Raw genomic sequence first — 56999 nt, 5'->3', positions numbered from 1 at the left:
TTGTTTAGAGCATGCATTGGCATCGGTTACGGTACAAGTATAAGTACCAGCCGCCAAACCGGTAGCCGTTGCAGCCGTACCTCCTGATGGAGACCATGAATAGGTGTAACCAGGCACACCTCCAGATACTGCTACAGTAGCAGAGCCATTAGTACCTCCGTTACAAGCAATATTTGTTTGCGAAGATGAAGTAACTACCAATGCTGGTGGTTGGTTAATAGTGAAGTTACGAGTAGCTTGACAAGAGTTGGCATCAGTAATCGTCACCGTATAAGTACCAGCAGATAGACCTGTAGCCGTTGAAGCAGTACCTCCTGATGGAGACCATAAATAAGTATATGGACCAGTTCCTCCTGTTACGTTAACACTGGCGATACCATTTGAACCTCCATTACAGGCTAGATCTGTTCTGCTGGTTGTAATAGACATTGCAGTAGGCTGTGTAATGGTATAACCACGAATCATGGTACACGAATTTGCATCGGTAACAGTAACCGTATAGTTTCCTACCGACAAACCTGTAGCCGTAGCGTTGGTACCTCCTGATGGTGACCATAAGTAAGTATATGGACCAACACCTCCAGAAGGAACAATTGTAGCAGTTCCATTAGCACCACCGTTACAGCTTACGTTCGTTTTAGAGGTAACTGCCGACATCGCTGTTGGCTGTGTAATGGTAACGCTACGAGTAATGAAAGTCCCCTCGTTATCGGTAATGGTACAGGTGTAAATACCAACAGGTAAACCTGTAGCCGTAGCATTAGTACCTCCCGATGGAGCCCATGAATAGGTATAAGGGATTTTTCCGCCAGTAGCCACAACAGTAGCCGTACCATTACTACCACCATTACACGACACGGTGGTAAAAGATGCAGTTGCCGCTAAAGCTGCGGTTGTGGTAAAGGAAAGATTTGTTCCATAAGCAGTTCCAGCTGAATTGATTGCGTATGCTCTAAAATTAATAGTGGTACCAGCTGGTAGCGAAGACACTACAGCACTGAAAACTCCAGTACCCGACCCAATAGTTACTTTATTATCTGAAGTTGTTGGATTTTGACCTAAAGCCCAAACGATACCTCTTTCATTTACAGTTGCACCACCGTCGGCAGTTACATTACCGCCCAAGATCGCTTTTACAGCACCAGTACCAGTGGCAGCCGTAGTGCTTAGCGTAGGTTTTGCCGCGTCCGTAGTTACATTAGGTGTAGCATAGTTTGCAGGTAAAATCCCTAAAGATGCAGTCCCATCATGGACCCAGTTGGCAGGATTGTTAATCGCCGCTCTTAAAGCCGAAGCTGAACCCGTTAATGTTCCAGTATACTTACTATTAGCAACTTCTGGTCCAGGATCAGGAAAAAGGGATACACAGTTCACACCATTAGTCAGTCCTTCAGGAACAATACTTTCCGCTGTTCCACTATTATTGCTGGCATTCCACGTTGTAATTGGATCGTAATTAGTACTGTTGTAGTCACCGTGAACGGCCGCTATAAAAATAGGATTAGCAGGTTTAACACCTGAGGTACTTTGGTAGGCCAAAATCTGATCACCTCCCAATAAGTTAAAATTAGAATTTAAAGCTATGGTTACCCCACTAGTACCACTTACCGTAAAAACATCAGCAGCAGTTTCTCTGATCGTAATAATTGTCCCAATTGGCACGTCAGTGGGAATTATCCATTGCAGATGAACTTCCGTACTTCCAGCCCAGCCAGTTGCTGTCCAGCCCTGTTCAGAAAAATAAATGGTTTCACCAGCAGGTAGTTTTTTGAGGGCAATAAATGAGAAGCCGTCAACCGTACCAAAGTCATAGCCAATAAAGGCAATGTCTCCAGCAGCGAGCGTCTGGGCTCGCAGCTTACTCATTCCAATCCCAATAAAAGCACAGCATATAATTAATACTGTCCAAATTTTCTTTTGAAAAGAGTTGTTAAAATAGATCATGATACATTGTTTTTTTTTGTAGTACAAAAAAACGTCATCATGTTGTTCTTTAAACTCTTCGAAGGAATATGCTATTGACAAAAATCAATAGCTGTTTTGTACAACTCACAACAAAGCGCTATTCGGTAAAGACCGTACATTTGGCAATTTTTGTGCGTACTCTACTCAATGTTTCCTCAGAGACACTTAAAAATGAAGCAATCAGTCTTAGTGGAATTCGCTCTATCAAATGCGGGTAGGTCTTTAAAAACCTTAAGTATTTAGACTCCGCAGTGGGAATTCTCGCAATGAAAGCCCTTTCTTCTGCCGCGGCATAAGATCGCTCGATCAATACCCTGCCGATATAATTAATTTCAAAATAATTATCATAGAGATAGGTCAGCATCTCTTTATTAATCACCACAAGCTCACAGTCTTCTATTGCTTCTATGTATTCTTCGGTAATACCCTGCCCATCAATACTACGAATACGCCCAATAAGCACAGGCTCGACTTCCAGCCATGTGGTAATCTTTTTATTTTCTATCTTGGTAAATCCCCTAACGGCACCCTTCACCAAAAAATACATACAATCTTCCTTATCAAGAGGGCTAATTAAATATTTACCTTTTTTAATTTCAATCTTAGTGACCTTTTCAGAGAGATAGGTCACTAAATGTTCTTTTAAAGGATATATTTGGTTTAAGTAGCTGAAAAAAACGGTAACTGGCATAAAATATTTGAGCATTAAAAAAGTTGATGCAAAGCATTTTCTAAAGCAATGTTACTTGCTCCTCAAATAAGATGGATCAAAATCATCTCGCCAGCTTTCGATTAGGGTAAAATAATCTCTACCCTAGGGGTACGAAAGCTTCAGAGTAATTAACACAAAATTCCTACATGAGGAGAAATGAACTCACAACAAAAGTTTATTCATATTAGCCTATTGAAATTATTTTATTGATAAAAGTAACAGCTTGAGATTCTCGTTTGAGGCAAGTAAATGAGCAACCGCTATCACAACAATAGTTCATAACAAGTGGATTTTATAGCAAAAAACGCCAATATTGATGGGATCTAGGTAAAGAAAAAAAATAAAATATTGACGAATATCAATGCCTTTAAGTTATTCATCTTACTATCAACTCATTGCCATCATTAGTTATTTTGGATCTGATTCTGCTGAGTGTTTCTACCGAAAGACCTAAGAAAAAAGCGATATATTTTAAGGAAACCCTATTAACTAAATCTGGATAAACAGACAAAAACCGCTTATATTTTGCTTCTGCTGTAGGCAAACGACCAATGAGCGCTCTTTCCTCCGCTGCCATGTATAATTTTTGGGCAAGCAGCCTGCCGATATAGTTGATCTCAAAATATTGGAAGTAAAGCTCTTTTAAAAATGCGCTGTTAATTTTAACGACCTCACAATATTCCAAAGCTTCTATATATTCTTCAACCATTTCGTGCTGATCATTTTGCCTAATACGTCCCACTAGGTTATTTTCAATGGTAAGCCAAGTGGTGATTTTCTTTTGCCCAATTTTGGTGAAACCCCTTACAGCACCACGAACTAAAAAGAACACATGGTCTTCCTTATCCAAAGGACTGATCAAAAATTTACCTTTGTTGAAAGATACCGTAGAGATTTTCCCCAAAAGATAATTTTCCAAAGAACCTTTTATTGGATGTAACTGATTTAAAAATCTAAAGAAAGTGGCAACGGGCATAACGAGATGAGATTAAACATTAATGCACCATAAGTATGCACCAATCAATATTCGTTACACTAGGAAAAGAATAAATTTTAAATCGCCTTACAGGCTCACGTATTTCATAAGTAAAAACAGCACGTCACTGCAAGGAACAAATAAAAAAAACGCAGATTGAAATTCAATCTACGCTTTATCAATTGGCAATTCGTACTTCTACTTTTGCCTTTTAACTTTTTACTTAACTAGTAAGTTGCCGCTAATTTTAACGCATTATAAGCATTCACAACACCACCAGTAACCGAAATATCTTTCAAGGCATCTGCTTTCTCCACAGAGTTCATGATGATTTCCTTTACTTGCTTAGCCGATAATTTTGGATAGTAAGACCGGATTAATGCCGCCAAACCAGCTACCACTGGCGCAGCCATACTCGTACCATTGTTATCTTGATATTTTTGATCTGGATAAGTAGAGTAAATACCGAAGCCAGGTGCAAAAACATCTACGGTAGTTTTTCCGTAGTTAGAAAAACTAGCTTTAAGTCTACGGTCGTTATAAGGAGTCGATGCACCAACAGTAATCCAGTTCTCTGCTAAAGTACCATCCTCATATTTGTTCGTAGGGAAATTAGTCTCCACATCAAGGTTTTTATTATCGTTACCTGCTGCATGTACTAACAATACATCTTTGCTTACGGCATACTTCACCGCATCGTCCACAACTTTTTTATCTTGAGAGTAGGCCTTACCAAAGCTCATGTTCAAAACCTTAGCACCATTATCCACCGCATAACGGATCGCATTAGCAACATCTTTATCACGCTCATCTCCATTTGGCACATTACGTACCGCCATCAATAATACATTATCCGCAACACCATTAATACCGATGGTATTTTTTCTATCAGCACCAACAATACCCGCTACGTGTGTACCGTGCGATGGATCTGGACCTTTAGAATCGGTATTACCATAAATACGTTGATTGCTATTGTTCTCCTCATCACCAACAATATTACGTGGATCAAAAGTCAAGTTGTAATTGTAGTTAACTTGATCGTAAAAATGCTCGTAACCAGCTTTTACCCTAGTTTCGTAAAAAGTCTTATAATCCGTATTTACCAACGCTCTAAGCAAAGCATTTTTAGCAGTACTTTCAGCCTGTCCTTCAGGAGTAAAGTTCTTTACATCTTCCAAAGTAGGATTTTCTTTACCTAGTTTTTTAGCGATAGCCTCTACCCCATTTTTTAAACCAGTATACCCCGCAAGGTTAGCTTTACCCTCTGCCAAGCCCTTATCGAACTCTTTTTTCATGGCTAAATAAGCCTCAAAAGCAGGTCTATCTTTAGCCGTTACATTTTCTTCGGTTACGTTAGCAAAACGAGCAGCATCACGACGAATTAAACGAGTAAGCTCTAAAGTCTCTTGGTTAATGTTGCCATTTTTTCCACCTAAAAAGCTCCAACCGTTAACGTCATCGATGTAACCATTTTTGTCATCATCTTTACCATTACCAGCCTTCTCTTTTTTGTTCACCCACATTACAGATTTCAAATCTTCGTGAACCCCATCAACGCCGCTATCTAAAATACCAACAATTACAGTAGTCGATTTTTTACCCTTTAAAAGTTCGTTGTATGCTTTTTCGGTACTGATTCCAAAAACACTATCCGCTTTAAGATCTAAATTGTACCAGTTTTTCTTTTGCGATTGAGCAGACGCAATAAAAGGACCCGTTGCCAATAACGCTAAGGCAACCAATCTTTTAATTTGGTTTGTATTCATTTGTGTTAATAATAAGTTTTAGAATTTAAAAACGGCAAGATAGCTTGTTTTATTATCATTATCAATGCTGCAGCCTATATACACCTCGTTTATGGACCAAAACTGACAAACACATACCAAATACTTATAACAACTATTCTATTTTCGAAAAGCAATTTCCGTAGCACATCTTATCGGTAGTCGGGCTTTACGTTACAATCTTTTTGCTTCAACTTAGGCTACCAAACTTAACAAAGAAAGTGCTTCCCTATAGATTCTTCGGAGCACCCAGGCAATGAGAAGCAAAAAGGATTTCCACTTCAATCCCGTTTAGCTAACTCAAAGCTGCAAAATAACTTACAGCAAAAAAATCTCTCCCTAACCCTTCTCCCTTTAAAAGGAGAGGGGATTGGTAGTACTAACCGTTATTAAATTGCCTCCATTCATCTCCACTACTACCTTTCCTAAGCAATTCTCTCTCCCTAAAAGGGAGAGATCCCGATTTATCGGGAGAGAGGGTAAAATGAGCGCCTGCGAGTATGGAATGAGCGATCACAAAAAAAGCAGCGACCTTACAGGCCGCTGCTTTAAAAACCAACATTTAACGAAACTAATCCTTAATTGTTGTCACACTAGGTTTTATTGCCAGCCTCCACCCAAGGCCCTATACAACTCAACACTAGCATTAAGCTGCGCTGTCTTCAAGCTCGCTAAATCAAGCTCGCCCTGCAACAGATTAGATTGCGCAGTAATCACTTCTAAATAATTGGCCATACCGCTTTTGAACAGTAAGTCCGCATTTTGCACTGCCGATTTCAACGTACGTACCCTGTTTCGGGCAATGCTAAATTCCTTTTTTAGGTTTTCTAATTTAGATTGTTCGTTTGACACCTCAACCACTGCTTGAATCACCACTTGTCTAAACAACAATACCGATTTCTCTCTTTCCACTTTCGCCAATTCAAATTGTGTTTTTAGTTCCCTTCTATTGAAAATAGGTTGGGTAATCCCTCCACCAACAATGCCGAACAACGAAGCGGGAACATTAAACCAATTGCTGGCCTTAAAAGAGTTAAGTCCCGCACTGGCCGAAATGGTTAAACTTGGATATAAACTCGCATTAGCTACACCAACTTTGGCATTGGCGATTTTCAAACCAAGCTCAACACTTTTAACATCTGGTCTAATGCCCAACATGATGGATGGAATACCCACAGCCAATTGTGCTGGAATTTCCAATTGTGCTAAGGTTTCCGAACGTTCTATCGCCGTTGGAAATCTACCCGTCAATTCGCTCAAAGCATTTTCCTGAATGCTGATTTCCTGAGTAATTTGCGGAATAAGCTGACTAGCTCTAAGCAACTGCGCTTCCGTTTGTTGTACAGCCAATGATGTTACTTGACCTACTTCAAACTGTTTGCTCACCATTTTCAAAGTGCTATCACTAAGCGCTAAGTTCCTTTTCGCAATATTTAACTGCTCGTCCAACAATAACAAACGGTAAAAACTGGTGGCAACCGTTGCCACGATACGCGTTTGAACGGCTTTCTTTGCCTCTTCGCTTTGCAAATAAGTCGCATATGAAGCTTCTTTTTGCTTACTGATCTTTCCCCAAATATCCGCCTCCCAGCTTAATGCCAAGTTGGCATTATAATCTTCAACATGGGTAGTTTTCAAAAACTGCGAAGTACTCAATCCGTTCAAACTGTTATCAGAAGGCCGGTTTGAATTGGCGGTTACCTGCAAATTTAACTGAGGAAGATTCCCCATTCTCGCACGCTTTAACAACAAGTTAGCCGCATCTATATTTTTAATGGCGATCTGTAAATCGATATTTCGCGCAATAGCGCTATCAATCAATTGCTGGATTGTTTTGGTCGCAAAAAAATCCTTTACCAAAATATTTCCGATACTGGTCGTATCTGCCTGGGCTATCCCCCTATATTTTGAAGGGGTATCCTGTACCGGATTAATCACATTTCGTGGGATGCTACAGCCGTAGCTTCCCAGAATTAAAGTGATCAAAAAACTATATATGAATGTTCTCATGATTTATATTATTTATTTTCCTCCTGTTGATGATGAGGATGTGCATTGATTTCTGCCAATGGTGCGCCTGTTACCTTTTCCTGTAAATATTGGAAGATGATGAAGAGTACTGGAATGATGAACAAGCCTAAAATTACGCCTGATACCATCCCGCCTGCAGCACCAATACTGATACTGTGGTTACCTTGAGCTGATGGACCAGTAGCAAACATCATCGGGATTAACCCTACCACAAAGGCAAGAGAAGTCATGATGATAGGACGTAGCCTCAATTTAGCCGCTTCTAAAGCTGCTGCAATCAATGGTTTCCCAGCTCTTCTGCGCTGTGCCGCAAACTCCACAATCAAAATCGCGTTTTTGGCTAGCAAGCCAATAAGCATGACCAATGCTACTTGTACATAAATGTTATTTTCAATACCAGCAAAGCCGATGGCCAAGAACACTCCAAATATTCCTACTGGAATAGAAAGAATAACTCCCAACGGTAGTAAATAACTCTCATATTGAGCAGCCAATAAAAAGTAAACAAATACCAAACACAAGATGAAAATCACGGCCGACTGTCCACCAGAAGAAATCTCCTCTCTCGTTTGACCAGAGAATTCATAGCTATAACCTGCTGGCAATTGTTTAGCGGCTACTTCTTCAATAGCTTTAATGGCATCACCCGAACTAAAACCAGGTTTTGGAATGGCATTAATCGCGATAGAATTAAATAAATTATACCTTGAAGCGGTTTCTGATCCATAAATGCGGCGCAAAGTCACCAAAGTATTGATCGGCACCATCTCCCCTGTTTTGTTTTTCACAAACACACGATCAATAGATGCAGGATCAGCTCTATCAGCAATATCAGCTTGTACAATTACCCTGTAGTACTTTCCAAATCGGTTAAAATCTGAAGCTTGCGCACTACCAAAATAAGCCTGCATGGTCTGCAATATATCTTTCACGTTCACGCCCAACTGATCAGCTTTTTGTTGGTTAATGTCCAACTCCAATTGAGGATAATCAGCTTTGAAACTGGTAAACGCTACGGCAATGGCTGGTTGTTTCATCAATTCACCAATAAAGTTTTGTGAAATTCCACTAAACTTATCCAGTTTACCGCCCGTTTTATCTTGCAGTACCATATCCAAGGCCTCTACGTTACTAAAACCAGGCACCGTTGGGAAACTGAACACAAAGAAACTACCGCCAGATATTCCAGCTAATTGTCCCCTCACTTGGTTCATGATTTCGTCGATATTCTTCACCTGTCCTCTTTCTTCTGTAGGCTTAAGCAATACGAAAACTACCGCTGCCGATGGACTTGTAGAGTTAGTTAATAGGTTAAAACCTGAAATGGCAGTCACAAACCTCGATGCATCTAACTTTCTAAGTGTATTCTCCGCTTCAGTCATTACTTTCTGAGTTCCGTCTAATGAAGTTCCAGACGGTGTTGACACCGAAATAGCGATAAAACCTTGATCTTCTGTAGGAATGAAGCCAGTACGGGTAGTTCTAACCATCCAAATGGTGGCTACAGTAATTAATGCTAATCCACCCAAGCTTAACCATCTGTTTTTAACCAAAAATTTCAGGCTATTCACGTAACGGTTAGTCATGGCGTTAAAGGCGCTGTTAAAACCGCTAAAGAATTTCTCTTTAAAACCTTTTTTAACTGGAGCCTCACCTTCTTTAGGCGCTGCGTGATTGTCTTTTAAAAATAAGGCAGCCAATGCAGGACTTAAAGTTAAAGCGTTAACCGCAGAAATGACAATGGCAATAGCCATGGTGAACGCAAACTGACGGTAAAACAATCCTGTTGAACCTTCCATGAAACCAACGGGTAAAAATACCGCAGCCATTACCAAGGTGATGGAAATGATGGCTCCTGTAATTTCGCTCATCGCCTCATGGGTAGCCGCTTTAGGTGCTAAATGTTTGTGCTCCATTTTGGCGTGCACGGCTTCCACCACCACAATCGCATCATCCACCACAATACCAATGGCCAAAATTAAAGCGAACAAGGTGAGTAAGTTAATGGAGAAACCAAACAACTGCATGAAGAAAAACGTACCCAAAATAGCTACAGGCACCGCAATGGCAGGAATCAACGTTGACCTAAAATCTTGAAGGAAGATAAATACAACGATAAATACCAAAATAAACGCCTCAATTAAAGTATGGATTACCTGATCGATAGACTGATCCAAGGCAACTTTTGTACTATAAAAAATGTTGTGTTTAATTCCCTTTGGAAAATCTTTTGAAGCCTTTTCCATCAGCTTGTTAATGGCAATCTGGATTTCATTAGAGTTAGATCCAGCTAACTGAATAACCCCGATTACAACTCCTTTTTGTCCGTTTAAACGTGTTAAACTGTTATAAGAATAAGCGCCAAGTTCAATCCTAGCCACATCTTTTAGATAAAGGATAGAACCATCTGCATTTGTTCTTACGGCAATATTTTCATATTCTTCAGGCTTAGTTAGTTTGCCTTTGTATTTAATGACATACTCAAAAACCTCTTTACTACGCTCTCCAAATTTACCTGGAGCAGCTTCCAAACTTTTATCTTGGATGGCGGCCATTACTTCGTTAGGCGTCACCTTATAAGTAGCCATTTGCGTTGGATTTAACCAAACACGCATCGAGTAATCTTTTACCCCACCAAAAATACTGGCAGCACCTACCCCAGGAATCCTTTTGATCTCTGGAATGATATTGATTTGTGCGTAGTTGGCTACAAAAGTTTGGTCATATTTGGCCTCATCTTCAGTAAACATCCCAATAGCCATGATAAAGCTATTTTGTTGTTTCGCAGTAGTAATACCTTGTTGTACTACTTCTGCAGGTAACTGACTAGTTGCTTGAGCTACCCTATTTTGAACGTTTACCGCTGCCTGATCTGCATTGGTACCCAATTTAAAGAAAACCGTAATGGCCAACGAACCGTCATTACTGGCGGTTGAGCTCATGTAGGTCATGTTCTCTACCCCGTTGATCGATTCTTCGATAGATGGTGCCACCGAACGCAAAACGGTTTCGGCATTAGCACCTGGATATACCGCAGTAACCAAAACCGACGGTGGAGCGATATCTGGAAACTGTTGCAGCGGTAATTTAGTTAAACCAAGCACCCCAAGAATCACCAATAAAATGGAGATCACGGTGGCGAGTACCGGTCTTTGTATAAATATTTTAAACATTACGTTGTTGTTGTTAATTTTTAGAAATTAATTGGGCTATTTTTTCACCTTTTTTATCTGGTTGAATAAGTTGCCCATCTTGAAGTTTATCTAAACCACTTAAAACGATTTGATCTCCCGATTTTAAGCCGTCTTTAATTAAATAGTTAGTGCCAGATTTTCCGTCTATAGCAATCGCTACCTTGTTTACTTTGTTGTCTTTTCCAACAGCAAACACAAAAATCTTATCCTGCATTTCCACCGTTGCGGACTGAGGGATTAACATTGTGTTGTCGTGAGATAGGCCTAATCTTATTTTTCCAGTGTTACCTGATCTCAATAAGCCTTTTGAGTTGGCAAAAACTGCTCTCAAAGTAATTGAACCTGTAGTTTTATCGAACTGACCATTGATCATGTCTATTTTTCCCTTCACAGGATAAACACTTTGATCTGCCAAAACCAATGATACTGCAGGCAAATGCTTAATTCTATCCGCTACAGAATTTCCTTCGTATTTAGCATTGAAGTTGATGAAATCAGTTTCTGCCAAAGAGAAGTAAGCGTAAACTTGATTTACATCTGAAAGTTGGGTAAGTGCTTCAGGATCTGAAGGTGAAACCAAACTACCTTGTTTTTTAGGTAAACGTCCGATATAGCCACTGCTTGGGGCTTTAATTTGGGTATAACCTAAATTAATTTGTGCACTATTTACATTTGCTTTAGCCTGTTCAACATTAGCCAATGCAATTTGATAAGTGGTTTTTGCCGTTTTCAGCTGGAAGTCTGAAACTACTTTACTTTGTACTAAAGGTGTTAATTTATCAACTTCTAATTGAGCATTTAAAACCGCTGATTGTGCGGCTTGTAGTGCCGCTTTGGCATTGTTCAACTGAGCTTTAAAAGGCAGTTCAGAAATTTGCAATAACAACTGTCCTTTACTTACCAACTGACCTTCGTTGACCAAGATTCGATCAATAGTGCCTGAGATTTGCGGTCTTATTTCAACATCTGTAGTACCTTGTATGGCAGCTGGGTAATCCACAAAAGTTTCTTGTTCACCTGTAGAAACCGTGGTTACTGGCAATACCGGTGGTGGAGCAGCTGCAGCCATCTGATCTGGTTTAGCTGTACAGCTGGCAAGAAATAAAACGACAGTAATGATAAACAGAATAATCCATTCGTTAAACAATTTAACACTGTTAAATTGTGGGCGGTGTTTGTATATATGATTCATCTTATTGGGGATTTTTACTTACTATATTTTACGTTAATAATTAATTTAACACTGTTAAATAGGTGGTGAAAAAAATTTTAATCGTTGATGGTTTTAATAATCGCCTTAATAGCGCTTCTTAAAATCTCCTGATTAATCTCATCATTAGCACCCTTTTGAACTAGGTTGATAGATATTAGACCATGTATTAATGACCAAAAAGTGTAATATTTTAAGCAAGAAGTGTCTTCTGAAACGGGTTGTTTGGTCAGCAATACTTCGATAGCGTCATAAAATAAATCAGTGGTGTATTCTGCTTCTGGCATTTTCTTGTACAACTCACAACAGTTTACCTGAACACCATACATTAACTGATAAAATTCTTTTTCTTCAAAAGCAAAATCCCAATAGGCTAGCCACATGGCTTCCAATTGTTCTTCTGCGCTTGTCTTACTATCTCTAGCTTCTTTAACTTTTAAACCCAAGTTAATATAGCCTTGCCTAGTCAATTCCAGTAGAATTCCTTCTTTGTTTGGGAAATATTCGTAGATAATTGGTGCCGTATATTCAATCACATCCGCAATTTTCCTCATACTTAATGCGGCCCAACCTTCTTGTTTCACAATTTGCAAAGCAGCGGCCAAGATACTTTTTCGAGTATCCTCCTTTTGACGCTGTATTCTTTCTTTACTTCCCATGCTCTAGTGCTATAAAATTATTTAACACTGTTAAGCAAAGGTATAAACACATTTAATTTATCATATCATCCATTTGTCAGAAATATCAAAAAAATAAAAAAACCTGTCTAGAGTTCATCTGACAGGTTCTGAGTATGAGGTTTGATTAAAAATTTAAGCTACTTTTTTTTCTCCAATTAATCTTTTAATCCTATTCTCGATATAGTCAAGGTCAAAAGGCTTACTAATATAGTCATCGGGACTTACAGCTGCACTCAATTCTTTGCTCTGAACATTTGCCGACATCACGATTACTGGAATGTGTTTAGTAAACACATCTGTTTTCAAATCTCTACATATGTCTATGCCATTTCCATCTGGCAACATGACATCGAGGATAAATAAATCGGGAATGGAATCTTTAAGCTTTGTTTTAAGCTCACTAAAGGTTGATGATACTTGGATTTCGTAACCTTCATCTTTCAATAAAAATTCAATAATGAAAGCAATGTCTTTGTCATCTTCTAAAACATGTATGCGTTTTTTCATGTGGCTAATTTAAATAGTCTATATTTCGGTTTAACACTGATTTGTTAGGGATTAAACAAGCCTTTGTTTAAAATGTTTTAAAAAATATTTTTTTATTCTTCCGTAAGTTTCAATTTACTGAAAAAGTATGCACAAACAAGCAGTAAAACTGTAATGGCGATCCAAAGTACGTTGTAACCAAATTTTTCGGCAATATAAAAACCACTAGTAGGCCCTATCACTTGTGCTACCGACCAGCTTAAGGTATATCCTGCAGCATAAATCCCTCGATTATATTCATTACTGCGCTTTACCACAAAAGTATTGAAGAAGGGAAGGGATAACATTTCTCCAAAAGTGAAAAGTAAAATACTGATGACCGCCAAGGCGATTGGAAAAACTTTTGGCAACATTAAAACACCGAACGAAAAGCAGACAATTATTACCCCAACCACAATATAAAATATAGGCGATCTCTTATTTTCGATCTTGCTAATCATCACCATTTCTACCAAGGCAATCACGACTCCGTTAATGCCTAAAATAATGCCAATAAGTGCTTCATTCAAATGCCAAACTTCCTTGTAAAAAACAGGCACGACCCTAAACATCAAAAATGCACAGGTGGTAAACATGGCACACAAAATCAAAAACTTAATGTATAAGGCATCTTGCCAAGGTTTACGTGCAGACATTTCTCCTTTCTCTTGCGCTGTTTTATGTTGTATGTTTTTTGCTGGTAGTAATAAGAAAATCACGATGGCGACCAAAACACTTACACTCCCATCTACAATAAATAGCAACTTATAATTATATGAGGCAATGATACCTCCCATGCTAATGCCAAAAGCCCAACCAATATTATTTGCCAATCTATTAAGAGAATATGATCGTGTTTCGGTTCCCTCTGCAGCATAAGAAGCAATTGCAGCATAATTGGCTGGTCTAAAAGCCTCCGAAAAAAAACTAATGACTACCGCTAGCCCACATAGCAAAGTGAAATCTTCTACCATTGCGAACATCAAAAAAAACAAGCCCCCAATCAGAGAGGCCAAAATTTGTACGGGTCTATATCCAAAAACATCTGTTAACTTCCCTCCCGCGGCAGCACCTAGTATGGAACCAAAACCGAACAAGGAGATAATAATTCCCGCATCAGACTCTGGACGATGCAAAGCTTGGGTAACATATAAACCCATGAAAGGAACGGCCATAAAGCCGCAACGATTGACTAAGATAACTAGGCTAAGGATCCACGTTTGTCGGCTTAAGCCAGAAAACGAGGTTTTATAAGCATTTAAAATACGGCTGAACATTCGATTTGGTTGGTGCTCAAAATTACGTATTCAACAGTAATTAGTCACCGCTGTACCGGTAAATAAAAGTCATATTTATATCAAACGACTTATAACTTCAACATCATTATTAGCATTCAAAAATATTATCCGTGCATCTGTGGCTAACAATGCTTAATTTTGATACTCTTTTTCCGAAACAATAAATCCTATTATGTCAACAGAAATCAAATGTCCTAATTGTAATCATGCTTTTCCAATCGAAGAAGTGATGGCCGAAGAGTATAAAAAAGAACTGCGTGAGCAGATGGCTTCTTTCAAGAAGAAACAACAGGAGGAATTTGACAAAAAGGCTCAATCGCTTGAACTACAAAAAAAGCAACAGGAAGAGCTATTTGAGGCACAAAAAAAACAGCAGGAGTTGGCTTTTGAGCAACGCTTGATTAAAGAAAAGGAAACCTTACAAGCCTCCGTGAGCGAAAACTTACGCAAATCGATCAGTGCCGATTTCGAAAATCAACTGAAAGTACTAGATCATGCCAATAAGGAAAATGAAGAAAAACTAAAGGCCGCCCGCCAAAAAGAATTGGAATATCTACAACTAGCCAATGAAATGAAGCGTAAGGAAGAGGAGATGGAACTTACCATACAAAAGAAAATGGCCGAGGAACGTGAGAAAATGGCGGTTGATATTCGTGCTATCGAAAACCAGCGTTTGCAAAATGCGGAACATGAGTTTAAGCTGAAGCTGGCAGAGAAAGAAAAGCAGCTTGAGGACCAAAAAAAGCTGGCGGAAGAAATGAAACGCAAAGCAGAACAAGGCTCGATGCAATTACAAGGCGAGATCCAAGAGCTGGCACTGGAAGAACTTTTGCGCAGCTCCTTTCCTTTCGATTTAGTACAGGAAGTAGGCAAAGGTGTTCGTGGCGCAGATTGTATCCAAACGGTAAGAAATAATTTTGGTCAGGAATGCGGACACATCATTTATGAAAGTAAACGTACCGTAGCTTTTGCCAACGATTGGATAGAAAAACTAAAAGCAGACATGCGTAGTCAAGGAGCTGAAATTGCAGTACTCGTTACGCAAAACATGCCGAAAGACATGAACTGCTTTGGCTTAAAAGACGGCATTTGGATTTGTACCTTCAATGAAGTGCAAGCACTGGCAGCGGTTTTACGTGATGGCATTTTACGTTTATTCAACGCCGCAAAATCGCAAGAAAACAAAGGCGATAAAATGCACATGCTTTACGATTATTTAACCAGCAACGAATTCTCTGAACAATGGAAAGCAATCAGAGAAGGTTTTTTAAGCATGAAACTATCCATCCAAAAAGAAAGAGATGCCATGGAGAAACTTTGGAAGGCAAGGGAAAAACAACTGGACAAAGTATTATTGAATGCGGCTCACGTAAAAGGTTCCATTGAAGGAATTGCTGGTAGCGAGAACATACAGTTAAGTTTAACAGACGACGAAGACCTCTTTTTGGAATAACGGGTAACTTTTTTAACGTTTGCCACATTGATTTCGTAAATTGCTAGTTATAAAGCCAAATAACTAAAACTAAATGAATAGCAGTTTACTCGATATCAAGGACTACATTGTATTCCTCGTTTACTTTGTAGTAGTAGCAGGTTACGGATTGTACATCTATTACAAAAAGAAATCCGCAACCACTGATTCCAAGGACTATTTTCTTGCAGAAGGCTCTTTAACTTGGTGGGCAATTGGTGCTTCGCTCATTGCTTCCAACATTTCTGCCGAGCAATTTATTGGCATGAGTGGCTCGGGCTTTAAAATGGGCTTGGCCATTGCAGCTTATGAATGGATGGCTGCCGTCACCCTCATTGTAGTCGCTGTCTTTTTCATGCCAGTATATCTTAAAAATAAGATTTTCACCATGCCACAGTTCCTCAACCAGCGCTATAATGGCACGGTAGGAATGATCATGGCCATATTCTGGTTAATGCTCTATATTGTGGTTAACCTCATGTCTATCTTATATTTAGGTGCCGTGGCCATTAGCGGAATTTCTGGGCTTAACATTACCCTTTGCATTGTATTACTTGCAGCTTTTGCCATTATTATTACGCTCGGCGGGATGAAAGTAATTGGTTATACCGACGTCATCCAAGTATTTGTACTGGTGTTGGGCGGGCTAGTTGCTACCTATTTAGCCTTGGACATTATCTCCGAAGGCAAAGGCGTTTTAAATGGATTTACCAACTTACATAACGGAGCTTCGGAACATTTCCATCTTATCTTTAAGCCCGACAATCCAAATTACATGGACTTGCCTGGCATTAGTGTTTTAATTGGCGGGATGTGGATTGCCAATTTGAGCTACTGGGGCTGTAACCAATACATCACCCAACGTGCTTTAGGAGCATCATTGCCTACCGCTAGAAATGGACTTTTATTTGCCGCATTCCTTAAACTTTTGATGCCTATTATTGTGGTCATTCCTGGTATTGCGGTTTACTATATCATTAAAAACAACATGGGCGATATTAGTGCCGACAGCTTGTTAACTTCCTCAGGAGCTCAAGACCCGAACAAAGCCTATCCCGCCCTTTTAACTTTACTTCCAGTGGGTCTTAAAGGACTTTCTTTTGCTGCACTTACCGCAGCAATTGTAGCTTCTTTGGCGGGAAAAGCAAATAGTATTGCCACTATTTTTACTTTAGATATTTATCAAAAAGCTATTAATAAAGATGCTTCAGAGAAGAAATTGGTGGGCATTGGAAAAATAGCTGTTTTAGTCTCTATGATTTTAGGTACAGGTTTGGCCTTAGTGGTTGGCGATGCTTTAATGGGTGAAGGAAAACAAGGTTTCCAATACATTCAAGAGTATACAGGCTTTGTATCTCCTGGTATTTTTGCCATGTTCATATTAGGTTTCTTTTGGAAAAAAACAACTTCAAATGCTGCATTGTTTGCCACCATTGGGGGGTTTGTATTCTCGGTAATCCTTAAATTTTCTCCTGATTTTATGGACCTTTCTTTCTTATCGAGCATTAACTTTTCAGTGCCTAATGCCAAAGGAGTTTACGAAATTCCGTTTATCGACAGAATGACCATTGTATTTTTACTTTGCGTGATAGGCATGTATTTTATTTCTGTGATAGAGAATAAGAAAAAACCAGTGACTAGCGGTCTTGAGATAGACCCAAGTATGTTTAAAACCAATAAAGCCTTTACCATAGGTGCTTTATTGGTAATCGCCATCGTAACCATTTTATATACCATTTATTGGTAGCAAAAAAAGGTTTAGTTATTTTTATGGAAAGCGCTTTTCGCTATCATCAATTCAATAGATTAAACATTTCTATTGGTAAAAGAGTTTATTAACGTAAATAAATATAAAATGATGAAAATGAAACTTAGAAACTTTGCATGGGCCGTTTTGGCATTGCCAATGGCTTACAGTTGTACCCAAAGTGGAAACAAACAAACTGATGATCATGCAAGCAAAGCTGTAATCGATACGGTAAAACAATGCTACACCTCGGTTTTTGAAGGCGACAGTGCAACCATGAATGTTAACATTATCGATAGTACAAAAGTAGAAGGCAAGTTAATGATCCACTACAAAGAAAAACCTCATAACGATGGACTTGTTAGAGGCGAGTTTAAGGGAGATACCTTATTTGTAGATTATACTTTTAAAACTGGCGAAAATCCTACAGAGTTTTCAAATCCGTTGGTATTCCTTAAACAAGGTGGCAACTTGAAAATGGGCGTTGGTGTCATAGAAACAACCATGGGTAGGTCTTATTTTGCAAAAGATAAACCTATTAATTTCGAAAGAGGCAAATTTGAATTTGTTCCTGCTGAATGTAAATAGTCTTACATCAATTAAAAATAAAAAAGCCCCGTATGTACGGGGCTTTTTTGTTTCATAAGCAGTATTTGTTCTTTCTAGTAAAGTGTAAACTCTACCCTTCTGTTTTGCTGACGACCAGCAGCAGTTTTGTTAGTTGCAATTGGTTGACCCATTCCGTAACCAGTAGCTTCAATTCTTGATGCATTAGCACCCTGAGATACTAAATAAGCTTTTACTGATTCGGCTCTTTCTTTAGATAAACGCAAGTTTAATTCTTTAGAACCTGTATTATCAGTGTGACCAGCTAATTTTAAGCTAAAGTTTTTCTCTACCAATAAAGCAGCTACTCTGTTTAAAGTTTCATAAGATTTAGAACGGATGGTTGCTTTTCCTAAGTCAAACTCAAGGTTAGTAATCGCATCTCTTACTACTTTACGGTCTGCTTCCGTAACAATCACTTTCTCCGTAACTACTGGAGCAGGAATTTTAATAGGACAACCTGAACCATCTACTACAGTTCCTGTAGGAGTGTTAGGACATTTATCCAATTTATCAGCTACACCGTCACCATCACTGTCTTTCAATAAATCATTCATTTCTGAACGTAATTTTGCATTTTCAGCTTTTTGAGCATCTAAGTCAGACTTCAATGCATTTGCAGTGTTTTTAGCAGCCAAAGCCTCCTCATAAGTAGCAGCTGTTGGGCTAAAGAAAGCTAATTGTTTTCCTTTACCTAGCGCAAACTCTAAACCTGCATAACCGTAGTTATACTTGTCGTTGCTACCTCTAGCATAACCATCAAACTCATCGCCATCAACAAAGTTAATAGTCCAACCCAAATCGAAGTTAATCCCTTCCGATAAACGGAATTTTGCACCCACACCTACAGGAACAATCATTTTGTTAACTGATGGTCCAGTAACTTCCGTACTTGAACCTCTAGCTACGGTAGTTGGCTCGTAGTTTACAAAACCACCACCCGCCATCGCATAAAGCGTAGCATTGTTTTGCTGATTAAACATGCTCCAGTTTACCATGTTCACCTGTGCACTTAAACTAGCTGAATACTTAAGATCAGTACTGTAAGAAGCGATTGGGCTAGTGTTTACTGTACCATCATTAAAAGGCTCAGCATTGTCGCCACGCACTTTACCTCTAACTCCGTCTAAACGTAAAGCAAAAGCAGGGCTGATTTGTTTTTTGATGTATAAACCATATCCAAAACTAGTCTTCCAGTTTGAGAAGTCGTTTTGCCCACCAAGAGGAGATACGCCTGTTAAGCCACCAGCGTTAACACCGATTGACCACGTTCTAAGCGAAGGTTTTTGGCCCGAAGTTTCTTGAGCTTGGGCATTGTTGCCGATGATCAGTCCAGCTAATGCGATCGGGAAAAATTTTAAGAAATTTTGTTTCATAATAATTGACTTTATAAGTATCTGTTATCGTCTACTTGTAGTCAATAGGTGTACCAAGTCTTAATCTTTCAGAGAAAAAAAAGCAATAAACAACTGAAAAACAACAAATTAACAACCGTAACAAAAAAGTTAAAGAAAAGAGAAAAGTGTTTGGTTTGCTATACACTTTAAAAAAAAGACAATCAAATAAACGAGAAAACTAGGCATTTATTTTATGCCAATGTACAAAAACAGTTAAAAAGATTAATTAAATAACTCGTTTTATGGCAAGCTAGTACATACATTATAAAGTATTCTCAAAAGGAATATGGTTTAAAAATTAAATACAGCTAGCTATTTTTCATTTAGTAATTATTTTACCGCAAAGATTTGTAAAGTATTCGCAAAGGAACGCAAAGAATATGTTTTCAAATTAAACTCTCAGAATACCTGGCGTTATTAGTAATGTCCATTTATATTTACCGCAAAGATTTATTGATGGATTGCGAAATAATGTAAAGGAATATGCCCTTGCAAGTTTTACCAACCTACAAGGGCTTAAATTTTAGCTAATTACAATTTAATTATTCTTTCAGACTTATTACCATTGGATCCTGTCAGTTTGATAATGTAGGTTCCTGTAGACAATTCAGACAAATTAAGTTCTAACTGTTTATCGGTACTGTTAATGTTACCACTAAGCACAGTATTGCCTTGCAAACCAATTACACTGTATTTATTATACAACCCATCACTTAAAGCTATGGTTGCATTCCCTTTGGTTGGGTTAGGATAAACATTCGCCCTATTATCTGTTAAACTGCTTTTTATCACTTGAGTAGCCAAATAATGGATCGTGCCATCCAAATCTTCTTGTTCTAATTTATAATAATAAGTACCTCCTGTAGCAGTTTGATCCGTATAACTATAGCTTAAAGAAGTATTGCTAGCGCCTGCACCTTTCATCGTTGTAATTAATTGATAGTCTTTTCCGTTGCTACTACGACTCACGATGTATTGTTTGTTATTGATTTCAGAACCCACTTTCCAATCAAGTTGTACGCCAGTGGCATTCTTCTTTGCAGTAAAGCTGATAAATGATACAGGTAGAACATCGTGATGTTCTACAGCACCGATATCGATCGTGCCATTTTTACGAGCCCTACCATTAACATCAACTATAGTAGTATTGTAGGTATCATTACCAGCATTTTTGGCGGGACTAGCACTATGCGGTGCTAAAAAAGCGATATGTCCAGGAGTAATACTAATAAAAAGAGGGTTTACATTGCTAAGATTACCTTGATTTGCCGTAATGTAAGGTGTTTGTTGAACAATGTTATTGCTTACCGCCGCAAGTAACGTTGCATCAGCGGCATATATATCCGGAGTGCTGGTCGTATTGGTGCTCGTATTATTAAAGAATATATTGTTATATAAATAGGTCTTTTTATCTGGATAGGTTGCACTAGCACCTACTGCCGAAACATATATCCCAGCAGAGAAATTAGTGGCGGCACCCCCGTAGGTATTTCTATTATCGTAAAAGGTGTTGTTAATAAAAATAGCGCCATAATTGTTATTCTGCGATCCATAGGCTGCGCCATTAGTGGTAGCCGTGCTATTTTTATAAAAAATACAGTTCAAAAAAGACGCTCTTCCTGTATAGTTATAAATGGCACCACCCCCACTTCCAGTCGCGGTATTTTCGGAAAACAAGCAATTGGTAAAAGTCGGAAAAGCCCCGCGTATATCTATAGCTCCACCTCTTCCTCCGCCACGATTTCCTTTAAAAGTGCAACTAGTGAAAGTTGGATTACTTCCGTTTACCGCCACTGCTCCCCCATAACTGCCAAAATTCTCAGAAAAAACAGTATTCGTGATCGTTGCATGGCTTGATACCACCAACGACATGCCCGAACCATAATTACTACCTGCGGTTTTAGGCGCAGCATTCATGTTAAACGATTTGGTAATCTCGCACTTTTCAATAATTGGACTACTATTATTAACATAAATTCCAGAGCCACAACCGCCCGAAGTATCTCCATCTCCATTGGCCCTATTAATCGTAACCTTCACATTCGAAATCTTAAGACTAGCGCTTGATTCCAAAATATAAATCCCTCCACCAAGTCTTCTATCGATGTTTTTTGAGTTAACAGCCACGACTGATGCTGTATTAGCAGAAGCATCTCCTTTCGTTACGGTAAATCCATCAAAAATGGTAGTATTGGTTAAACCTATGGCCAGCACCACATGATAAACATTATCCGTTTTATTAGCAGTCATATAAGTATTCGTATTTGCGCCAGTCTCATCCACATCATTCACACTCAAATCGCCACTTAAAATGGTTTCATTGCCTGCTACACGTTGTGTTTCATTCGCTTCGGTTCCCGCAAAACCTCCATAAACACTTACGCCGTTTTTAAGCACAAAAGCATAATCCTTACTTGTTATCGCATCAGCTGTATTTACAAGACTGTTTGGAGTATAAGTGCCCTTTGCCACAAAAATTTTGTCTCCAGATTGGGCTATATTGATAACGCTCTGCAAGTCGTTTGAAGCCGTTGCCCAACTCATAGCAGTAACCGCTGTGCCTGCTCCGTCGGTTTTAACATAATAGGTGGTTTGTGCGTTCATCTTAAAAGCAAATAAGCTTAAGCATAACACGCCCAAAGTTTTAAAGTAAAGTTTTTTCATACACGTTTGGTTTTATAATGGTTTATCACAAAACTAAAGGTGTCGGGTATCCAGAGGGTTCGCTTTTGTACGGAAATGGTTTGGTTTTGTACGAAACTGAAAAAACTGGCTGATTAACATGTTTTATTCAGCGAGGATATTTTTTTTGAAAACCAATGGCAGCACTTCTTGGCAAATCCAGCCCCGCCTTTTGCTAAACCCAATACCTTCGTAAACTCAGGTTTTATTGGGTACCGCTGTCAGTCGGGTTTATCTAACAAAATGAGATAAAAAAAAAACGAGATTAACCTCCGTCAACCTCGCTTATATACTACACATTATTATTATATTTTACCATCCACCAGCGGTGTCATCTCCTCTCGGATCAGCACCTGTTTGATAGATTCCTTTTTTAGTGACCAAAATGGCATCCACCCTTCCAATACTGCTACGTTTATAAAAAGTATAGCCTTTTGCTTCCAATTTTTGTTGTACTTCTGGTGTTAGAGCATCTGGTTCAATATCTGTTCTGTCGGGCAACCACTGATGATGAAACTTTTTAGCATTTACAGCCTTTTGCATATCCATTCCAAAGTCGATCACGTTTACAATGGTTTGAAACACTGAGGTAATAATGGTTGAACCTCCAGGAGTTCCAACTACCATTGCTAACTTACCGTCTTTCTCTAAAATAGTAGGCGTCATTGAGCTCAACATTCTTTTGTTTGGAGCAATCGCATTGGCCTCATATCCTACCAATCCAAAATAATTTGGCACCCCAGGTTTAACCGAGAAGTCATCCATCTCATTATTCAACAGAAATCCAGCACCTTTTACCACCACATAATTGCCATAGGAAGTATTAATCGTTGTAGTTAACGATATGGCATTTCCATCCTTATCAACCACTGAAAAATGTGTGGTTTCTTCGCTTTCTTTTCTGGCAAATTCTCCAGCTTGGACTTCGCTACTCGGTGTGGCTTTGTTCCAATTAAAGTTGGCCATCCTACCTTTATTATAGGCTTCTTGCAAAAGTTCCTTTTGTGGCACCTTCCAAAAATCAGGATCTCCTAAATGTTTAGCCCTATCGGCATACACTCTTCTCTCAGCTTCTACCATCACTTGTACGGTCGAATCTGCATTATGCCCCCATTTAGAAAGCGGAAAGGCCTCTACCGACTGTAATAATTGTACCAAAGCAATCCCTCCGCTTGAGGTTGGAGGCATAGTGATGATTTTATACCCTCTATAACTTCCGATAATTGGGGTTCTCCAAGCAGCTTGGTAATTTTTTAAATCTTCTTTAGAAATTAGGCCGCCACCTCTTTTCATCTCTTCTACAATAAAATTAGCTACTTCGCCTTCGTAAAAACCAGCACGACCTTTATCTCTGATTAATTTTAGCGTGTTTGCCAATTCTGTTTGTACCAATAAATCACCCGCAGCCCATTCAACCTCTTGTTTGATAAATACGGTACCCAGTGGATTAAATTGTTTGAATTTATTTTGTAGCCTATTTAATTCGTTTGCTTGCTGTTTAGTGATCTTGAATCCCTTGGTAGCCAGTTGATAAGCTGGTTCAACCAATTCTGCCCATTTCAACCTGCCATATTTCTGGTGTAGTGCTACCATCCCAGCCACAGTTCCAGGTACACCAGCAGCTAAATGTCCTTCCTTACTCTTTTCAGAAATTGCATCGCCATTGGCATCTAAATACATGTCTTTACTGGCTAAAGCAGGTGCTTTTTCTCTGAAATCCATCGAATTAAGCTCTCCTTTGGCTGAGCGATAGATTAAAAAACCACCACCACCAATATTACCTGCATTGGGGTATACCACCGCTAAGGCAAATTTTACCGCCACGGTAGCATCAACGGCATTGCCGCCCTTTTTAAGGATTTCGACCCCTACAGCTGTGGCTTCTGGATGAGCCGACACAACAGCTCCTTTTTTAAATTCCAAGGCTTTTCCAGCCTTTTTTGAATCGGCATTTGATAAGAACTCAAACGCTTTTACATTTTTCTCTTTTTCTATCTGAGCATTTGCCTGGCTAAAACTTAATAGTAAGGCCATGGCTAACCATTTGCTCATTTTAATCCTTCTATTTAGTTTCTGGATGATAGTTTTCTGCATCTTTATATATTTTCTCTATAATTTCTTTGTTCTTCTCCAAAATTACTTTTCGCTTCAAGCTTAATTTTGGGGTCAATTCACCACCGTCAATACTCCATTCTTTCGGCAATAAAGCAAATTGTTTTACTTGTTCCCATTTACCGAATTCCTTGTTAGCTTCATCAATCAGCTTTCGGAATTTTTCATGCACCTCTTTATTTTCTACAATGGTTTCGTTGCTACCATACTCAATGCCCTTCACTCTGCACCAACCTTTCAAGGTCTCAAAATTAGGTACGACTAATGCTGCTGGAAACTTTCTGTTTTCGCCCAACACCATAATCTGTTCAATAAGTGGTGCTTCTTTAATTTTGTTCTCTACTATTTGCGGGGCTACATACTTACCACCCGCAGTTTTAAACATTTCTTTTTTTCTATCGGTAATCTTTAGGTAGCCATCAGTAAGCTCCCCAATGTCGCCAGTATGGAACCAACCATCCGTGTCCACATTTTCACTGGTTAAATCTGGCCTATTGTAATACCCTTTCATTACGTTATGGCCTTTCACCAATATCTCACCATCTTCGGCAATTTTTACTTGTACGCCTTCAATAGGTTTTCCAACAGAGCCAAATTTAATGGCATCAAAATGGTTAACTGAGATTACAGGAGAAGTTTCAGTAAGCCCATAACCTTCAAAAACAGGCAATCCTGCTGCCCAAAATACTTTCGCTAGGCGAGGATTTAGCGCTGCACCTCCAGAAATAATCACTTGAATATTCCCACCAAGGGCCTCTTGCCATTTTTTAAACACCAACTTTCTGGCAATCCCTAATTTAAAAGTGTACCACCAACCTTTGTCGGTATCATATTGCTCTGCCAAGCTTAACGACCAAAAGAAAATCATTTTCTTAATCCCCGTTAATGTTTTTCCTTTCTCTACTATTTTATCATAGACTTTTTCCAACAGCCTAGGGACCGTTGAAAAACCACTTGGTTTCACAAATTGTATATCTGCTACAATGGTATCCATACTTTCGGCATAATAAACGGCAATGTTTAAATAAACGTAGAGGTAATGGATCATTCTTTCGAAAATATGCGACAGCGGCAAGAAGCTTAGCGCATGGGTAACGTTAGGCGGCAAAAGCACGGCAGACATCTTGAAGTTCTGCACCAAATTGTCGTGGGTAAGCATTACCCCCTTGGGTGTACCTGTAGTACCAGAAGTATAAATAATGGTCAAAATATCTTCGGGACTAACGGCCGCTCGATACTGCTCTAAGTCCACACCTTGATTTTGTTTTCCTATTTCAATCAATTCTTCCCAGCAAGTAGCCCCTTCCACCTTATCAAAACTATAAATTTTTACATCGTGTTTTACTTCGGCAATGACATTCTTTACTTTAGTGTAAAGCTGATCGTCAGCTACAAAAATCACATTGATTTCAGCATCTTCAATGATAAACTTCATGTCATGCTCAGCCAATGTTGGGTACAACGGAATTTGATAGGCTCCAAGCTGCAAAATAGCGTAGTCACAGATGTTCCATTCTGGCCTATTAGCAGACATAATAGCTACCCTAGATCCTTTACCTATCCCCAAGGTAGTGAGCCCTCTACTTACATGATCGGTCAGCTCGCAAAACTTTTGTGTACTGTATTTGCGCCACTCGCCGTTTATTTTTCCGCTGACAAACTCTTCTTTAGAAAATTTTTCTAGATTATATTTTAGGAGGTCAAAAACTCTGGTTACTGAAACTGACATACGATTATTATTTATATTGGCTAATACTGAAAAACAGCCATTTGCAGCTGTAGAACATTCTAATTTAGGGTTTTTAAACGAAGTTTATACTATGCAAGCATAATTATTTTATACCACATTGATTTTCTGAGAAAACAAAAAAACTGCGCTAATTGTTGTTTTAAATGTACAAAAGGCACAAAAGTTGCTAAGCGTGCTGTTATATATTAAACAACAATTAACATTTTTATGAAAAAATTACTTTTTACTATTATTGCTGGCGTTGCCCTTTTTGCTACGAACTTATCTAATGCAAATGCACAGAGTTACAAGACGGCCTTGGGTTTAGGTCTTGACTTCGGCAACGGTTCTACTTTGGTAGGTCCTTCTATCAAACATTTTTTCAACAGTAAAGGTGCTGGACAAGCTGAGGTTTTATTTGGTGGAAATAGCGTTCGTGTACAAGCTTTCTATCAATACCATGGTGCTATTACTGGCGCTTCAGGATTGAAATGGTTTGTAGGTGGTGGACCAGGTATCAACTTCTTTAGTGCTGGTGGTTATGATCAAACTAATTTCTTGTTGATCCCACAAGCTGGTTTAGATTTTAAAATTCCTGGGGCACCAATTCAAATGGGTTTTGACTGGAGACCAACTGCTTGGATTGGCGACAACTCTGAGTTTGAAGCAGGAAGATTTGGTTTTGGTTTTAGATTTACTTTCTAATCAAAACAAAGTGATTAAAATAAAAAAGGTCCCGCACATGCGGGACCTTTTTTTGTTGATGTGTATCGTTGCTTATATACCCATCCAACGCTTTCTTACTGCTAATTGTTGTGCAGTAGCATTATCATTGTAACTTGCTTTGATACGTACGTTAGGGCTTTCTTTCAACGTTAAAGAAATCTTCTTCTCCATTCCATCACGTTTTACAGTTACTTCTACTACATCACCTACCTGCTTTTTAGCGATAGTAGGCAAGCTCTCTAAGGTAAGTCCTGGGTTTGGCAATTTAATGTTGCGCATTTCGTCACCAATACTTGATCCATCTAAAGCTAAAATCTCGTCATTAACGTTTAATCCTTGAAACCAAGCTGGTGAATTTCTAGAAACACCGCCCACATTTACACTCCTAGTTACCGTTAAAGTTGCCCCAGTGTAAGGTTTATTTGGTGAAGCAATTTCTGCCTTGGCATCAATTCCTGCATATGCTAAGAACTTCTCAAAGTCGATATCGTCCACACCATCAATATATTTTGCCCAGAAATTGGTAAAGCTTATACCACTAATTTTTTCTACCATCGCTTTAAATTCAGCATCGGTATAACCTCTTTTTTGAACTTTTCCTTGTTCGTACATGGCTTTCATCACATCGTCCAAACTTTTAGCGCCTTTAGTAGCATTCGCAATTTCCAAGTCCATTAACATCCCAACCACTTCACCTTTGCTATAGTAAGAGATAGAACTGTTTTTTGAATTTTCATTAGGGCGATAGCCAATGATCCAAGCGTCAAAACTAGAAGATGAAGCCGACTGGAATTTAGCACCTGGTGTATTAATTACCGTTCCCAAACCTCCAATAAGATCATTTAAGAAAGTAGCTTGGTTGGTAGCTCCAGCTCTAATCAATAACTTGTTTTCATAGTATGAGGTAAATCCTTCAGCCGTCCAAAGGTTGGTGGTGTAGTTCTCATTATCGTAATCAAATGGTCCCAAAGCCACTGGACGAAGTCTCTTCACATTCCATAAGTGGAAATATTCGTGAGCTACCAACGAAAGAAATCCTTTGTAGCCTTTTTCGGTTCCATATGCATTTCTGCTTGCGCCCAACACTGTAGAGTTTAAATGCTCTAAACCGCCACCTCCTTGTGCATAGTTGTGCACAATGAAAGTATAATGCTTGTTAGGATTGTCTCCAAAAATTGCAGTGCCTTGTTCTACAATTTTCGCCATATCTACTTTTAAACGTTCTTTATCATAATTGCCACCGCCATACATGGCCACTTCGTGCTTTACGCCAGAAGCCGTAAATTCAAAAATATCCTGATTACCCACTTCTATCGGGCTATCAAACAGAATATCAAAATCTGCCGCATGGTAAGTGAATTTTTGTCCAGCTACAGGCTCTAAACCTGTACTCACTTTATCCCATTTGCCAAAAGGCACAATTTTTACGGTACTTGGATTTTTAATCATCCCCGCTGGATACATAAAAATACCTGCCGATGAAAGAAAGGCATGCGACTCATCGATAAACGCGGTACGCACCGAGATTTCAAAAGCATAAACCCTATAATTAACTTTTAGAGCTGCTGCTTTAGCATTAAAAACCCTCCAAGTGTTTTTGGTTACCTTTTGTACTTTGGCAGGCTTACCGTTAACAGTAGCGGTAAAGCTCTCCACATTTTTCCCAAACTCACGCACCAAATAAGAGCCTGGTGTCCAAACGGGCATTTTTAAATCTACATAATCTTTTGCGGCAATGCCCGACATGTTCATTTCCACCTCTGCATAGTGTGCTTGGGGTTCTTTGAAAGATACCTCAAAGCCAATTTTAACTTGCGATTTAGCTGCCATAGTTAACGTTAGCAACAATGCTACTCCTAGGATTTTTTTCATTTAATTTTAATTGTTTTTACCATCATAAAGCACCAAAATACTCTTAATTGGTTCTTTATTTTACTTTTCTTGTTGGTAAAAATAGGGACTTAATGTCCTAAAATACCAAGCGTATTGGCACAAAAATAGAATTTAAAACTTCTTTCCTCAATGATTATCCTCAAAGTGCTGTAACATAGTTAGTACATCTTAATAATGGAGAAACAATTAGATATTTTTGTTTGTATTCACTTCGCAATTTTTCGAGCTTAGCTACTTAAAGTGAAGAAGAACTAAACCATTTAAATTTCTATACCGAATACAAACTATTAAGATGAAACGGTCATGATTTTATGAACGCCACGTCGGAATGAATAAATCATGATCGCTTCATCACCATTGAAAACAAATTTATACGAATGAAAAAAAGGTATATATTCTATCTTGTATTGGCACTTGGACTTGCCTATCTCGTTTATTACAGAATTACTGAAAATAAAAAAATCGAAGGGGGCGGCCCAGGCGGTGCAGGTCCAGGAAAAGGCGGAAAGGGTAAAGGCGGAGCGCCACTAAACGTAGATGGAATTATAGCCGCTACGAGCGATTTTTCTAGCAATATAGATATTACTGGAAGTATTGAAGCCAACGAAGCAGTGACATTGAGAAGCGAAGTGGCTGGCTTGGTTACTGGCATCTATTTCAAAGAAGGAAGTAATGTAAGTAAAGGCGCTGCTTTGGTTAAAATAAATGACAGGGATATACAAGCACAACTTAGAGAAGTTATCACCAGGCAAAATCTATCCGCAAGTAATGAAAACAGGGCCAAACAATTATTAGCGAAAGGTGCGATTAGCCAAGAAGAATACGATACTTCGTTGGCTGAGTTACAAGCTTTAAAATCCCAAGTACAGTTAATTAGGGCGCAACTTGCAAAAACCACCATCATCGCACCTTTTAGTGGTAAAGTGGGCTTGCGTAATATTTCTATGGGCGAATACATTACGCCTAACACCACTATTGCGAATTTATTAAGTACCAATCCTGTAAAAATCAACTTCTCTATTCCGGAAAAATATGTTTCACAGCTAAAATCAAATAGTGATATTTCCTTTAATATTGATGGCAGCAATAAAACGTTCTCTGGAAAAGTATTTGCGATAGAGCCAGGCATTAATCAAACTACCAGAACCTTGCAAATTAAGGCCTTGGCACAAAATGCCAGTGGTGAATTACTCCCAGGCTCATTTGCTAAAGTGAAGCTGTCATTATCGACGATCAAAGACGCCATATTAATCCCAACTGAAGCAGTTATCCCTGTGCTTAAAGGTAAAGTAGTTTACATCTCCAAAAATGGTAAAGCGCAACAAATGCCTGTGGAAACTGGCACCAGAACAGCAGATAAAATTTTAGTGCTTTCGGGCTTGAACGTTGGCGACACCGTGCTCACCACAGGAGCAATGGCCCTAAAGCCTGATGCGGATGTGAAAGTTAAAATAGCCAAAAAGTAAGTATGAGCATTTCAACTACCAGTATTAAAAGGCCAGTTTTGGCTATTGTGATGAATCTCATCATTATCCTATTTGGGATAATTGGCTACAACTTTTTGGGTATTAGAGAGTACCCATCCATTGATCCTTCTATTATTTCGGTACGTACTTCCTATCCTGGGGCCAACTCTGATATCATCGAATCTCAGATTACCGAACCTTTAGAAAAATCAATCAATTCCATTGACGGGATTAGGAATATTACTTCATCCAGTAACCAAGGTACCAGCAACATTACCGTTGAATTTAACTTGGGAAAAGATATCGATGTGGCGGCTAACGATGTTCGCGACAAGGTCTCTCAAGCTGCCAGAAACCTACCCAAAGATATTGATGGCTTACCGATTGTAAGTAAAGCCGATGCCAATTCGGATGCGATCATTTCCATGACGATACAGAGCGATAAACGCAATGTAACTGATTTGAGTGACTTTGCGGAAAACGTGATTGCCGACAGGATCCAAACCATCCCTGGGGTAAGTAGCATGCAAATTCAAGGGCAGCGCAAATATGCCATGCGTATCAGGATTGATCCTTCTAAACTTGCTTCTTATGGCCTTACTTCTCAGGATATTGTCACTGCCCTTGACCGAGAAAACGTGGAACTTCCTTCGGGCAAATTGACTGGAGCTTCTACTGAATTGACTGTAAAAACACTTGGAAAACTCACCGATGCCGAGCAGTTCAATAATCTAATTATTAAAGGCGATAGCAGTAGCAGTGTAGTAAAGCTTCAAGATGTGGCAGTTGCCGAGATTGGTTCCGAAAACGAGGAAACCGTACTACGTGAATCTGGAAAACCGATGGTGGCCGTTGGGGTGATCCCGCAACCAGGCGCCAATTATTTGGACATTAGCAGGGAATTCTACAAGAGATTTGAAAAACTACAGGCTGATATGCCAAGCGATATTAAACTCAAAGTTTCTTTAGATACTACCCAATTCATCAAAAGATCGGTAACTGAAGTAGCGGAAACCATTTTAATTTCATTGGTACTGGTAATCCTCATCATCTATCTTTTTTTTAGAGATTGGGGCATTGCCTTTAGACCTTTGATCGATATTCCCGTATCCTTAATTGCCACCTTTTTCATCATGTACATTTTTGGTTTCTCCATTAACGTACTGACTTTATTAGCGATTGTTTTGGCAACAGGTTTGGTGGTAGATGATGGAATTGTGGTCACGGAAAACATCTTTAAAAAAGTGGAAGAGGGCTTATCTCCTATTGAAGCAGCGATTAAAGGTTCTAACGAAATTTTCTTTGCAGTAATATCCATTTCCATCACTTTAGCGGCGGTATTCCTTCCTGTAATTTTCTTACAAGGTTTTGTCGGGCGACTGTTCCGTGAATTTGGGGTTACCATTGGGGCGGCGGTACTCATTTCCGCCTTTGTATCGCTTACGCTCACGCCAATGTTGAATGCCTATTTGATGAAAAAAGGAGGCCACAAGCCGTCTAAGTTTTATAGACTGACAGAACCGTATTTCATCAAATTAAACGAAGGCTATCAAACCAACTTAGAGAAGTTCCTTAAACGTCGTTGGTTGGCGGCTCCCATTATTTTGGTCTGCGCAGGTTTAATTTTTCTTTTTTGGAAAGTATTGCCCAAGGAAACAGCGCCATATGATGACAGAAGTGCGATTAATATGAGCGTTAGCACTCCAGAGGGCACTTCTTTTGCCTACACGGATAGATTCATGATGAAAATTAACCAAATGATTTTAGACTCTATCCCTGAAAAGAACGTCAACATTACCATTACTTCACCAGGTTTTGGCGGTTCGGGTTCTACCAATTCAGGTTTTGTGAGAATGGGATTGGTTGATCCTGGAGACAGGGAGAGAAGCCAAAAAGATATTGCAGAACGACTCACTAAAATTACTCGTAAATATACTGAAGGCAAAGTAACCGTTACGCAACAGCCCACTATTTCTGTAGGCCGAAGAGGCGGTTTACCGATTAGCTACATTATTCAGGCACAGAATTTTGAAAAACTGCGTGAAAAAGTTCCTCAATTTATGGAAGCTGTCTCACAAGATCCTACTTTCACCACTTCTGACGTGAACCTCAAGTTTAACAAACCAGAAATTAACCTTACCATCGATAGAGACAAAGCTAAAAACCTGGGCGTTTCTATCGTAGATATCGCACAAACGCTACAACTTGGATTAAGTGGCCAACGTTTCTCTTATTTCTTTATGAACGGCAAGCAATATCAGGTTATAGGGCAGTTTGATGTAAGCAACAGAAAAGATCCTTTGGATTTGAGCTCGGTGTACGTACGAAATGACAAAGGCCAATTGATTCAGCTTGACAACTTAGTAACTGCCAAGGAAGAAAGTAGCCCGCCACAATTGTATCGTAATAACAGATTTATTTCGGCCACGGTTTCAGCAGGTTTAGCCCCAGGCAGAAGTATTGGTGATGGTATTGAAGCCATGGACAGAATTGCCGCCAAAGTACTCGACGAAAGTTTTACGACCGACCTTAGTGGCGAATCCAGAGATTTCAAGGAAAGCTCATCCAATACCATGTTTGCATTTGGCTTGGCACTTTTACTGGTTTATCTCATTTTGGCCGCCCAGTTCGAAAGTTTTAAAGACCCTATCATTATTATTTTAACAGTACCGATGGCTGTTGCGGGTGCGTTTTTATCGCTATGGTTATGCGGACAAAGCTGGAACATCTTTAGTCAAATTGGAACTATTATGTTGATTGGATTGGTAACAAAAAATGGGATTTTGATTGTCGAATTTGCCAACCAGCTTAAAGAGCAAGGCAAGTCTGTGCAGGAAGCCATCAGGGAAGCTGCCGTTTCGAGGTTACGTCCTATTTTAATGACCAGTTTAGCCATTGCCATTGGGGCATTGCCTATTGCCATGGCTTTGGGTGCAGCCGCTAAAAGCCGTATGAGTATGGGAACGGTAATTATTGGTGGAACACTTTTCTCGTTAATACTAACCCTTTTTGTCATTCCAGCTATCTATTCTCTTTGGTCAAAAGAGCACAAAGAAAATACGGATCTCAAGCAATCTTTAGCAGCGGCGTTGGCCGATGAGGAAAAACCGAAAAATCAATAGTGAAAAAATGAAAATCAAATCATACATATACGCAACGCTCACAATTTGCCTTTGTAGTATTTCATCGGTTTTTGCACAGGAAAAACTGACTTTACAGGAAGCCATCAGCATAGCGCTACAGAACAACTACGATATTAAACTGGTTAAAAACGAAGTAGAAATTGCGAAGAACAATTCCAATTTAGGGAATGCAGGTATGCTTCCGATAGTCACTGGAGATTTTTCTACTGGAGGAAGCAGACAAAATACCGTACAAACCCAGGCCAGCGGTACCGAAAGAAGGATTAATGGTGCGAGAAATAGCAATATGGCCTATGGCTTCGGCATTAATTGGACAGTATTTGATGGCTTCAGTATGTTTGCCAACCGCGAGCGTTTAAAAACTTTGGAGGAACAGGGCGAAAAGAATGTGAATACACAAATCCTCAATACCATTACCGAAGTACTTACTGCTTACTACAACATGGCCAAGCAGCAACAATTAGTAGTTGCGGCTGATAGCACCATTGATGTTTCGGCACTGCGTTTACGCATTGCGGATAGTAAGCTGAAAATAGGCCGTGGCTCAAAACTGGATGTGGTTGCAGCTCAGGTAGATTATAATACCGATACCTCTACCTATCTTCAACAAAAAAACTTGTTGAACAATTATATGGTAACGTTAAATCGGCTTCTAGCAAGAGACATTACCACCAAATTTTCAGTGGATAACATTTTTGACATTGATGCAAGTCTTAACTATACCACGCTTGCTTCGCAACTTGAACAGTTAAATCCAGCTTTGCAAAGTGCCATCCTTAACCAACGAGTGGCCGAATTGAGCTTAAAACAGGTACAAGGGAACCGGTATCCGCAAATTAGTCTTAACAGCGGTTATGATTTCAATAAAAGCGAATCTCCTACAGGGTTTAACACCCAATTTAGAGCCCGTGGATTTAGCTATGGGCTAACGGCCAGCATCAATATCTTTAATGGCTTTTTACAACGTCAAAATGAGCGTAATGCCAAAGTGAATATTAGCACGGCAAAAACACAGGTAGAGCAAACCAAGCAAAATCTTGTTGCACAACTTACCGAAGCCTACCAAAACTATACTACTTTTTTAGAATTGGTAAAATTAGAGCAGGGAAATGTCAATCTGGCCAATCAAAACTTGGATATTACGCTAGAAAAATACAGACTTGGAAATATTACACCTTTGGAATTGCGTGAGGCTCAAAGAAACGCTATTAATGCCAATAACAGGTATCTAGAAATAAAATATCAGGCAAAATTGTCAGAAATTTACCTAAAACAGATTAGCGGTACGTTAAATTTGTAATATTTTTTTATTTTAGAGCATGATTTTAGTTGCAGATAGCGGCTCGTCCAAAACAGACTGGATGGCCTACAGCCCAAGCCAAACACTCTCATTTAGCACTCAAGGCATCAACCCATATTTTGCAAATGCCCAAGATGTGGTAAGGATCCTTTCTAAAAACAAAGATATTTCGGCTATTGCCAGCCAAGTGAAAGAAGTTTACTTTTTTGGCGCAGGTTGTTTAAACCCTGATAAACATGAGATTATCTCTAATGGCCTTTCTTCATTTTTTAAAAATGCCTTTATCAGTGTAGACCATGATTTGTTAGGCTCAGCTTATGCTACCTGTGGCGATAAAAAAGGTTTGGCCTGCATTTTGGGAACAGGCTCGAACATTGCCTATTACGATGGTCAAACAGTTTACAATGGCAAGCATGGTTTAGGTTATATTTTGGGAGATGAAGGTTCTGGCACCTATTTTGGTAAAAAAATGTTGATTTCGTTTCTGCATAAAAGTATGCCTGCCGATTTGAGAGAGATTTTCAAGGAAACTTTCCAAATTACCAAAGACATCGCTGTAGAAAACATTTACCAAAAACCTTTCCCTAACTCGTACCTTGCTACTTTCAGCAGATTCATGGTTCAACACAGGCAACATCCTTTTATCCAAAAAACCTTAAGGGATGGTTTCCAGGAATTTATAGATACCAACGTTAAAGATTATAAGAATTACAAAACCTTAGAGTGCAACTTTGTAGGTTCCATCAGTTATTATTACCAAGAAGAGCTAAGGGCTGTATTTGCAGAAAACAATTTGAGAATTGGCAAAACACTACAAAAACCTATCGAGGGTATTTTCGAGTATATCTTAAAAAGAGAAGGAATATTAGAGCAAGCCGGTTAGGAATACTAAACGGCTTCTGAGGTCTTATTCTGTTTGCGCTTATCGTAAACCTTTTTGATTCCATAAGCTACACCTGCGGCAACCAAAATACCCGCACCACCATCTATTGGCACTTGATTATCAGGATCACAATCATCCAAATTTGAGTCAGGAGGACATGGGGTATCTGGGCCTGATTCGTCTGGTCCACCTGGTTGAGCTATAGCATAATTACCGACAGAAACTGCCAAAACAACTAGAAAAAACGCCTTGTAAATTGTTCTTGTTACGTTATACCTCACAAATACTATAATTAATGGATTAGCCTACTAAGTGTAATCGATACAAATATGTCTGCAATTATAGATTTTTTTAATCTAAAAAAAGAATTTTTCTGACAAAAGTCACTCTTTACAACTCTAAAAATCAGTTTATTATCAGCAATCAAAACTTATTTTCAATAAGCTGCTTTATAATTGATACTAATATCAAGCTTAACCTTTTGCCCAGCTACAATTTCAACGGTGTTAATCTCACCGTCACCATTAAAATTATTAGCGAAATAACTATTTCTTTCTTCTACCGTAAAAATTGAATATTTCCCTGGCGGCAATTCGCATTGATACAACCAATTGGAGTTAGATTTTACAGTTTTAACCAATTGAGTGCTAATTTTAGTGAATAAAGGTGCCTGCCCTTCTACGTCCTTAAATGTGGTGATCTTATAAATATTGATTTGCCTTTCAATAGGACTCCCATTGTTGGCTCTGGGCGCATCTGGCGATGGCATCATGTTGCCTTGCAACCAGTAAACGTTACCATATACGCCTTGCTTAATGCTCATTTTGCCATTGTTTCGCAATGTACAACTCACAAATAAAAGTGCTAAACATAAAATTGCTATATTTTTAATGGAAGTCATCTAATTATGCTTAAAATTGTGCCTTAAAATAATCATTTATTTAGATTTAATAAAATTATGCCCCGCAACCTTAAAATAGGATTGTCGCTCTTTGTCTATACTAGTATCTTATGCTATTTACCTTTTCATTTATACGCTCAAGCTGATCAGCGAAACCAAACCAATACCGCATTTTTAAAGGAAAATTCTCTTGCTCTAGAGAAAATAGAAAACACAAAGTTAACCAAAGCATTTTCTTTAGCCTTAGAAAAAGGCTGGGAAACCTTTGGGATTACCAAAGAAGGAAAGGTATTTACACTTCACGGCGTGGATGATTTTGGCATGCCGTTATATAAAATCACCGAAAACAATTCTATTTCTGCAGCAACCATTAACACCAACAGACTTTATACAGGCGGTTCTTTGGGACTTAATTTGAGTGGAAGCACCATGCCAATGAACAAGGTTGCCATTTGGGATGGTGGGGCTGTTTTAATTTCACATACCGAGTTTGAACCTAACAGAGTAGAAGTAAAAGATGGTGTTAGTGGCAGTTCTACTCATGCCACCCATGTTGCGGGAACGATTATGGCAACGGGTAAAAATCCAAATGCAAAGGGGATGGCATTTGGGTTACCTAAGCTTCTTTCTTTCGATTTTAACAATGACAATTCAGAGATGTCCAACTATGCGGCTTCTTTATTGCTATCCAACCATTCCTATGGTGCAATAGCAGGTTGGTATGAAAATACGAGTGCAATTCCAAACCGATGGGAGTTTAGAGGCCAGGCAGGAGCAACTGAAGATTACAAATTTGGATACTATGATAGTGATGCCAAAGAATGGGACAGGATTTGTTACAATGCCCCTTTCTATTTACCTGTTAAATCGGCTGGAAATTATCGCAATGATAATGGTCCTCCTGTTGGAACTACCTATTACAGATTTAACGCAACGGGTAGCTTGGTCAATGCAGGTCCACGTCCAGAAGGAATTTCCAGTAATGATGGCTATGACATATTAGGCACCTACTCTGTTGCTAAAAACGTAATGACCGTGGCTGCTGTAAATCCATTGCCTTTTGGAACGGTAACACCAAGTGATATCACTATTTCTTCTTTTAGTGCATGGGGCCCAACAGACGATGGACGGATTAAACCTGATATTGCTGCTGATGGCGTAAGTGTTACTTCTACCAGTAATGCCAGTCCTCAAGCGTATACTACCTATTCAGGTACCTCAATGTCGGCACCAAGTGTAACAGGCTCTTTAGTGTTGCTGCAAGAGCTTTATAACCAAAAAAATAGTGCTTTTATGCGTGCTTCAACCTTAAAGGGTTTAACCATAGGCACAGCAAGTGAGGCGGGTGCTGCACCTGGTCCAGATTATATTTTTGGCTGGGGTTTAATGAATACTGAGAATGCTGCAAAAGCGATCTTAAACAACGGTACCAAGAGTTTAATAGCAGAACGTGTATTAGCTCAAGGAGGTACCGAAACTTTCAATGTAGTGGCTTCTGGCGACGGGCCAATTATTGCAACGATTTGCTGGACCGATCCTGAAATTGAAGTTATTCCTGTGGCTAATGCTTTGAACAACTCTACATTGAGGTTAGTCAACGACTTGGATATGAGGGCAAGTGCTGGAGCAGGAACCTTTTTCCCTTGGATTTTAAATCCTGCAAACCCATCGGCGGCGGCTACAAAAGGTGATAATTTTAGAGATAATGTAGAGCAGGTTTATATCGCCAATGCTGTTCCTGGCAAAACCTACAGCATCACCATTAACCACAAAGGAACTTTACAAAGAGGCTCGCAAGCATACTCGGTAGTGGTAACAGGTATTGGCGGCAATCCATATTGCGCTTCAAGTCCTTCATTATCTAACGATTCGAAAATAAATAGCCTTAGTTTTGCCAATATCAATTATACCGCATCGGCAGGATGTACTTCTTACCAGGATTTCACCCAACAAACGATTGAGCTGGAAAAGGCTAAAACTTATCCATTAAACATTTCTCTAGGTACTTGTGGCGCTAATTTCAACAAAGTTGCCAAGGTTTTTATCGACTGGAATAGCGATGGCGATTTTAATGACGCAAATGAACTGGTGGCTACCAGCAATGTGATCAATGCCACCGGCGTATTCACTGCAAACATTACCGTTCCTTCTACAGTGAACGTCAATAACTTTTCGTTACTAAGAGTGGTGCTTAGCGAAACTAACGATGTGGCTACTGTTTTAGCTTGTGGCAATTACGCCAAAGGTGAAACGCAGGATTATAGGGTAAAGTTTCTTAATTTAACTACCGACGTTGGTGTTACCGCCATCAGAGAATCATTCAGCAATTGTGCTAATCCACAGCAAATGGTTAGCGTAGTGATTCGCAACTTTGGCACACAGAACATTTCGAACATTCCAGTTACGGTTACGGTTAAAGAAGGTAGTACCACGGTGGCTACACTAAATGGCACTTTCTTAAATACCATAAAACCTTCGGAAGAAAGGGAATTTACACTACCAGGATTTTATGCTGCACAGAATGGAAAAACTTATACGGTTACCGCTAAAACCAATTTGAGTACTGATCCTATTGCTACGAATGATGAAACGAGCAGAATTGAGCAAATTGGCTTACCTCCTACAGTAACCAGTCAGACTGCATTTTATTGTGATGACAGCAAACAGTATCAATTGAAGGGTAATGGCGATGGCATTATTTATTGGTATAAAGATGCTACCGAAACTACACCGTTTGCTTATGGCAATGAAATTAGTACCGCTACTGTTCCAAATAACGGCAAGTTTTATGCGGGCTTAAATGAGTATACCAGCACTTTTGGCCCTAAAAACAAGTATGAAACTAGGTTAGGGGGAGGCAGCTACCTGCAAACCAGTGGAGGTGTGCTTGTACGTACCTTTGCGCCAGCTGTTTTAGAAAGTGCCCGTTTGTATATTGGTCATTCTGGAACGATAAGGTTTTATGTTAAAAATAGCCAGGGGATGGAAATATCAAGTAGCACAATTAAAGTAACCGCTACTAGAAGTACTCCTGTGGTTGGAAATGCTGATGATGACTTAACAGACCAAGGTCAGGTTTATACGCTGAACCTTAAATTTCCAACGGCTGGTAATTACAGTATTCATACCGATTACGAAGATGATGCTACCATTTTCAGGAATAATACCGTACCTCGTTCTATTTACCCACAAAGTTCTCAACTTGATGTATTCAATATCATTGGGAATGATGCTACTGGTCCGTCTGCTTTTTATTATTATTTCTATGATCTTAAAATTAAGGCTTTCGGTTGTCTTTCAAGTGGAAGAACTGAAGTGCCATTAAGTACCGTGGGCATTACTCAAAATGGAAACAACTTGGTTTCAAGTGTTGCTACTGGTAATCAATGGTACTTAAACGGCGTTAAGATTGAAGGCGCTACTTCGCAAACTTATCAACCAACCATCCCAGGTAAATATCAGGTTTCTGTAGGCTTTGGTAGTAGCTGTAATTCCTTTTCAAGTGAGGTGGTATACCTGCCAAATGACAAGAACGACAACGAAATTAAGTTGAAGGTATTTCCTGTTCCTGCATCTAAAAATTTAACGGTAGCTTTTGAGGTGCCCGAGGCAAAAACGGTAACGGTAAGCATTGCCAATATTATTGGACAAAAGGTATATGAGCAAAGTAAGGGTGTACGTACAGGTACGATGATTGACCAAATAGATATTTCGAAATTGGCTTCGGGCACTTACGTTTTGAGCATAAAGGTGGGAGATCAAATTTATTCGGAAAAGATCATTGTGATATAATTGAACAGCAAACGACCCCAACAATAAGCCTCTATTTCGCGAAAAGCACTGCATAAGGTTAATGTGGCCTAAATGCAGTGCTTTTTGTTTATTAAACCTTATTGCAGCGGCATCCTTTTGCTAGCGTAGCGGCAAAAGATAAAGTGGAAAGAAGGGCTTGCGTTGATAGAAGCGATGGCATTTGCTTTTCAAAAAAACAAAACAGCTCGGATAAAATAAAAAGGGAATGCCGTGCGACATTCCCTTTTGCTTAGTATTTGGTTTAGTTATTTACTGCTTAACCAATTTGGTTTGTCCAATACGTTGGTTACCATTTTCATAAACTTCAATAATATAAAGTCCTGAAGCATAGTTAGCAATATCAAGCTCTTGACCTTCTAATAATTCGGTTTTAGCGATGGTTTTGCTTAACAACACTTGTCCAGTTGCATTTACAATTTTTAAAGTTTGTTGATTAGCTTTTAGGCTACCGTTGTACTTAACGGTAAAAGTTGAAACCACTGGATTAGGGAAAACACCAACTATGTCAAGCGTTCCATTAATTTCGCCTGTGTAATTGATTACCTGCGGTGTTGTTGGGTTTTCTGTACCATTATGATCAATCTGTGTCAATCTGTAATAGTTGTTTCCAATTAAAGGGTTTTTATCAATAAATGAGTAGCTTGAGTTATTGCCTTTGGCTGGTTCGTTATGCAGTTTTACATAACTACCATTGTCGCCTGCTCTTTCTACCACAAATTTGCTGTTGTTCGTTTCTACCAATGTACTCCATTTAACGGCTACACCTTGATTAACTTTAGCTACATTAAAAGTGGCATAAGTTACCGGAAGTGTTGTTGGGTTTTCGAAAGATACGCTAAATCTATCGGCTCCGAAACTTGCCGTATTGTTCACATCTACACTAAATGTGTGCGTACCGCCGTTTGGAATGCTGGCCGAGGTTCCCAAAAAGTTATCATTCAGTTTTACCAAATAACCTGTAGGTACATCTTTGTATTTTACTTGAAGTTGGTAATTACCATTGCCATTTAGCTTATCAATGTCGAGCTTAACTACAGCGTTTTCGCTGATTTCAGGCATATAGTTAATTACTAGTTTCCTGTTATCGCTAGAGAAACTAGATAAGAATACCTTTTGTTCTGCGGCATCTTTAATGTAAGAAACGTCTTCTGAAGCATTGTATTGTGCCGTTTTTCCTGATTGGAACAGGACAGCAGTTTCTTCTTCAAATTGGTTGCCTTGATTTTTAAGTACTAATCTTAATTCAGCACGGGGTGTAGCCAAGATATTTTGATTTGGTCCTACGGCTACTTTTTGCAATGCTAAACTTCCTTGTGCTGGCGAAGATAATAATAAGGCTGGTGCCTGAGTACCAATCTTAGCATCTTCGGTAAAGGTTAAACTACCTGAAGCATTTGCCGACTGAACAAAAAAGCCTTGTCCTGCTGGGATGATATTACTACCGACTCCCGCTGGAACACCGACTGAACCATCGTAAGTGGCGTAGGTTTTAGTTGCAGGGTTCCACGTTCTGATTACATTGTTAAGTAGATTACTTTTTACAATGCCAGCCGAGTTCCAGTCGATGCTTGACGCATAAGGATTACCTACCAGGTTATATCCATTGGCAAGGGATACATTTACATCCTGTTGGTTTAAGGTTCCTTCAAATGTCATGGCGAAACTCTCTGGATCGACAAAAGGAGACGTCATTTTATCTGTTGCATTTGATCTATCGCCACGATAGAAAAGGTAAGCGCCTCTACCTACTGAAAGTGAAGTATTGATGTTAGGCAAGGCGACATAAGCGCCCGCATCATACGTCCAAGCGCTTGCAGAGTTATAAGTTGATGCATCGAAACCATTGGTAGCGCCACCAACACCAGTAATGATCATATTATTGATGAACTGAACGTAGCTATAGGTTCTGTTAGAAGCATTTCCGTTATCGTAAATAGGGGAAGATAACATCCTGTAGGTTCTGTACATGGTTTTATCTCCGCCAGTAATGAACCTTTCTACTTTTACGTTTCCAGTGATAGATGAGCTTGGAGGAATAGGTGCAACCCTTGCCGAACTTGAAGCACTTGACATTAGTGTTAAATGTCCGTTTGCATTCAAATTAGTTCCAGGGTCTAAGGTTAATACTCCAGTTGGGGTAATTGCGAAATTACCAGCAGTCATTGTCTTTGTGCCATTATTGGTAAAGATAACCTCTGGAAATAAAAGTGTGGCGGTTGTTGATAGGTTCTGTGCAGAGGCTCCGTCAAAAGTGATAATACTAGTTGCTGAAGGCGAAAAGATGCCGCCATTGAAAGCAAAATCACCCGCTACGTTTAAGCTTTGGCCTATAGCTAAAATTCCAGCTGTTTGGGTGTAATTACCATTGATAATAGCCACGCCGATATTTAAAGCTCCAGCTCCAGTAGAAGTAATTGTAAAGTTATTTGCCGAGAAAGCGTCGTCTAGCGATGGTGTGCTGGCAGAAGTTTGACCTGCTGCATTCCATACAAAATTAGAAAAGGTTTGTGCGCTTCCTGCTACTAAACCGGCGTAGGTAGTATAGCCAGAAACTTCACAAATAGAACCATCTTCCCATAAAAAGGTTGGGATAGTTCCTGAGGTTGTAGTGAAATGATGCTGATATTTACCTCCGTTAGCCACTTGTAGCACTCCTGCTGTATTGACAATAGGGCGTCCGTTATTTAATAAAACACCTTCAACTTTAAAGTCAATTGCTGCTGCGCCATTATTAATGGTTAATGTACCACCATTGATATTTACCTGTGCTCCACCTTCTATCAAAACATCGTCGATACTAAGGTTACCTGTAACATTGATAACATGTGTGTTTCTTATTAAAATACCTCTTGAAGTAGTGGTAGGTACTCTGGTTGAAGCTTGCCAAGTGGTATTATTTGAAGAGCTTTCCCAACTTGATGAGTTACTCCAATCTCCCAACAACACTGCACTTCTAAAGTAATCGTTGGTAGCACTTGCACCTACCACTGTAATACTACCAGTAGTGTAAGGTGTTTTTGTACCATCAGTAATATTAGTGGCCGTAAGTGTTGTGGACACACTGGCAGAATTTAATGTCACCGGAATAGCAGTATTTGCGCCGTTTACTAAAGCTGGATTTGCAGGTAAAGCTGCCGAAGGATCATTGGAAGTAATTGCTACTTGATCTGTAACGCCAGTAATGGTGTTCCACGCAATATCTACCGCCCTTACTGCAATATTAAAGGCAGTACCAATGGCTTGGTTAGCGGGTGTACCTGTTTTACCGTTAGGAGATCCTGCAGCATATGTTTCACCTGGAAGCACAATTAATAAGCCCGCATAAGCACCTATATTCACCACAAATGTTGGACTTTGGCTAGCTGTCTTGGTATTATCAGTTACGTCTGATACCGTCAGCCTTCTGTTGTTAGCAGTGCTTCCAATACGATAAGTTGCAAATGAATTTAAGATACCGTTAGTTAAAGCAATATTTGGTGGTAATTGCGCGTAAATGTCACTGGTCGCCGTAAAAGTAACTACATCATTAACAGTAGTCACCGTATTTCCATAAGCATCCGCAGCCTTTACAAAGATGCTGAAAGGTTGTCCTGCTACTTGACTGCTTGGTGCACCTGTTTTACCCGCTGCAATTCCTTCCACTGAAGTTTCTCCTGGCAGTATCAATACCAATTTGGTAAATGCTCCGGCCGTAATCGTAATTGGATCGGTGGTATTAGCTGTTTTGGTATTATCGGTAACGTCACTCACAGTAATGGTATGAAGACTTCCCGCGGTTCTTAATCTTGCCGTGAAATTTCTGGTCCCTGCCGATAATGCAATATTGTTACTAGTAAATGTACCTGTTGGATCGGTAGTGGTTAAATTCACTACGTCAGTTACTGTATTTACAAAATTCCAGTAAGCATCAACTGCTCTAACAGTTACCGACAAACCCGTACCCGTAGCAGGATATGGCGTTGCTGTTCCAGTTCTACCTGTGGCTGTTCCTGGGGCATACGTTTCACCAGGCAAAGTAATTAACAGCTTTGCAAAGGCTCCTCTAATGACGGTTAAACTAGCACTATTACTTGATAAAATAGAAGGTAGGGTAACATTTGAAGCCACCAACTGATGATTAGTTGCCGATCTTCTTAACGTTACGCTAAATGTTCCTGTACCTGCTACTAAGTTCGCATTAACAGGTAATGCCGATGTAGCAGCATCAGCAGCCAGTGCGTTGGTAATGGCCACTTCATCTGTTACGCTAGAAATTAGGTTCCAATTAGCATCTACCGCGTTTACCGTTACATTAAAAGGCACCCCTACATTTTGCGAATTGGGCGTACCTGTTTTTCCCGAAGCAGTGTTAGGAGCAGCTGTTTCTCCTGGAAGTAATATTTGTAGTTTCACAAATGGTCCCACCGTTACGGCTGGGAGCAATTGAGTATAGGCTGTTTTAGTACCATCTGTAGTATTGGTGGCCGTAACGTCAGGTGTTTCGCCTAGCGTTTTAAATACCAAGTTGAATGCTTTTGGACCTGTAGTAGAAAGTGTCGAAGCTGCTGGTGGTGTAAAGTTAGTAACACCTGTTGCCGAAATTGCAATCGTGTTGGTCGAACTACTCACCCTATTCCAATATTGGTCTACCCCATACACATTCACGGTATAGGCTACATTAATGATAGGAGCTGTAGCAATACCTGTTTTACCTGTCGCTGTTCCTGGTGCATAGGTTTCTCCTGGCATTACCATCAACAACTTGGTGAAAGCGCCTGCCATTACCCTAATGTTGGAACTAGTGTTAGCAACCATGGAGTTGTCTGTGTCATTACTAGCTGTTACGGTATAGTACGTTGTAGTTGTTGGGCTATAGCTATAAAAGGAAGCATTAAAACTTGCGGTACCCCCAGTTAGTGTTACTGGTGCAGATATTGTTGCATTGGGGTTATTGGTAGTTAATGATATCTGATGAGCTGGTGCTGAAGTAACAATATTAAAAGCATAATCTACAGCATTTACTGTAACAGGCGTAGCTACACCTGCCGTTGGTGTAGAAACAGTAGTAGGGTTCGTTTTCCCTGTAGCTGAGCCTGGTGAATTAGCCTGCCCAGGCAGCAATACTTGCAATGAAGTGAAAGGTCCCGCAGCTCTTGATAATGTTGCTACAGATGCACCATTGGCAAAGCCAGAAATCGTTCCACTATTGGTAGTGTTTGCTCTGACGATATTACCCGCAGTACCTACTGCTTTACTAGTAGATTTAACTCTTAAACCAGAAATGGTAATGGAGTTGCCTGCAGTTGCTACAGAATTTGCCGTATAACTGATAATCAAATAACCAGTCGTGGCATTATCAAATACCGATGAAGCCGTGATCCTTGGTCCGCTATGGCTTACGGTAACCGTTCCTATTTCAAACTGCCATCCCGTTGGCGCATTTAACCTTATTCTTCTATCAGTTCCTGTAGAGAAATTGGTTGCAGCATTATCACTAATGACGATATCGCCAATCGCTGTAAATTGCTCAAGTGGTCCTCCCACTGATTTTTCTACAGAAATATTCTGCCCGCCAGTTGGCTGCGTAATAGTCACCTGGGCCAGTGCTTTGGAAGCACCGAACAAAACAAAAAGCAAGAAAAAAAACTTGATCTGGGTAAAAATCTTCATAGGCATTAAAAATTAGCTCTCATCATTTTAAATTAGACCACAAAACTTATTATTCTGTAAATCAAATAATTTGCGCTAAAGTCGATATTTTTAAGCACTTACGCAATACCTATAAAGCATTAATTATCACTTTTTTCTCTAATCAAAAAAAGAGTATTAACACCTCCGCCCAGTATATAGAAACACATGGGCCTTCACGTTAAAATTTGCTACTTTTTCATCAATTTAGCCGCTGCGATTTTTTTACCGCTGGAATCTAAAAGTGTGGCAAAATAAATTCCAGAAGAAGCCGCTGGCAAAGCTCCAGCATAACCGTTCACCACATCATTTTTAGCTACTTCTTTGTTGTACAACTCTTTACCTGTTACATCTGCAATTTTTAAGGTGTAACGCTCTGAGCTAAGACTACCCTCATATTTTAGGGTAAAGTTAGTTTCAACCACTGTTGGATAAATGAGCATTTCGCTATCAGCGTTGGCGTTAAGGTCGTATTTTACCACTACCAGCTTTTCATAAGCTGTTGGTGTTCCATCTTTATCTACCTGCACTAATTTGTAGTAGTTATTTCCAACTAGTGGCGATTTGTCTAACAGGTTGTAAACGCCTGCTTGATTAGCTGGCACGGCACCTATTGAAGTAAAATCTTGGTTTTCGCCAGCTCTTTGTAAATCAAAGTGGCTATTGGTTGTTTCTGAAGAAGTTTTCCAGTTTAAAGTAACACCAGCATTTGTTTTAACACCTGTAAATTCAGTAAAGGTTACTGGAAGTGTAGTTGGAGGCGCAACCTGTAATTCAAAGCGATTGTTCCCTAAACTAGCGGCATCAGCTTTATCAATATTTAATGCATAGGCAGTTCCATCGTTAGCAATATCAGTCAGAGTATTCAAATACTTATCCTTTAACTTCACCACATATCCCGACGGAATATCAGTCAAAATAAATTTCAAAGTATAAGCGCCTCCGTTGTCCGCATTGATCGTCAATCCAATTTTTTCAACGGTCGAGATATTAGGCATATAATTAATGGCTAATTCTTTAGCATCAGCTGACTGACTTGATAAAAACACCGATTCTCCGCCCATTCTGGCCACATCTTTTCCAGAGAAAACAGCCTCATTTCCCTCTTTTAAAACTACCAATGTTTCATCAGCATTTTCAGTTTCATTTCTAACTAGCTGCACTCTAATTCTGGCAGGCTCTTGCTCTTCTGTAAGCGTTTGATTTGCTTCTGCACCAGCTAAACCAGTTCTATCTAAATTACTGTTACTTACCGACATCACTCTTGACATAGTGCTGGTAGAGGTACCACTCACCACTTTTGAAGCTTCTGTAAACGTTACTGAAGGTGATGAATTGTTAGCCGTTTGCACAAAAAACGATTGGCCAGGTGCGATAAACTTGGTTCCTCCATTAACACCTTCATTTCCATCATACGTTGAATATTGTCTGCAACCAGGATTCCATACCCTTACTACTGTACTTACGTTCGAAGTTTTGGTGACTTTACTCCAATCTACTACTGCCGCATAAGGGTTACCTACCAAACTATAACCCGAAGTACCGTGTGTTAAAGGTACGGTAACGCTCTGCTGGTTCAATACCCCTTTATAGGTCATCACAATCGACTCTGGATCTAGGAATGGACTGGTCACTTTTCCTGTTAAGTTATTTTTGTTTCCTCTATAAAATAAGTAGGCGCCCCTTCCAATGTTTACACTGGTATTGATGTTTGGAATTTCTACGTATTTATTGTTATAAGTCCAGGCACCTGCTTGATTAGATGAAGTTTGATCAAAACCATTGATTGAACCTCCTGGTCCAGTAATGATCATATCATCAATAAATTGATTGAAGCTATAAGTTCTATTACCTACTACATCTGTATTGATGAAATTAGTAGTATTGTCGTACACTGGTGAAGAGAACATTCTATAGGTACGCCACATATTTTTACTTCCGCCTTGGATATAACGTTCAACTGTTACTTGACCTTTAATGGCCGCAGTTGATGGAATAGCTAATACAGATGCTGCGCTGTTAGGATCTGCTTTTAGGGTAAGCTTATTAGAAGTCATTAAGGTGGTATTGGCAGCCATGGTAACGAAACCATTTGCAGCGACAGCAAATTTTCCAGAACCTCCTAAAGTTTTGATACTAGCTCCTGAAAAAGTGACGTTTTTAAATACTACACCATTACCAGCGTCAGAACCTTCATCTCTAATCGATTGGTCTTTGGTGCCAGTGAAACTAACACCCACACTACCGCTTGTAAAATTGATGGCACCACCAGAGGTGTTCCAGCCACCCTCAACGGCTAAGGTACCACTGCCAGAAAATGTTGAAGCTCTATCGTTTCTAAAAGTTCCACCAATAGTTAACGTGATGTTGCTGTTAATGGTCACCACAGGCGCTGTACCCGAAGTACCTATAACCATCATATTACCTACTTTGGTGCTAACAGAAACAGTAGGTTTCGCATTTGAAGAAACATTACCTATTCTTACCAAGTCATTTACTCCTGGAAGTACAGATGGATTACTGCCATCAGCTAATTTCCAGTTTGCCAATGTATTCCATGTACCAGTACCAGCGATCCAATCGTAAACATTACCATTATTGATTGCTGGTGACGTCGTATTACCGACAATTACGCCAGACGTACCTTTATAGTTGACTTGCGCATCTTCAAATCCAATTTTGTCAATATTGGTGAAGCTAAAAGTTACGCCAGTTGGGGCATTACTTTTTACATCGGCCTTGATACCATAGTAAGCGGAAGGCAATAAAGAGCCATCTGCTGCGCCTACTGAAAAAAGCCTACTTTTTTGAGGGAAAGATTCCGCTCTAACCGCTCTCCATTCTACATTTAAACTAGACACTAATGCATCATCAGCGTTTCCAAAATATTCATCATTTGATTTAAACAATCTCAAATTCTCAATGATGTCATTTAATCCTTTGCTACTAGAGGAAACAGTTGCGTCGAGTACGATAGAACTTACATCGAACAAACCGCGGCTCATCATTTTCAGCCCATAAATTACCGCATCTTTTTGACCGTTATAAAGTGGGCTAGAAATTCCATTAGCAGGGTCGTTTGCACTGCTAATTTCTAACTTCATGCTATACATTTTTAGTTCATCAAACTTGAAACGGTTTGCCGTTGTTGCATTGATATGAAGTCCTGAATTTGTAGTTGTGTAGCTTCCTAATGTGTTATGATAAGCGCCGGTACCCCCTCTTTCGGTTCTGGCCTCTCTAACATCAGCAGTATATTCGTCAACAAATAAATGCCAAACATATTGACCCTGTCTTTTCAACCTTTGCATTCTAATGGCATAGGTTTTATTTGCCCAACCTGATCCCAATGATGACAGATCGAAACTAATTAAGTTGCTGTATCTATTTCCCCATGGATCATTGTCGTATCTCCATCTCAACGATAAATTACTGCCATCCTGAGTAAGATAATATCCTGTATTTGGGTTAGCGAAGCTTCCTGTAGAAAGAAACCAATATTTCCATGAGTTTTGACCTACACCGATTACATCAGACTGGTCAGCAGTATTTGAACTATTTTTATAGATAAAAGTCCATTCCCAACCGAAGGTTTCGTCGTTAAGATTGGTATTGTTGGACAGAAAAGAGATTTGATAAGTGCCAGGAAGGTTATTACCTGAAGTGGTTAAACAATAACCATTTTCAACAGCCAAATTATTGGTGCCATTTGAGGAAACTGCTAACGCTGCACTTGCTCCAATTTGTGATATTCCAGCACCTAATTGACCACCATCGAAATTGTTGTAGTAATAATTGCTTGCTGTATAAACTTGGGCATAAGAAAGCATTGTCGAAAATGACAAAGCTAAAGTGGATATGATGAATAATAGTTTGTTTGGGCTCTTCATTATGACAATGAAAAGTCAAAACACACGCCACAACCTATAAATCTATTCTAGCTATTTCCAAAAGCAATATTGCTACAACAAAACGGTGTAATCACACCTTTTTCTACTGGAAAACATTCCCCATAAAGTGAAAAAAATTACCCACTTTATATATCACTACTCTCAATTTATTCGACAGTTAAAACATGCTATATATACACTTAAAGACTTATTTCTATTTTTTCACTACTTTATGCACAGCCAATACTTTCCCCGTGTTAAAGTCCTCGACTTTAGTAAAGAAAAATCTTGAATTTAAGTCTAAAATATTTACGTCGTAACCGCTTGTTAACTCTATTTTGGAAAGCACATATTCACGTATAATTTTCCCCGTAAGATCATACAAACTCAACTTAAACCTATCGTTCAAAAGCCCATCTACTTTAATCGTAAATTTATCTGCCGCAGGGTTTGGATATAGCAGCACTGTATTTTGTTGACCTACTTTAAAGTTAACCACCACAGGCCCAGTTTCTGTTGTTAGCCCATCTAGATCTATTTGCACCAATTTATAATAGTTATCACCAGGCAATGGCACATCATCCATATAAAGATAATTTCCTGGTCCTTTAGGTAAAATAGAGGCGATTAGCACGTAAGTTCCATCATTAGAAGCCCTGTAAAGCTCAAACGATTTGTTATTCACTTCGTAAGAGGTTGTCCATGTGATGGCGACACCTTCATTTTGCTTTTTTGCCACAAAATTTGTCATACCCACAGGCAATGTGACTGGTGGTTCCACCAACACACTAAATCTTCCAGCGCCAAATGTTTGCGTATTTGCCCTATCAATATTGAAATTGTAAACCAAACCTGGCGTAATTGGGATATTCTGGTTAAGAAAATTATCTTTTAGGACTAAGCTATGTTGCTGATAGTACTCATCTAAATTAAATCGCATCAAATAACTACCCGTGGTACCAGCAGAAACATTCATTGCAATTTCTACAGCCTGAGGCATTGGCGGCATAAAATTGATCGCCAATTTACTAGCTCCAGCCAATGTAGAAATATTAACCACTTCACCGTCAAAATGCAAGGCATCCTCTTGGTTGTTATAGGCAGCACTGCTAGCTTCGTTAAAAACCACCACGGTCTCATCTTCTCCGTAAGAAGCTAAAGGTGTCATCTTTATTCTCACCAAACTTTGAGGCGTTTCAGCTATCTGCTCCGTTACCATCATCGACAGCTCATCATTTCTCTTTTCCGTACTCATCAACAAAACAGGAGGCTGTTGAGTAGATGCTTTGATACTTTCCTTAAACTTGATGGAACCTGCCGCGGTGGTTCTTACAAAAAATGATTGTCCAGAAGAGATATAACGACTTCCATCCGAAGCTCCCACCCCATTGATATAGGTGGCATAACCCCTTGAAGCTGGTTTCCATATCCAAATGGCATTAGTCACATTTACCTTGTCGCTACCCCAATTTGAAGAATCCCAATCAATAGTAGAGGCGTAAGGATTGCCGATAAAGTTGTATCCAGAACTCAAAGTTACCGTTATGTTTTGTTGGTTAAGTACCCCGTTAAAATCCACAACGGTGTTTTCGGGGTTTACAAAAGGAGCGGTTGTTTTTCCTGAAAAATTACTTCTGTCCCCTCTAAAGAAAACGTACATGCCCTTTCCTGCATTTACTGCAGTATTAATATTAGGGATTTCAACAAAACCAGTACTATAGGTCCATGCTCCAGCTTGATTACTGTGGCTCACATCAAAACCACCAGCAGCTGCCGATGTTCCAGAAATGATCATATTATCTATTAATTGGGAAAATTTCGCGGTTCTGTTCCCTTCCGTATCTGTATTGATGAATGTAGTCGTATTATCATACACTGGCGAAGAAAGCATCCGATAGGTGCGATACGGATTGACATTGCCCCCTTGCAAATAACGCTCTACCTTTACCTGTCCAATGATAGATGCTTCTGATGCCACTGCACCAACTTGTGCGGTAGAAGCAGCACTGGAAGCCAAAGTAAGATAACCGTTAGCATTAAATGCTCCAGCGCTGGCCGTTAATAGACCCGTTAAACGTAAGGCTCCATTTAAGGTAACTCCAGCAGCATTGTTAATGGTCAAATCTTTAATTAAGTTACTGGCAAAAAGATTAGCGGCAATGGTTTGGGCCGTAGTTCCATTAAAAACCATCCGTCCACTACTTGCAGTTAATGTACCGCTATTAGAAACTGTGCCCGCTACAGAAAGTGAATTGGTGACCGTAACTGAAGCCCCCGTAGCGATCGTTAAATTATTGATAGATTGATCAGAGCTCACCGTAGGATAAGTAGATCTCCCTGTAGGAATGGTAGCGTTTACAACAGCGGTAGGCACAATACCATTACACCAGCTGTTAGCAGTTGCCCAATTATTGCCCGCGTTTCCTGTCCACTGGCCCTCACCTGTAGAAACCACTATGGTAGAGGCTGTGGCTACACAACCATTCCTGCTTACAGTAACCGTATAAACTCCTTTGGCTGCATCAGAATAGGTCAAGGTCGCATTTTGCGAAGAAGAAGTATAGCCATTAGGCCCCGTCCATGAGTAAGTTGCACCATCAATAGCATTAGCCGTTAAAGTTAAAGTCGTTTGAGCGCAAACTGGACCAGTATTACCTGCACCTTCTGTCGCATTGTAAAGTTGCGTCACTTCCGCTGCGCTTAATGCTCGGCTGTAGATATAGGCATCATCCAAATTTCCTGTAAAATATCTATTAGTTGGCGTACTTGCCCATGAATCGATGTTGTCATAAGCTAAGCGCCAATACCCCGTAGTATTTTCGGCAGCAACCGTGGTGACATCCTGTGCTACAGAAACACCATCTATATAGAGCACCATTCCGCCAGCCGACAATACACCAGTAGCCATGTGCCAGTTACCATCCGCATAGGTAGCCGTAGAATTGATCGTTTTAAAAACCCCTCCAGGCTTCACCCCGAAGAAGATCCGTCCATCGTTGGCCATGTAAATATGCCGATCGGCATTGGTGCTGAAACTTGTTTGACTGCTTCCAAAACCGATTAGTTTTCCGCCAGCCGTGGTGGTTTTAAACCAAATAGAAACTGTAAACACAGTAGGATTCACAAAAGAATTAGCTGTAGAAACGTATTGTGTGGAACCATTGAACTGATAAGCTGAATTAGCGATATTAAACCGATTGGTGGTTGCCGTTGGCGTCCCTTGCAAAGTCCCGTTATTGGTCACAAAAAAATCATTGGCATTTCCATCAAGCTTATAACTTGCCACGATATTTCCCAATGGGATATTAGCCAGAGAAAAACCTTGGCAACTAGCCATCTGGCTTCCAGTAACCGATGCGCCCAAGTTTTCCCGAATGACATACACGATATAAGTATAATTGACGCCATTAGTTAGGCCCGTATCGTTAAAAGTAGTAACTCCTGTACCCGTTCGACCTATATAAGTGTAACCTGATCCACTCGACCGATAAATAGCAAAGCCTATCTCGCTACTCGAAGCATAATTCCAATTTAAGGTCATTCCAGTTGCACCAACATTGGAGAACGTTAAAGCCGTAGGAGCAGTAGCAAGTTCTGTTGGATCAAAGGTATAAGTTTGACCATTGGCAGGCTTAGTAGCGATGTTCGCTGTTTCTAGGTCATTACGAGCAGTTGGTGAGGTACCCACACCATTCAGCGAACGATAAACACCTGTACCAACACCCGTGATTCCTATTGAAGCCGATCCATTATCTATTGCTCCTCCTTCTGGGGTATAAGCAAATTGGATATTCCCATTCTCATATATTTTTGCCTGAAAAGTAATTACCGAAGTTAGATTAAGCAAATTGGAAGAATTTTTATCCCAACGCATAGAATACCACTGCACCGTTAAAACCATACTCCCTGCTGTCCCAGTAGTAACATAACTAATTTTGCCAGGAAGAAGAAGACTTAAAATACCCGGAAAAACTGCGAGATCATCCCAAAGAGGCGCAATAATTGGCCTATTTCCACCAGTATTTAGATTATTAACAGGCATAGCCCCACTAACCGCACTACCAAGAGATATCCAACCATTCGAACTTGCGCAAAACCTATCATAACGCTGACCCATATACCAAAAATCAAACCCAATGGGCAAATTTTGATAGGTGTTTTCATCGTTAGAAATGGTAGCGCCTACACCTCCAGGCTCTGTACCGCCAGAGATGGAAGAATAAGTTCCGCTAGTAGCTGAAAATACATAATTATTAATATTCTGCGCACTAGATTTTAGCACAAATAACATAAAGCACAGGATAAAAATCCTACGCAATGAAAGTAGAGAAGCGGCCATAACATTTTCATTTATGGCACTTGCATTTAGCGATCAGAAGTAAGCATAAGAAACGAGCGTAACAGCACAAAAAATACAGGCTTATCAAAAAAATAAACCCACTAAATGCAAATGCAATTATTTAAAAATTCTTGCGGCATTTGTGCTTAAAAAAATATGAGAGAGGTTGCGTTAATAAATTTCTAATGAGCGTTGACGGCAGTTAAAATTTATTTTCTAAACTCAAATGCATAACAATGTAGAATATTTTTCTCTATTTAACAACTTTAAGTTTTAATTGTTCCCAAAAAGAGAAAAAAAATACACATAATCAAGTAGTTACCGCTCTCTAAAAGAGCGTAAATCCCGCAGACCAGCCTAACCAAGCCTTGTTTCCGTTGATTTTTTTACTGTTTGATGGGGCTATTTGGCTTTTGTAACCACTTGCGACTACGTAATCATTGGGAGCTTCGGTAACATAATAATTGAATACGGGACCGCCATAAACACTAAAGCCCTTAAACAGGCGTAGCTGAAAATTGAGATGAAACTTATTAAGGATGTTGGCATAATCCCATCGCCCTAGATGCAGTTGTTGCGCCGTAAGCTCAGTTGAAAGAGAAAATCTTCTTCCAGCAAAAAAATCGTGACCAAGTCCTAAGCCAAAGGTTTCGATGTTTTCATTGTCGACAAAATTTTTGCCCAACATAAATATGGTATACAAATTTGCATTTCCACTTTTGAATGAAACATTGGCATTAATTAAATCATTAGAGGAGACACTCAATTTATGATACCCATGCTTTACAATATTGATTAACCCTAAGCTCACGCCTGTAGAGGTATCAGCGAGATTAATTAAACCCAATTGAAGACCTTTATTATGTTTGGCGTAATTAAATAGCCCCGAAAACTGTACGCCTCTCATATCTTTAAGCGCTACGTTTCCTACTGCCGAAATTTGCATCCCGTTGCTTTCTTTTCGCACTGCATTTAATATTCCCGTCATTTGGAAACCACGCAAGTTGCCATTTACCGTATTGGAAACTGCCGAAAGCTGCAGACCTTCTGTAAAGCCATTTACATAGTTAATGGTAGACATTTGTATGCCATTAACATTACCTTTCACATGATTATAAACCGCCGATAACTGGGCACCATTCGCATCTTTGCCCACCACATTAAATACCCCTGCCATTTGTACCCCTTCGGTACTACCGCCCACCATATTTAATACGCCAGCGACCTGCACATATCTTACATCAGCTTTATTGAGGTTGAACACCCCTGCCATTTCTAACCCATCAACTCCCGCGGTATATCCACCTACCAAATTGAGGGAGAATTTATTCACCACGCTCCCACTCATGCTTCCCCGTGAGCTTAAACCTGGCGTTAAAGAAGCCTGTAAGGGCATGTTGGTCAAAAAGTTGGGGATATTCATATTTTGAATACGTTGCTTTGAAGAGGTTAACCAACGTCCAATCTTAAAATTATCCAACATATTAGACATGAAAGTGCCCTTTTCTTTATCGGGATCATCGTAGCCCTCGGGTTTGATATCAATACTTGAAAGAAAAATAATCGAGGTATCCCGATAGGTTTCCTTACTTGCTGTAAGCACAATGCCACTATGTTCGCCCTTAAATTTTAAGCTAAAAAAGCCTTCCTCATCAGTTAAAGCCGATTGGAGCAAGCGCTTCTCATACACACTGGCGTTTTTTACCCTTTTACCTGTTTGAATATCTACCACTCTACCCGTAATACTGTAAAGATTTTCGGCCGTTACAATACTTTCTGCTTCGATAGAAAAATGGTTAACGGCATAACGTAAAATGATATACTCCTCATTTTCTTTGTAGTCAACCGTTCCGTTAAAAAGTTCATCTAATATTTCGCGGACGGGCTTGTTGCGCACATTGATATTCACAATGCTATCCCGAGCGAATAGTGCCCCGTTATATGTAAAATAAAAGCCTCCTGCTTTACCTATTTTTTGTAGTACCAGACCAATTTTCTCGGCTTTAATATCCATGGTCACCCTTTTTGCAAGGTTGCTTTGGTTATAGTTGACCACAGAGGTTTGCGCAATGCAAATAGTGCTGATTAAGAGCAATAAGATAAATAGCGATTTCTTCATTTCTACTTTTTAGACAGCAAAATTTCATCGCCGTTACGCTGCATTTTCAGATTCAAGGTACTACAAATGGTCTTCAAGTTATCTTCCAAAGTGTATTTAAAAGGTAAAGTTGTAGAAATACCCAAAGCCTTTGCTCCCTCACTTAAAGAGATATTGCCACCATAAGCTTCATTCAGTACACTAATTACCTTAGGCAAAGGCGTATTGTTGGTCACAAAAAGTTGGGTGCGATAATAGTTGTACAATTCATCCTCCACAGGTTTTTTCTCCAGTTTTTCCTCATGATCCAACAGCGTCGCACGCTCGCCTTTGGTAAGCATTAATTGCTGACCATCTTTATCTACCTTTACAATGCCACTCTCTACAATTACTTCTACACCATTTTGTAGCCGTTTAATGTTGAAAGAAGTACCTACCACTTCCACTTTCACTTTATTAATAGCAATCACAAAAGGGTGAGCACGGTCATGCGCTACATCAAAAAACACCTCACCACTAATCAGCTCTACTTTTCTGTCGGTTTTAAAATCAGTAATATAACTGATATTGGTGTTTTTATTGAGCACCAACTGACTGCCATCTGGCAAAGCTTTATTTAATACTTGTGCATTGCTTTGTACGTCGGTGTAAGTATTTCCAAACTGCTGATAGGCTAGCCAAGCACCAAAGCAAAACACAAAAACGGCAGCTATGCGCAGCCAAATGGCATTGGGCCTTATTTTTTTCACCACAGGAAA

30 protein-coding genes and 1 pseudogene (1 of these 31 cut by a window edge) are annotated in these 56999 nt (G+C 39.5%); 9 read left to right on the top strand and 22 right to left on the bottom strand.

All coding sequences use genetic code 11. The features are described from left to right. The 10 genes and pseudogenes from DUT70_RS16020 to DUT70_RS15970 form a co-directional block, all read right to left on the bottom strand. A pseudogene (locus tag DUT70_RS16020) lies at positions 1–1944 on the bottom strand (SprB repeat-containing protein); the annotation flags it as partial. A 118-nt stretch (positions 1945–2062) separates the two neighbouring features. Next, positions 2063–2671: a Crp/Fnr family transcriptional regulator gene (locus DUT70_RS16015; protein WP_113648367.1), complete on the bottom strand. Its 609-nt coding sequence runs from the start codon at positions 2669–2671 to the stop codon at positions 2063–2065. 382 nt (positions 2672–3053) lie between these two features. Next, the gene (locus tag DUT70_RS16010) at positions 3054–3653 is read right to left on the bottom strand and encodes a Crp/Fnr family transcriptional regulator (RefSeq protein ID WP_113648366.1); all 600 of its coding nucleotides are present in this window, start codon (positions 3651–3653) and stop codon (positions 3054–3056) included. Between the two features lie 227 nt (positions 3654–3880). After that, positions 3881–5422 (bottom strand): S8 family peptidase, encoded by a 1542-nt coding sequence (locus DUT70_RS16005; RefSeq protein ID WP_113648365.1) that lies wholly within the window; start codon positions 5420–5422, stop codon positions 3881–3883. 618 nt (positions 5423–6040) lie between these two features. Beyond that, positions 6041–7450 (bottom strand): TolC family protein, encoded by a 1410-nt coding sequence (locus tag DUT70_RS15995; RefSeq protein WP_113648363.1) that lies wholly within the window; start codon positions 7448–7450, stop codon positions 6041–6043. 8 nt (positions 7451–7458) lie between these two features. Next, the gene (locus DUT70_RS15990) at positions 7459–10644 is read right to left on the bottom strand and encodes an efflux RND transporter permease subunit (protein WP_113648362.1); all 3186 of its coding nucleotides are present in this window, start codon (positions 10642–10644) and stop codon (positions 7459–7461) included. Between the two features lie 13 nt (positions 10645–10657). Then, a complete protein-coding gene (locus DUT70_RS15985; RefSeq protein ID WP_113648361.1) occupies positions 10658–11857 on the bottom strand; it encodes an efflux RND transporter periplasmic adaptor subunit in 1200 nt (399 codons plus the stop codon). A gap of 77 nt (positions 11858–11934) precedes the next feature. Then, positions 11935–12534 carry a TetR/AcrR family transcriptional regulator gene (locus DUT70_RS15980; RefSeq protein ID WP_113648360.1) on the bottom strand — a complete coding sequence of 200 codons (600 nt, stop codon included), beginning with the start codon at positions 12532–12534 and terminating at the stop codon, positions 11935–11937. Positions 12535–12687: 153 nt separating this feature from the next. Beyond that, positions 12688–13062 carry a response regulator transcription factor gene (locus tag DUT70_RS15975; RefSeq protein ID WP_113648359.1) on the bottom strand — a complete coding sequence of 125 codons (375 nt, stop codon included), beginning with the start codon at positions 13060–13062 and terminating at the stop codon, positions 12688–12690. Between the two features lie 92 nt (positions 13063–13154). Continuing rightward, positions 13155–14357, bottom strand: a complete 1203-nt coding sequence (locus DUT70_RS15970; RefSeq protein ID WP_113648358.1) for an MFS transporter — start codon at positions 14355–14357, stop codon at positions 13155–13157. Positions 14358–14550: 193 nt separating this feature from the next. On the opposite strand from DUT70_RS15970, the gene DUT70_RS15965 reads away from it, so the two are divergent. The 3 genes from DUT70_RS15965 to DUT70_RS15955 all read left to right on the top strand — a co-directional run bounded on the left by DUT70_RS15965 (position 14551) and on the right by DUT70_RS15955 (position 18184). After that, entirely contained in the window at positions 14551–15831 is a 1281-nt protein-coding gene (locus DUT70_RS15965; protein WP_113648357.1) for a DUF2130 domain-containing protein, read from the top strand. 73 nt (positions 15832–15904) lie between these two features. Further along, on the top strand, positions 15905–17596 hold the full coding sequence (locus DUT70_RS15960; RefSeq protein ID WP_113648356.1) for a sodium/sugar symporter: 1692 nt from the start codon (positions 15905–15907) through the stop codon (positions 17594–17596). Between the two features lie 108 nt (positions 17597–17704). Further along, on the top strand, positions 17705–18184 hold the full coding sequence (locus DUT70_RS15955) for a hypothetical protein (protein ID WP_240432143.1): 480 nt from the start codon (positions 17705–17707) through the stop codon (positions 18182–18184). A 74-nt stretch (positions 18185–18258) separates the two neighbouring features. On the opposite strand, the gene DUT70_RS15950 is transcribed toward DUT70_RS15955, so the two are convergent. The 4 genes from DUT70_RS15950 to DUT70_RS15935 all read right to left on the bottom strand — a co-directional run bounded on the left by DUT70_RS15950 (position 18259) and on the right by DUT70_RS15935 (position 26122). Further along, the gene (locus DUT70_RS15950) at positions 18259–19578 is read right to left on the bottom strand and encodes an OmpA family protein (protein WP_113648355.1); all 1320 of its coding nucleotides are present in this window, start codon (positions 19576–19578) and stop codon (positions 18259–18261) included. Positions 19579–20130: 552 nt separating this feature from the next. Further along, on the bottom strand, positions 20131–22263 hold the full coding sequence (locus DUT70_RS15945) for a T9SS type A sorting domain-containing protein (protein ID WP_113648354.1): 2133 nt from the start codon (positions 22261–22263) through the stop codon (positions 20131–20133). A 330-nt stretch (positions 22264–22593) separates the two neighbouring features. Beyond that, positions 22594–24375 carry a gamma-glutamyltransferase gene (ggt, locus tag DUT70_RS15940; RefSeq protein ID WP_240432141.1) on the bottom strand — a complete coding sequence of 594 codons (1782 nt, stop codon included), beginning with the start codon at positions 24373–24375 and terminating at the stop codon, positions 22594–22596. After that, positions 24344–26122 (bottom strand): AMP-dependent synthetase/ligase, encoded by a 1779-nt coding sequence (locus DUT70_RS15935; RefSeq protein WP_113648353.1) that lies wholly within the window; start codon positions 26120–26122, stop codon positions 24344–24346. The genes ggt and DUT70_RS15935 overlap by 32 nt, the downstream gene beginning before the upstream one ends. A gap of 228 nt (positions 26123–26350) precedes the next feature. On the opposite strand from DUT70_RS15935, the gene DUT70_RS15930 reads away from it, so the two are divergent. After that, the gene (locus tag DUT70_RS15930) at positions 26351–26827 is read left to right on the top strand and encodes a hypothetical protein (protein ID WP_113648352.1); all 477 of its coding nucleotides are present in this window, start codon (positions 26351–26353) and stop codon (positions 26825–26827) included. Between the two features lie 72 nt (positions 26828–26899). On the opposite strand, the gene DUT70_RS15925 is transcribed toward DUT70_RS15930, so the two are convergent. Then, positions 26900–28720: a M61 family metallopeptidase gene (locus DUT70_RS15925; protein ID WP_113648351.1), complete on the bottom strand. Its 1821-nt coding sequence runs from the start codon at positions 28718–28720 to the stop codon at positions 26900–26902. Between the two features lie 398 nt (positions 28721–29118). On the opposite strand from DUT70_RS15925, the gene DUT70_RS15920 reads away from it, so the two are divergent. From DUT70_RS15920 to DUT70_RS15905, 4 genes are read left to right on the top strand one after another with little or no spacing between them, the layout of a single operon-like run. Beyond that, positions 29119–30207 carry an efflux RND transporter periplasmic adaptor subunit gene (locus tag DUT70_RS15920; RefSeq protein WP_113648350.1) on the top strand — a complete coding sequence of 363 codons (1089 nt, stop codon included), beginning with the start codon at positions 29119–29121 and terminating at the stop codon, positions 30205–30207. A gap of 2 nt (positions 30208–30209) precedes the next feature. Further along, the gene (locus DUT70_RS15915) at positions 30210–33329 is read left to right on the top strand and encodes an efflux RND transporter permease subunit (protein ID WP_113648349.1); all 3120 of its coding nucleotides are present in this window, start codon (positions 30210–30212) and stop codon (positions 33327–33329) included. Positions 33330–33336: 7 nt separating this feature from the next. Then, positions 33337–34650 (top strand): TolC family protein, encoded by a 1314-nt coding sequence (locus DUT70_RS15910; RefSeq protein WP_113648530.1) that lies wholly within the window; start codon positions 33337–33339, stop codon positions 34648–34650. A gap of 19 nt (positions 34651–34669) precedes the next feature. Beyond that, positions 34670–35533, top strand: coding sequence for an N-acetylglucosamine kinase (locus DUT70_RS15905; RefSeq protein ID WP_113648348.1), 864 nt, complete (start codon positions 34670–34672; stop codon positions 35531–35533). Positions 35534–35538: 5 nt separating this feature from the next. On the opposite strand, the gene DUT70_RS15900 is transcribed toward DUT70_RS15905, so the two are convergent. Both DUT70_RS15900 and DUT70_RS15895 read right to left on the bottom strand, forming a co-directional pair. Beyond that, positions 35539–35814: a PID-CTERM protein-sorting domain-containing protein gene (locus DUT70_RS15900; protein ID WP_205529817.1), complete on the bottom strand. Its 276-nt coding sequence runs from the start codon at positions 35812–35814 to the stop codon at positions 35539–35541. A 155-nt stretch (positions 35815–35969) separates the two neighbouring features. Then, the gene (locus DUT70_RS15895) at positions 35970–36356 is read right to left on the bottom strand and encodes a carboxypeptidase regulatory-like domain-containing protein (RefSeq protein WP_113648346.1); all 387 of its coding nucleotides are present in this window, start codon (positions 36354–36356) and stop codon (positions 35970–35972) included. Positions 36357–36491: 135 nt separating this feature from the next. Here DUT70_RS15895 and DUT70_RS15890 point away from each other — a divergent pair, with 135 nt between their 5' ends. Then, positions 36492–40226: a S8 family serine peptidase gene (locus DUT70_RS15890; RefSeq protein WP_113648345.1), complete on the top strand. Its 3735-nt coding sequence runs from the start codon at positions 36492–36494 to the stop codon at positions 40224–40226. 270 nt (positions 40227–40496) lie between these two features. On the opposite strand, the gene DUT70_RS15885 is transcribed toward DUT70_RS15890, so the two are convergent. The 5 genes from DUT70_RS15885 to DUT70_RS15865 all read right to left on the bottom strand — a co-directional run. Then, a complete protein-coding gene (locus tag DUT70_RS15885; protein WP_162926643.1) occupies positions 40497–45896 on the bottom strand; it encodes a T9SS type A sorting domain-containing protein in 5400 nt (1799 codons plus the stop codon). Between the two features lie 209 nt (positions 45897–46105). Next, entirely contained in the window at positions 46106–49804 is a 3699-nt protein-coding gene (locus DUT70_RS15880) for a hypothetical protein (RefSeq protein ID WP_128353376.1), read from the bottom strand. Between the two features lie 214 nt (positions 49805–50018). Continuing rightward, complete coding sequence (locus tag DUT70_RS15875; RefSeq protein WP_113648342.1) at positions 50019–54143, bottom strand: LamG-like jellyroll fold domain-containing protein; 4125 nt, start codon at positions 54141–54143, stop codon at positions 50019–50021. Positions 54144–54471: 328 nt separating this feature from the next. Further along, a complete protein-coding gene (locus tag DUT70_RS15870; protein WP_113648341.1) occupies positions 54472–56262 on the bottom strand; it encodes a peptidase associated/transthyretin-like domain-containing protein in 1791 nt (596 codons plus the stop codon). 2 nt (positions 56263–56264) lie between these two features. Beyond that, positions 56265–56999 carry the 3' portion of a FecR family protein gene (locus DUT70_RS15865; RefSeq protein WP_113648340.1) on the bottom strand. The gene runs 219 nt beyond the window's last position, so only the last 735 of its 954 coding nucleotides appear in the window; its start codon lies off the right edge, out of view; its stop codon occupies positions 56265–56267.

The organism is Pedobacter chitinilyticus, assembly GCF_003313385.1.
Taxonomy (GTDB): Bacteria; Bacteroidota; Bacteroidia; order Sphingobacteriales; family Sphingobacteriaceae; genus Pedobacter; species Pedobacter chitinilyticus.
The sequence above is the reverse complement of the archived record's forward strand: the minus strand, read 5'-3'. Positions and strand labels throughout refer to the sequence as shown.

Bases quoted from the DNA above. Each gene is read 5' to 3' on its own strand.
- DUT70_RS15890 (WP_113648345.1), top strand. From the start codon at position 36,492: ATGCCCCGCAACCTTAAAATAGGATTGTCGCTCTTTGTCTATACTAGT.
- DUT70_RS16015 (WP_113648367.1), bottom strand. From the start codon at position 2,671: ATGCTCAAATATTTTATGCCAGTTACCGTTTTTTTCAGCTACTTAAAC.
- DUT70_RS15870 (WP_113648341.1), bottom strand. From the start codon at position 56,262: ATGAAGAAATCGCTATTTATCTTATTGCTCTTAATCAGCACTATTTGC.
- DUT70_RS15920 (WP_113648350.1), top strand. From the start codon at position 29,119: ATGAAAAAAAGGTATATATTCTATCTTGTATTGGCACTTGGACTTGCC.
- DUT70_RS15885 (WP_162926643.1), bottom strand. From the start codon at position 45,896: ATGAAGATTTTTACCCAGATCAAGTTTTTTTTCTTGCTTTTTGTTTTG.
- DUT70_RS15895 (WP_113648346.1), bottom strand. From the start codon at position 36,356: ATGAGCATTAAGCAAGGCGTATATGGTAACGTTTACTGGTTGCAAGGC.
- DUT70_RS15970 (WP_113648358.1), bottom strand. From the start codon at position 14,357: ATGTTCAGCCGTATTTTAAATGCTTATAAAACCTCGTTTTCTGGCTTA.
- DUT70_RS15965 (WP_113648357.1), top strand. From the start codon at position 14,551: ATGTCAACAGAAATCAAATGTCCTAATTGTAATCATGCTTTTCCAATC.
- DUT70_RS15980 (WP_113648360.1), bottom strand. From the start codon at position 12,534: ATGGGAAGTAAAGAAAGAATACAGCGTCAAAAGGAGGATACTCGAAAA.
- DUT70_RS16010 (WP_113648366.1), bottom strand. From the start codon at position 3,653: ATGCCCGTTGCCACTTTCTTTAGATTTTTAAATCAGTTACATCCAATA.
- DUT70_RS15880 (WP_128353376.1), bottom strand. From the start codon at position 49,804: ATGAAGAGCCCAAACAAACTATTATTCATCATATCCACTTTAGCTTTG.
- DUT70_RS15945 (WP_113648354.1), bottom strand. From the start codon at position 22,263: ATGAAAAAACTTTACTTTAAAACTTTGGGCGTGTTATGCTTAAGCTTA.
- DUT70_RS15955 (WP_240432143.1), top strand. From the start codon at position 17,705: ATGATGAAAATGAAACTTAGAAACTTTGCATGGGCCGTTTTGGCATTG.
- DUT70_RS15915 (WP_113648349.1), top strand. From the start codon at position 30,210: ATGAGCATTTCAACTACCAGTATTAAAAGGCCAGTTTTGGCTATTGTG.
- DUT70_RS16005 (WP_113648365.1), bottom strand. From the start codon at position 5,422: ATGAATACAAACCAAATTAAAAGATTGGTTGCCTTAGCGTTATTGGCA.
- DUT70_RS15995 (WP_113648363.1), bottom strand. From the start codon at position 7,450: ATGAGAACATTCATATATAGTTTTTTGATCACTTTAATTCTGGGAAGC.
- DUT70_RS15925 (WP_113648351.1), bottom strand. From the start codon at position 28,720: ATGAAAAAAATCCTAGGAGTAGCATTGTTGCTAACGTTAACTATGGCA.
- ggt (WP_240432141.1), bottom strand. From the start codon at position 24,375: ATGCAGAAAACTATCATCCAGAAACTAAATAGAAGGATTAAAATGAGC.
- DUT70_RS15960 (WP_113648356.1), top strand. From the start codon at position 15,905: ATGAATAGCAGTTTACTCGATATCAAGGACTACATTGTATTCCTCGTT.
- DUT70_RS15910 (WP_113648530.1), top strand. From the start codon at position 33,337: ATGAAAATCAAATCATACATATACGCAACGCTCACAATTTGCCTTTGT.
- DUT70_RS15875 (WP_113648342.1), bottom strand. From the start codon at position 54,143: ATGGCCGCTTCTCTACTTTCATTGCGTAGGATTTTTATCCTGTGCTTT.
- DUT70_RS15975 (WP_113648359.1), bottom strand. From the start codon at position 13,062: ATGAAAAAACGCATACATGTTTTAGAAGATGACAAAGACATTGCTTTC.
- DUT70_RS15935 (WP_113648353.1), bottom strand. From the start codon at position 26,122: ATGTCAGTTTCAGTAACCAGAGTTTTTGACCTCCTAAAATATAATCTA.
- DUT70_RS15950 (WP_113648355.1), bottom strand. From the start codon at position 19,578: ATGAAACAAAATTTCTTAAAATTTTTCCCGATCGCATTAGCTGGACTG.
- DUT70_RS15930 (WP_113648352.1), top strand. From the start codon at position 26,351: ATGAAAAAATTACTTTTTACTATTATTGCTGGCGTTGCCCTTTTTGCT.
- DUT70_RS15990 (WP_113648362.1), bottom strand. From the start codon at position 10,644: ATGTTTAAAATATTTATACAAAGACCGGTACTCGCCACCGTGATCTCC.
- DUT70_RS15985 (WP_113648361.1), bottom strand. From the start codon at position 11,857: ATGAATCATATATACAAACACCGCCCACAATTTAACAGTGTTAAATTG.
- DUT70_RS15905 (WP_113648348.1), top strand. From the start codon at position 34,670: ATGATTTTAGTTGCAGATAGCGGCTCGTCCAAAACAGACTGGATGGCC.